General features: G+C 30.7%; 69 protein-coding genes (2 of these 69 only partly in view). 10 read left to right on the top strand and 59 right to left on the bottom strand.

Annotated features, from left to right (window positions below; genetic code table 11):
* The 7 genes from ACSVC9_RS05770 to ACSVC9_RS05740 all read right to left on the bottom strand — a co-directional run.
* Positions 1 to 33, bottom strand: partial view of a VanW family protein gene (locus tag ACSVC9_RS05770; protein WP_446899396.1) — the 5' portion only. The gene continues 1,350 nt to the left of window position 1, outside the view; only the first 33 of its 1,383 coding nucleotides appear in the window; it begins with the start codon at positions 31 to 33; its stop codon lies off the left edge, out of view.
* A gap of 27 nt (positions 34 to 60) precedes the next feature.
* On the bottom strand, positions 61 to 720 hold the full coding sequence (locus tag ACSVC9_RS05765) for a hypothetical protein (protein ID WP_446899395.1): 660 nt from the start codon (positions 718 to 720) through the stop codon (positions 61 to 63).
* A 74-nt stretch (positions 721 to 794) separates the two neighbouring features.
* The gene (locus ACSVC9_RS05760) at positions 795 to 998 is read right to left on the bottom strand and encodes a hypothetical protein (protein ID WP_446899394.1); all 204 of its coding nucleotides are present in this window, start codon (positions 996 to 998) and stop codon (positions 795 to 797) included.
* 186 nt (positions 999 to 1,184) lie between these two features.
* Entirely contained in the window at positions 1,185 to 2,351 is a 1,167-nt protein-coding gene (locus tag ACSVC9_RS05755) for an iron-containing alcohol dehydrogenase (RefSeq protein ID WP_446899393.1), read from the bottom strand.
* Positions 2,352 to 2,530: 179 nt separating this feature from the next.
* Positions 2,531 to 3,439 (bottom strand): DegV family protein, encoded by a 909-nt coding sequence (locus tag ACSVC9_RS05750; protein WP_446899392.1) that lies wholly within the window; start codon positions 3,437 to 3,439, stop codon positions 2,531 to 2,533.
* 67 nt (positions 3,440 to 3,506) lie between these two features.
* Complete coding sequence (locus ACSVC9_RS05745) at positions 3,507 to 7,274, bottom strand: phosphoribosylformylglycinamidine synthase (RefSeq protein ID WP_446899391.1); 3,768 nt, start codon at positions 7,272 to 7,274, stop codon at positions 3,507 to 3,509.
* A gap of 113 nt (positions 7,275 to 7,387) precedes the next feature.
* Positions 7,388 to 7,624: a hypothetical protein gene (locus tag ACSVC9_RS05740; protein ID WP_446899390.1), complete on the bottom strand. Its 237-nt coding sequence runs from the start codon at positions 7,622 to 7,624 to the stop codon at positions 7,388 to 7,390.
* Positions 7,625 to 7,800: 176 nt separating this feature from the next.
* Between ACSVC9_RS05740 and ACSVC9_RS05735 the strand changes: the two genes are divergently transcribed.
* Together ACSVC9_RS05735 and ACSVC9_RS05730 are read left to right on the top strand one after the other, a co-directional pair.
* Positions 7,801 to 8,274, top strand: a complete 474-nt coding sequence (locus ACSVC9_RS05735) for a DUF2975 domain-containing protein (protein WP_446899389.1) — start codon at positions 7,801 to 7,803, stop codon at positions 8,272 to 8,274.
* 12 nt (positions 8,275 to 8,286) lie between these two features.
* Positions 8,287 to 8,490: a helix-turn-helix domain-containing protein gene (locus ACSVC9_RS05730; RefSeq protein WP_446899388.1), complete on the top strand. Its 204-nt coding sequence runs from the start codon at positions 8,287 to 8,289 to the stop codon at positions 8,488 to 8,490.
* Between the two features lie 50 nt (positions 8,491 to 8,540).
* On the opposite strand, the gene glyA is transcribed toward ACSVC9_RS05730, so the two are convergent.
* Positions 8,541 to 9,776 carry a serine hydroxymethyltransferase gene (gene glyA / locus ACSVC9_RS05725; RefSeq protein ID WP_446899387.1) on the bottom strand — a complete coding sequence of 412 codons (1,236 nt, stop codon included), beginning with the start codon at positions 9,774 to 9,776 and terminating at the stop codon, positions 8,541 to 8,543.
* 170 nt (positions 9,777 to 9,946) lie between these two features.
* On the opposite strand from glyA, the gene ACSVC9_RS05720 reads away from it, so the two are divergent.
* Both ACSVC9_RS05720 and ACSVC9_RS05715 read left to right on the top strand, forming a co-directional pair.
* Positions 9,947 to 10,717: a threonine/serine exporter family protein gene (locus ACSVC9_RS05720; RefSeq protein WP_446899386.1), complete on the top strand. Its 771-nt coding sequence runs from the start codon at positions 9,947 to 9,949 to the stop codon at positions 10,715 to 10,717.
* Positions 10,714 to 11,202 carry a threonine/serine exporter family protein gene (locus ACSVC9_RS05715; protein ID WP_446899385.1) on the top strand — a complete coding sequence of 163 codons (489 nt, stop codon included), beginning with the start codon at positions 10,714 to 10,716 and terminating at the stop codon, positions 11,200 to 11,202. The genes ACSVC9_RS05720 and ACSVC9_RS05715 overlap by 4 nt, the downstream gene beginning before the upstream one ends.
* 57 nt (positions 11,203 to 11,259) lie before the next feature.
* Here the strand turns inward: ACSVC9_RS05715 and ACSVC9_RS05710 are convergent, their stop codons facing one another.
* Positions 11,260 to 11,532, bottom strand: coding sequence for a metal-sensitive transcriptional regulator (locus tag ACSVC9_RS05710; protein WP_446899384.1), 273 nt, complete (start codon positions 11,530 to 11,532; stop codon positions 11,260 to 11,262).
* A 21-nt stretch (positions 11,533 to 11,553) separates the two neighbouring features.
* Positions 11,554 to 12,381 carry a Cof-type HAD-IIB family hydrolase gene (locus ACSVC9_RS05705; RefSeq protein ID WP_446899383.1) on the bottom strand — a complete coding sequence of 276 codons (828 nt, stop codon included), beginning with the start codon at positions 12,379 to 12,381 and terminating at the stop codon, positions 11,554 to 11,556.
* A 101-nt stretch (positions 12,382 to 12,482) separates the two neighbouring features.
* Here ACSVC9_RS05705 and ACSVC9_RS05700 point away from each other — a divergent pair, with 101 nt between their 5' ends.
* Both ACSVC9_RS05700 and ACSVC9_RS05695 read left to right on the top strand, forming a co-directional pair.
* Complete coding sequence (locus tag ACSVC9_RS05700; RefSeq protein WP_446899382.1) at positions 12,483 to 12,953, top strand: DUF4883 family protein; 471 nt, start codon at positions 12,483 to 12,485, stop codon at positions 12,951 to 12,953.
* A 92-nt stretch (positions 12,954 to 13,045) separates the two neighbouring features.
* On the top strand, positions 13,046 to 13,699 hold the full coding sequence (locus ACSVC9_RS05695) for a DUF4397 domain-containing protein (protein ID WP_446899381.1): 654 nt from the start codon (positions 13,046 to 13,048) through the stop codon (positions 13,697 to 13,699).
* Between the two features lie 53 nt (positions 13,700 to 13,752).
* Here ACSVC9_RS05695 and ACSVC9_RS05690 read toward each other — a convergent pair whose 3' ends face one another.
* The 44 genes from ACSVC9_RS05690 to dapF all read right to left on the bottom strand — a co-directional run bounded on the left by ACSVC9_RS05690 (position 13,753) and on the right by dapF (position 49,194).
* Complete coding sequence (locus ACSVC9_RS05690; RefSeq protein WP_446899380.1) at positions 13,753 to 14,394, bottom strand: lactate utilization protein; 642 nt, start codon at positions 14,392 to 14,394, stop codon at positions 13,753 to 13,755.
* Between the two features lie 85 nt (positions 14,395 to 14,479).
* Positions 14,480 to 15,010, bottom strand: coding sequence for an SMC-Scp complex subunit ScpB (gene scpB, locus ACSVC9_RS05685; RefSeq protein ID WP_446899379.1), 531 nt, complete (start codon positions 15,008 to 15,010; stop codon positions 14,480 to 14,482).
* Positions 14,994 to 15,749, bottom strand: coding sequence for a segregation/condensation protein A (locus ACSVC9_RS05680; protein ID WP_446899378.1), 756 nt, complete (start codon positions 15,747 to 15,749; stop codon positions 14,994 to 14,996). Before ACSVC9_RS05680 ends, scpB begins: the two co-directional genes overlap by 17 nt.
* On the bottom strand, positions 15,718 to 16,905 hold the full coding sequence (locus tag ACSVC9_RS05675) for a CCA tRNA nucleotidyltransferase (RefSeq protein ID WP_446899377.1): 1,188 nt from the start codon (positions 16,903 to 16,905) through the stop codon (positions 15,718 to 15,720). Before ACSVC9_RS05675 ends, ACSVC9_RS05680 begins: the two co-directional genes overlap by 32 nt.
* 104 nt (positions 16,906 to 17,009) lie before the next feature.
* Positions 17,010 to 18,266: a D-alanyl-D-alanine carboxypeptidase family protein gene (locus tag ACSVC9_RS05670; RefSeq protein ID WP_446899376.1), complete on the bottom strand. Its 1,257-nt coding sequence runs from the start codon at positions 18,264 to 18,266 to the stop codon at positions 17,010 to 17,012.
* A gap of 146 nt (positions 18,267 to 18,412) precedes the next feature.
* A complete protein-coding gene (gene xerD, locus ACSVC9_RS05665) occupies positions 18,413 to 19,291 on the bottom strand; it encodes a site-specific tyrosine recombinase XerD (RefSeq protein ID WP_446899375.1) in 879 nt (292 codons plus the stop codon).
* A 253-nt stretch (positions 19,292 to 19,544) separates the two neighbouring features.
* On the bottom strand, positions 19,545 to 20,192 hold the full coding sequence (spoIIM, locus tag ACSVC9_RS05660) for a stage II sporulation protein M (protein WP_446899374.1): 648 nt from the start codon (positions 20,190 to 20,192) through the stop codon (positions 19,545 to 19,547).
* Positions 20,193 to 20,263: 71 nt separating this feature from the next.
* Positions 20,264 to 20,785: an NUDIX hydrolase gene (locus tag ACSVC9_RS05655; protein WP_446899373.1), complete on the bottom strand. Its 522-nt coding sequence runs from the start codon at positions 20,783 to 20,785 to the stop codon at positions 20,264 to 20,266.
* Between the two features lie 24 nt (positions 20,786 to 20,809).
* Positions 20,810 to 20,992 carry a hypothetical protein gene (locus ACSVC9_RS05650; protein WP_446899372.1) on the bottom strand — a complete coding sequence of 61 codons (183 nt, stop codon included), beginning with the start codon at positions 20,990 to 20,992 and terminating at the stop codon, positions 20,810 to 20,812.
* Between the two features lie 133 nt (positions 20,993 to 21,125).
* Positions 21,126 to 21,941: a sporulation transcription factor Spo0A gene (gene spo0A / locus ACSVC9_RS05645; RefSeq protein WP_446899371.1), complete on the bottom strand. Its 816-nt coding sequence runs from the start codon at positions 21,939 to 21,941 to the stop codon at positions 21,126 to 21,128.
* A 200-nt stretch (positions 21,942 to 22,141) separates the two neighbouring features.
* Positions 22,142 to 23,344 (bottom strand): SpoIVB peptidase, encoded by a 1,203-nt coding sequence (gene spoIVB, locus ACSVC9_RS05640; protein WP_446899370.1) that lies wholly within the window; start codon positions 23,342 to 23,344, stop codon positions 22,142 to 22,144.
* Positions 23,345 to 23,554: 210 nt separating this feature from the next.
* Positions 23,555 to 25,252, bottom strand: coding sequence for a DNA repair protein RecN (recN, locus tag ACSVC9_RS05635; protein WP_446899369.1), 1,698 nt, complete (start codon positions 25,250 to 25,252; stop codon positions 23,555 to 23,557).
* Positions 25,253 to 25,266: 14 nt separating this feature from the next.
* Positions 25,267 to 25,716 carry an arginine repressor gene (locus ACSVC9_RS05630; RefSeq protein WP_446899368.1) on the bottom strand — a complete coding sequence of 150 codons (450 nt, stop codon included), beginning with the start codon at positions 25,714 to 25,716 and terminating at the stop codon, positions 25,267 to 25,269.
* Positions 25,685 to 26,566, bottom strand: coding sequence for an NAD(+)/NADH kinase (locus tag ACSVC9_RS05625; RefSeq protein WP_446899367.1), 882 nt, complete (start codon positions 26,564 to 26,566; stop codon positions 25,685 to 25,687). Before ACSVC9_RS05625 ends, ACSVC9_RS05630 begins: the two co-directional genes overlap by 32 nt.
* Positions 26,563 to 27,387 carry a TlyA family RNA methyltransferase gene (locus tag ACSVC9_RS05620; protein ID WP_446899366.1) on the bottom strand — a complete coding sequence of 275 codons (825 nt, stop codon included), beginning with the start codon at positions 27,385 to 27,387 and terminating at the stop codon, positions 26,563 to 26,565. The genes ACSVC9_RS05625 and ACSVC9_RS05620 overlap by 4 nt, the downstream gene beginning before the upstream one ends.
* Positions 27,377 to 29,257 carry a 1-deoxy-D-xylulose-5-phosphate synthase gene (gene dxs / locus ACSVC9_RS05615; RefSeq protein ID WP_446899365.1) on the bottom strand — a complete coding sequence of 627 codons (1,881 nt, stop codon included), beginning with the start codon at positions 29,255 to 29,257 and terminating at the stop codon, positions 27,377 to 27,379. Before dxs ends, ACSVC9_RS05620 begins: the two co-directional genes overlap by 11 nt.
* 161 nt (positions 29,258 to 29,418) lie before the next feature.
* On the bottom strand, positions 29,419 to 30,309 hold the full coding sequence (locus ACSVC9_RS05610) for a polyprenyl synthetase family protein (RefSeq protein ID WP_446899364.1): 891 nt from the start codon (positions 30,307 to 30,309) through the stop codon (positions 29,419 to 29,421).
* Positions 30,310 to 30,334: 25 nt separating this feature from the next.
* A complete protein-coding gene (locus ACSVC9_RS05605; protein WP_446899363.1) occupies positions 30,335 to 30,559 on the bottom strand; it encodes an exodeoxyribonuclease VII small subunit in 225 nt (74 codons plus the stop codon).
* 17 nt (positions 30,560 to 30,576) lie between these two features.
* Positions 30,577 to 31,779 (bottom strand): exodeoxyribonuclease VII large subunit, encoded by a 1,203-nt coding sequence (gene xseA, locus ACSVC9_RS05600; RefSeq protein WP_446899362.1) that lies wholly within the window; start codon positions 31,777 to 31,779, stop codon positions 30,577 to 30,579.
* A 41-nt stretch (positions 31,780 to 31,820) separates the two neighbouring features.
* Entirely contained in the window at positions 31,821 to 32,234 is a 414-nt protein-coding gene (nusB, locus tag ACSVC9_RS05595) for a transcription antitermination factor NusB (protein ID WP_446899361.1), read from the bottom strand.
* Between the two features lie 91 nt (positions 32,235 to 32,325).
* Complete coding sequence (locus ACSVC9_RS05590) at positions 32,326 to 32,715, bottom strand: Asp23/Gls24 family envelope stress response protein (RefSeq protein ID WP_446899360.1); 390 nt, start codon at positions 32,713 to 32,715, stop codon at positions 32,326 to 32,328.
* 77 nt (positions 32,716 to 32,792) lie between these two features.
* Positions 32,793 to 33,305 carry a SpoIIIAH-like family protein gene (locus ACSVC9_RS05585; RefSeq protein ID WP_446899359.1) on the bottom strand — a complete coding sequence of 171 codons (513 nt, stop codon included), beginning with the start codon at positions 33,303 to 33,305 and terminating at the stop codon, positions 32,793 to 32,795.
* 58 nt (positions 33,306 to 33,363) lie between these two features.
* Entirely contained in the window at positions 33,364 to 34,005 is a 642-nt protein-coding gene (gene spoIIIAG, locus ACSVC9_RS05580) for a stage III sporulation protein AG (RefSeq protein WP_446899358.1), read from the bottom strand.
* A gap of 43 nt (positions 34,006 to 34,048) precedes the next feature.
* Positions 34,049 to 34,639 (bottom strand): stage III sporulation protein AF, encoded by a 591-nt coding sequence (gene spoIIIAF, locus ACSVC9_RS05575; RefSeq protein WP_446899357.1) that lies wholly within the window; start codon positions 34,637 to 34,639, stop codon positions 34,049 to 34,051.
* An 11-nt stretch (positions 34,640 to 34,650) separates the two neighbouring features.
* Positions 34,651 to 35,868, bottom strand: coding sequence for a stage III sporulation protein AE (gene spoIIIAE / locus ACSVC9_RS05570; protein ID WP_446899356.1), 1,218 nt, complete (start codon positions 35,866 to 35,868; stop codon positions 34,651 to 34,653).
* A gap of 8 nt (positions 35,869 to 35,876) precedes the next feature.
* Positions 35,877 to 36,263 (bottom strand): stage III sporulation protein AD, encoded by a 387-nt coding sequence (gene spoIIIAD, locus ACSVC9_RS05565; RefSeq protein WP_446899355.1) that lies wholly within the window; start codon positions 36,261 to 36,263, stop codon positions 35,877 to 35,879.
* Positions 36,264 to 36,272: 9 nt separating this feature from the next.
* Positions 36,273 to 36,470 carry a stage III sporulation protein AC gene (gene spoIIIAC, locus ACSVC9_RS05560; RefSeq protein ID WP_446899354.1) on the bottom strand — a complete coding sequence of 66 codons (198 nt, stop codon included), beginning with the start codon at positions 36,468 to 36,470 and terminating at the stop codon, positions 36,273 to 36,275.
* Positions 36,471 to 36,503: 33 nt separating this feature from the next.
* Positions 36,504 to 37,022, bottom strand: coding sequence for a stage III sporulation protein SpoIIIAB (gene spoIIIAB, locus ACSVC9_RS05555; protein ID WP_446899353.1), 519 nt, complete (start codon positions 37,020 to 37,022; stop codon positions 36,504 to 36,506).
* The gene (spoIIIAA, locus tag ACSVC9_RS05550) at positions 37,015 to 37,941 is read right to left on the bottom strand and encodes a stage III sporulation protein AA (protein ID WP_446899352.1); all 927 of its coding nucleotides are present in this window, start codon (positions 37,939 to 37,941) and stop codon (positions 37,015 to 37,017) included. The genes spoIIIAB and spoIIIAA overlap by 8 nt, the downstream gene beginning before the upstream one ends.
* A 164-nt stretch (positions 37,942 to 38,105) precedes the next feature.
* Positions 38,106 to 38,495 carry a CD1247 N-terminal domain-containing protein gene (locus tag ACSVC9_RS05545; protein ID WP_446899351.1) on the bottom strand — a complete coding sequence of 130 codons (390 nt, stop codon included), beginning with the start codon at positions 38,493 to 38,495 and terminating at the stop codon, positions 38,106 to 38,108.
* Between the two features lie 61 nt (positions 38,496 to 38,556).
* On the bottom strand, positions 38,557 to 39,117 hold the full coding sequence (gene efp, locus ACSVC9_RS05540; RefSeq protein WP_446899350.1) for an elongation factor P: 561 nt from the start codon (positions 39,115 to 39,117) through the stop codon (positions 38,557 to 38,559).
* A 266-nt stretch (positions 39,118 to 39,383) separates the two neighbouring features.
* Entirely contained in the window at positions 39,384 to 40,460 is a 1,077-nt protein-coding gene (locus tag ACSVC9_RS05535) for a M24 family metallopeptidase (protein WP_446899349.1), read from the bottom strand.
* Between the two features lie 189 nt (positions 40,461 to 40,649).
* Complete coding sequence (locus ACSVC9_RS05530; RefSeq protein WP_446899348.1) at positions 40,650 to 41,051, bottom strand: hypothetical protein; 402 nt, start codon at positions 41,049 to 41,051, stop codon at positions 40,650 to 40,652.
* A gap of 17 nt (positions 41,052 to 41,068) precedes the next feature.
* Positions 41,069 to 41,584, bottom strand: coding sequence for a hypothetical protein (locus tag ACSVC9_RS05525; RefSeq protein WP_446899347.1), 516 nt, complete (start codon positions 41,582 to 41,584; stop codon positions 41,069 to 41,071).
* Positions 41,581 to 42,279 carry a hypothetical protein gene (locus ACSVC9_RS05520; RefSeq protein ID WP_446899346.1) on the bottom strand — a complete coding sequence of 233 codons (699 nt, stop codon included), beginning with the start codon at positions 42,277 to 42,279 and terminating at the stop codon, positions 41,581 to 41,583. The genes ACSVC9_RS05525 and ACSVC9_RS05520 overlap by 4 nt, the downstream gene beginning before the upstream one ends.
* 32 nt (positions 42,280 to 42,311) lie before the next feature.
* Entirely contained in the window at positions 42,312 to 42,707 is a 396-nt protein-coding gene (locus ACSVC9_RS05515) for a hypothetical protein (RefSeq protein WP_446899345.1), read from the bottom strand.
* Positions 42,704 to 43,189, bottom strand: a complete 486-nt coding sequence (locus ACSVC9_RS05510) for a pilus assembly FimT family protein (protein WP_446899344.1) — start codon at positions 43,187 to 43,189, stop codon at positions 42,704 to 42,706. Before ACSVC9_RS05510 ends, ACSVC9_RS05515 begins: the two co-directional genes overlap by 4 nt.
* A complete protein-coding gene (locus ACSVC9_RS05505) occupies positions 43,158 to 43,613 on the bottom strand; it encodes a type II secretion system protein (RefSeq protein WP_446899343.1) in 456 nt (151 codons plus the stop codon). Before ACSVC9_RS05505 ends, ACSVC9_RS05510 begins: the two co-directional genes overlap by 32 nt.
* On the bottom strand, positions 43,600 to 44,052 hold the full coding sequence (locus tag ACSVC9_RS05500) for a pilus assembly FimT family protein (protein ID WP_446899342.1): 453 nt from the start codon (positions 44,050 to 44,052) through the stop codon (positions 43,600 to 43,602). Before ACSVC9_RS05500 ends, ACSVC9_RS05505 begins: the two co-directional genes overlap by 14 nt.
* 22 nt (positions 44,053 to 44,074) lie before the next feature.
* Complete coding sequence (locus ACSVC9_RS05495; RefSeq protein ID WP_446899341.1) at positions 44,075 to 44,491, bottom strand: type II secretion system protein; 417 nt, start codon at positions 44,489 to 44,491, stop codon at positions 44,075 to 44,077.
* 17 nt (positions 44,492 to 44,508) lie between these two features.
* Positions 44,509 to 45,708 (bottom strand): type II secretion system F family protein, encoded by a 1,200-nt coding sequence (locus ACSVC9_RS05490; protein WP_446899340.1) that lies wholly within the window; start codon positions 45,706 to 45,708, stop codon positions 44,509 to 44,511.
* Positions 45,709 to 45,719: 11 nt separating this feature from the next.
* On the bottom strand, positions 45,720 to 47,141 hold the full coding sequence (locus tag ACSVC9_RS05485) for a GspE/PulE family protein (RefSeq protein WP_446899339.1): 1,422 nt from the start codon (positions 47,139 to 47,141) through the stop codon (positions 45,720 to 45,722).
* A gap of 155 nt (positions 47,142 to 47,296) precedes the next feature.
* Positions 47,297 to 48,373, bottom strand: a complete 1,077-nt coding sequence (locus tag ACSVC9_RS05480) for a hypothetical protein (RefSeq protein ID WP_446899338.1) — start codon at positions 48,371 to 48,373, stop codon at positions 47,297 to 47,299.
* Positions 48,373 to 49,194 (bottom strand): diaminopimelate epimerase, encoded by an 822-nt coding sequence (gene dapF / locus ACSVC9_RS05475; protein ID WP_446899337.1) that lies wholly within the window; start codon positions 49,192 to 49,194, stop codon positions 48,373 to 48,375. The genes ACSVC9_RS05480 and dapF overlap by 1 nt, the downstream gene beginning before the upstream one ends.
* Positions 49,195 to 49,347: 153 nt before the next feature.
* Here dapF and ACSVC9_RS05470 point away from each other — a divergent pair, with 153 nt between their 5' ends.
* The 4 genes from ACSVC9_RS05470 to ACSVC9_RS05455 all read left to right on the top strand — a co-directional run bounded on the left by ACSVC9_RS05470 (position 49,348) and on the right by ACSVC9_RS05455 (position 53,924).
* Positions 49,348 to 51,084 carry an Rqc2 family fibronectin-binding protein gene (locus ACSVC9_RS05470; RefSeq protein WP_446899336.1) on the top strand — a complete coding sequence of 579 codons (1,737 nt, stop codon included), beginning with the start codon at positions 49,348 to 49,350 and terminating at the stop codon, positions 51,082 to 51,084.
* Between the two features lie 186 nt (positions 51,085 to 51,270).
* On the top strand, positions 51,271 to 51,804 hold the full coding sequence (gene pyrR / locus ACSVC9_RS05465; protein ID WP_446899335.1) for a bifunctional pyr operon transcriptional regulator/uracil phosphoribosyltransferase PyrR: 534 nt from the start codon (positions 51,271 to 51,273) through the stop codon (positions 51,802 to 51,804).
* A gap of 43 nt (positions 51,805 to 51,847) precedes the next feature.
* Positions 51,848 to 53,152 carry a uracil permease gene (gene uraA, locus ACSVC9_RS05460; RefSeq protein ID WP_446899334.1) on the top strand — a complete coding sequence of 435 codons (1,305 nt, stop codon included), beginning with the start codon at positions 51,848 to 51,850 and terminating at the stop codon, positions 53,150 to 53,152.
* Positions 53,153 to 53,156: 4 nt separating this feature from the next.
* Positions 53,157 to 53,924: an exodeoxyribonuclease III gene (locus ACSVC9_RS05455; RefSeq protein ID WP_446899333.1), complete on the top strand. Its 768-nt coding sequence runs from the start codon at positions 53,157 to 53,159 to the stop codon at positions 53,922 to 53,924.
* Between the two features lie 21 nt (positions 53,925 to 53,945).
* Here the strand turns inward: ACSVC9_RS05455 and ACSVC9_RS05450 are convergent, their stop codons facing one another.
* The 5 genes in view from ACSVC9_RS05450 to ACSVC9_RS05430 are tightly spaced (at most 59 nt apart) and all read right to left on the bottom strand, a layout consistent with a single transcriptional unit that may run on beyond the window.
* Positions 53,946 to 54,857: an RluA family pseudouridine synthase gene (locus tag ACSVC9_RS05450; protein WP_446899332.1), complete on the bottom strand. Its 912-nt coding sequence runs from the start codon at positions 54,855 to 54,857 to the stop codon at positions 53,946 to 53,948.
* Positions 54,847 to 55,302 carry a signal peptidase II gene (gene lspA / locus ACSVC9_RS05445; RefSeq protein WP_446899331.1) on the bottom strand — a complete coding sequence of 152 codons (456 nt, stop codon included), beginning with the start codon at positions 55,300 to 55,302 and terminating at the stop codon, positions 54,847 to 54,849. Before lspA ends, ACSVC9_RS05450 begins: the two co-directional genes overlap by 11 nt.
* 29 nt (positions 55,303 to 55,331) lie before the next feature.
* Positions 55,332 to 56,021 (bottom strand): 5'-methylthioadenosine/adenosylhomocysteine nucleosidase, encoded by a 690-nt coding sequence (locus ACSVC9_RS05440; protein WP_446899330.1) that lies wholly within the window; start codon positions 56,019 to 56,021, stop codon positions 55,332 to 55,334.
* Between the two features lie 24 nt (positions 56,022 to 56,045).
* Positions 56,046 to 57,116, bottom strand: coding sequence for a 3-dehydroquinate synthase (aroB, locus tag ACSVC9_RS05435; RefSeq protein WP_446899329.1), 1,071 nt, complete (start codon positions 57,114 to 57,116; stop codon positions 56,046 to 56,048).
* Positions 57,117 to 57,175: 59 nt separating this feature from the next.
* Positions 57,176 to 57,671, bottom strand: partial view of a DivIVA domain-containing protein gene (locus ACSVC9_RS05430; RefSeq protein ID WP_446899328.1) — the 3' portion only. Its footprint extends 155 nt past the window's final position; only the last 496 of its 651 coding nucleotides appear in the window; the start codon falls outside the window, past its right edge; the stop codon is at positions 57,176 to 57,178.

The following is a 57,671-nucleotide window of genomic DNA, read 5'->3' as shown; positions in this document are numbered from 1 at the left end:
AGTAAAAGTCATTCGATAATTTCTTTCAAACATAAATTTCCTCTTGTATTTACTCATCGTTTAATCATCATTGCCAAAAAAGCTAATAATATTGTTTATCCTCTTTGTTTCATAGTCTATCATATTATCTTGTTCATTCAACAAATTTTCATTTATTTGTATCTGTTCTCTATAATCATCCACCAATTTGGTTAGTTTCTCTATTTCATCCTTATAATTTTGTATTACGTCCTTAACTGAATCATAGTGTTCTTTTGAAAACTTCTTCAAAATATTTAATCTTTTCTTACCGTCAGAAATAAGCTTGTCCAAGTCTATTTCTGAAGAATCAATGATAGTAATTATAGATTCTCTTTTAACCTTATGCGGCAGACTTTCAGGGAGTGCATTTATAAAATTCCCAAGCATGAAAATTGTATCAATAGCACTGTTTTCAATTCCATATGACGAATATATCTCATCAATAGTTAAATTGTCTTTTCGTTTATGACCAATTTCATCTATAATTTTATTATCTGGAGCTTTATTGTATATATTATTACTTTCAGAATATTGAGACTCAACTTCTTTATTTCCAACATTATCAGGTTTACTTTCTATTTTATTACTATTACTATCATTCTTAATATCAATTTTCTCTATATTTGAATCATCAGTTGTCTCTTTAGCAGACTTTTCAACTAAGTTCAGCTTCTCAAACATCGACATAATCTTTGACATATTTATTTCTCCCTTACTCATTAATCTAACTTTCGTTTCGGTTTCAGCTTCAAAAACACTATAATTTTTATATATTATAAAAGAACATACAAAATTTCTCTTCCTGAAATTATTCCTGCTATAACTACAATAAGGCATATTATAGCATGAGAAAATCTTTTTGTTAATTTATAATTTTCCTCTAATAAATACCTTTGAATTAATTCTATAATCACCCTGCTTAACAACAAAGTTATAACAAAAATTATCATTTGAATTATAATTGGTTTCCACATCATAAACAATACCATCCAGTTAAATTTGAATTATTTATTAAATATTATATAATATTATATTAAATTAGGCAATATATCTGAAATCACAATTAATATAGAATAAATTGGCATATAAAAAACAGCATTTGATCCAGTAAAACAAGATTCATATGCTGTTCCTTATATTATACTTTAAAATATACTTTAAAATTAGAAATCAACTTTTTTTCCATTATAAATATATTGAAATAATTTTTTCATTTCAGCTTCTGTTATTTCCCTTGGATTGGACCCAGTACAAGCATCTTTAATGGCATTATGGGATATATAATCAAGATTTTCATTAAAATCATTTTCGCTTATTCCATAATCTTTGATAGTAGAAGGAATATCCATTTTTTTATTCATTTTTCTAATCAGTTCAGTTAAGGAATCTATCAGCTCATTATTGGTATTTCCCGAAAGTTTAAGTACCTTAGCTATACTTGCATATCTTTCTTCACATGCTTTTTTATTAAAATCTATAACATAAGGAAGGAATATAGCATTTGCACATCCATGAGGTATATGAAATACTGCTCCTGTCTTATGTGCCATACTGTGCGTTATTCCAAGAAGTGCATTTGAAAATGCCATTCCTGCCAGACATTGTGCTATATGCATATGGCCTCTGGCCTCTTTGTCTCCTTCATAGGACTTAAGTAAATATTTATTGATCATGACTATTGCATGAATGGCAAGTGGGTCTGAGAAATCAGAATGTAATCCTGCAACGTATGCTTCTATTGCATGTGTAAGTGCATCCATTCCGGTATGTGCTGTAAGCTTTTTAGGCATAGTTTGTGCAAGGGCAGGGTCTATTATTGCTACATCTGGAGTTAAATTAAAATCGGCAAGGGGATACTTGATCTTTGATTTATAATCTGTTATTACAGAAAAGGCAGTTACTTCACTGGCAGTTCCACTTGTAGAAGGTATGGCCAAAAATCTTGCTTTCTGTCTCAATTTTGGAATTCCAAATGGAATCACTGCCTTTTCAAAAGTAAAATCCGGGTATTCATAGAATATCCACATTGCCTTTGCCGCATCAATCGGCGACCCACCACCTATGGCAACTATCCAGTCAGGTTCAAACTCTCTCATAACTTTAGCGCCTTTCATAACGGTTTCAACAGATGGATCTGGTTCAATACCTTCTATTAACTTTATTTCGATACCTGCTTCTTTCAAATATTCTTCAACTCTATCCAAAAATCCGAATCTTTTCATAGAGCCTCCACCTATAACTATTACTGCTTTGTGACCTTCTAAATTTTTAAGTTCCTCTAAAGCATTTTTTCCAAAATAAATATCTCTTGGCAACGTAAATCTTGACATCTACAATCCTCCTTTATCATAACATATGATTAATCTACTTAATAGTGTATGAATTCATACACTAAATTCCATATATGCATTTAATAAACTAACTATATTATACAATAATCAATTCAAAATGCACACAACAATAGAATCAAAAAGAGTAAAGTCAAATTTAAAGCTCTACTCTTTTCATTCTACAACTCATAATCTCTAGTTTTCCCCAGGAAGCACAGTGACACCATACCATTTCCACAATGTGTACCCATTCCAAGCCCTAATGGATTTACAACAAATCTATTATTAGGAAATTCTTCTTTAACCATATTTTTTAAAATTTCGGCATCTTTAGGGCAGTATCCATGGGATATTCCTATAAGTTTATTTTCCTTAAAATCTGACATTTCTCTAAACCTATCTATAAGATATTTAAATGCCTTTTTCTTGCCCCTCACAGTAGCTACATTTTTAAGAGTACCATCCTTGTGTATTACTATTATAGGCTTCATATCCAGAAGTGTTCCAATTGCAGCTTTAGATGAAGATATTCTTCCTCCCTTTTTCAGATGCTTTAAATCTTCCACCACGAACCAATAATTCATCTTATTCTTGTTTTCTTCTATCCAGTTAACTATTCCTTTTTTATCGTGCCCTTCTTTTGCCATTTCAACTGCATGATGAACCAAAAGTCCAAGCCCTATAGAAGCTCCCTTACTGTCTATTACAGTTATATCTGCATTTTTATGCTCCCTAATGATCTCTTCCATCGCAAGCTTTGAACTGTTGAAAGTTCCACTTATACCTGATGACATACCTATGTATATTATAGGTCTGTGCTCTTTTAAAAGCTGCTTAAATTTTTCCAGAAATCTGTATTCATTTATTTGAGTTGTATATGGCATCTCTCCACCTTTAAGTCCGGTATAGAATTCTTCATAGCTTAAAGAATGTCCAAAATCATCTTCATATTCATTACCATTAAAATGGCATACAAGACCTAAAAAGGGAATATTATTGTTTAATATATAACTTTCTGGCATATCACAGCTAGCATCTGTCATAATTATAGGTTCTACCACAAGCAATCTCCCCTTATCAGCATTCATTTTATGAATTAGTATAATACTATAACATATATTTAGTATACCATCAATATAAGATTAATACTATAAATTAAAGTCTAAAATAACCTACACCAGCTTCGAATATCTTCTGATCTTTATCTCCAGGAATGTTTTTTATTACATTTTTACCTATTCTTTCCGAGTGTCCCATTTTTCCAAGTATTCTTCCATCCGGACTGGTTATTCCTTCAACAGCATAGAAAGACCCATTTGGATTAAATTCATCTCTATAACTAGGATTCCCTTGAAAATCAACATACTGCGTTGCTATCTGTCCATTATCTATAAGTATTCTGATCATATTTTCTGAAGCAATAAATCTTCCTTCCCCATGAGATATTGCAATCGAATGGATATCTCCTACATTTACATTTTTAAGCCATGGAGATAGATTTGATGCTATCCTTGTATTAACTATTCGTGAAATATGGCGCCCTATCTTATTATAGGTAAGAGTAGGATAATCACTTTTTATATCCCTTATATCTCCAAATGGTACCAAGCCAAGCTTTATAAGTGCCTGAAAGCCATTGCATATTCCGAGCATAAGTCCGTCTCTTCTATTCAAAAGATCATCAACAGCAAATTTTATTTTTGAATTTCTAAATACATCAGCTATAAATTTTCCCGAGCCATCCGGTTCATCACCTGCACTGAATCCCCCAGGAAACATAATTATCTGTGAATTTTTTATTCTGTCCACTATTTCATCTATGGACTCCTCTATCTGTCTTACATTCAAATTCCTAAGAACCAGGGTATCAACCTCAGCTCCTGCACTTATAAATGCTCTTTCAGAATCATATTCACAATTGGTCCCAGGAAATACAGGTATGAAAACTCTTGGCTTTACAATTTTGACAACTGGAGATATAGTAGTTTTCTTTTCAAAATTTACCACATCTATTTTGCCATTATCTTTCTCTGTTCTCATAGGAAATACTTTTTCTAGAGGTTCACTCCATACTTCTATCATGTCATCTATGGCAATGCTCTCATCTTTAAATTCTATAGCTTCATCAGCATGTGTAACTCCAATCAATTTATAATCAATATTCCTCAGCACATCTTCTATATCTGCATCTTTATCAATTTCTGCTATTATTGAACCATAGTAAGGGAAAAACAATTCTTCCATATCCAAATCATCCGAAAGTTTAATTCCTATCTTGTTTCCAAAGCTCATATTGCTGACAGTACGTGCTATTCCCATATCCTTAACTGTCTCTGCGGATATTATACTTCCCTGTTCAATAAGTGAATGTATAATTTCATAGTTCTTGTTCATCATCTCAAAATCCGGCATTCCATATTTATCTATAGCTGTCGGTACAATCACTATGCTGCTTCCTGTCTGTTTGAATTCAGGCGATATTATAACATCTGCGTTTTCAGTAGTTATGGCAAAAGATACTAGAGTTGGTGGAACATCCATATCCTTGAAAGTTCCCGACATACTGTCCTTTCCTCCTATTGCAGCTATATTGAATTTTTTCTGGGCATAAAGTGCACCAAGCAGTGCGGAAAATGGTTTTCCCCATCTCTCGGGCTCTTTTTGAGGACTTCCAAAATACTCCTGAAAAGTAAGTCTTATATCAGGAGCCTTTCCTCCTGCCGCTACAACTTTTGCCACTGATTCGCACACTGCATATACAGCACCATGAAAGGGACTCCACTTTGCTATATCCGGATTATATCCATAACTCATAATAGTAGCCGTATCTGTATTTCCAGAAAGAACAGGGAGCTTTGCAGCCATGGCGTCTATCCTTGTAAATTGATATTTACCACCAAAAGGCATAAGAACCGTGTTGGCCCCTATAGTACTGTCAAATCTCTCAACAAGCCCTTTCTGGCTGCATACATTCAATTGTCCAAGCATATCGAGCCACCTTTTCTTCAAAGGTTCATCTTTTCTACTGTACTTGCTTTTATCAAAATACGATGAAGATTCATCCGGCAATTTTACAAGTACGTCTGCTTCCGCCCTGACTCCGTTGGTATCTATAAATTTTCTGCTTAGATCCACAATAAGCTTTTCTCTCCAGTAAAGCCTCATTCTGCCGGTATCTGTAACTACTGCCACTGCAGTTGCCTCCAGATTCTCTTCCTCTGCATACTTTATAAACCTATCCTTGTCATCCTTTGAAACTACAACTGCCATACGCTCCTGTGATTCGGATATTGCAAGCTCGGTTCCATCCAATCCCTCATATTTCTTAGGTACGAGATCAAGATTTATATCAAGACCTTCTGCCAATTCCCCTATTGCAACAGATACACCTCCGGCTCCAAAATCATTGCATCTCTTTATAAGTCTGCTTACCTCATGTTTTCTAAACAGTCTCTGAAGCTTTCTTTCCGTAACTGGATTTCCTTTCTGTACTTCAGCTCCTGACGTCAATATTGACTTTTCAGTATGTTTTTTAGAAGATCCCGTAGCTCCACCACAGCCATCTCTTCCAGTTCTACCGCCAAGAAGTATGACAATATCTGATGCTTCCGGTCTCTTTCTAACTACATTTTCAGCTGGTGCAGCACCTACTACAGCACCTATTTCCATCCTCTTCGCAATATATCCTGGATCATATATCTCATTTACAAGTCCAGTTGCAAGACCTATCTGATTTCCATATGAACTGTAACCCTGAGCTGCACCTGTAGTTATCTTTTTTTGTGGAAGTTTTCCTTCAAGAGTCGACTTCAAATCCACTGTAGGATCTCCACTTCCTGTAACTCTCATGGCCTGGTACACATATGATCTTCCAGACAAAGGATCTCTTATTGCACCGCCGATACATGTTGCCGCACCTCCAAATGGTTCTATCTCCGTTGGATGGTTATGAGTTTCATTTTTAAACATAACAAGCCATTTTTCCATACTATCGTCTACATCAACATCCACTACTATACTGCAGGCATTTATTTCTTCAGACTCATCAAGATCCTCAAGTTTTCCTTCAGCTTTTAATTTTCTCATGGCAATAGTTGCAATATCCATGAGGCATACAGGCTTACCTTCCCTATTAAGTTCACTTCTAAATTTCAGATAATTATCATAGGAGTTTTTAATAGGAACGGAAAACTTTCCTTCCTCTATTTTTACATTTTTTAATTCAGTCATGAAAGTAGTATGCCTACAGTGATCCGACCAATATGTATCTATGACTTTTATTTCAGTTATAGTAGGATTTCTCTTTTCCTCACTTTTAAAGTAATCCCTGCAAAATTCAAGATCTTCAAGACTCATAGCAAGTCCTTTCTCCTCTAAAAATTTGCTGAGCTCTTTCTCTGTTTTTTCTATAAATCCATCTAAAATCTCCACATTCTGCGGTACATGCACTTTTTCATCCATTACAGTGAGCTTTTCAAGGGAGGCCTCTCTGGAATCCACTGGATTTATACAGTAATTTTTTATATTATTAAATTCTTCCTCTGTTATATTTCCCTCAATTACATATACTTTGGAAGATACTATATCAATTCTTTCTTTTTGAGTTAATATCTGAATACATTGTGAAGCTGAATCAGCTCTCTGATCATATTGGCCGGGAAGATACTGAACTGCAAAAATTCTGTTTTTACCTACATCTGGTATATCTTCGTCATAAACAAAATCTACCGTTTTTTCTGCGAATACGGTATATTTTAATTTTTCATATTCATCTTTTCCCATATCCTTAATATCGTATCTGTTTATTAACCTAATATTTTTCACGTCGTTAATGCCAAGGCTTTCTTTTATATCTTTCAAAAGTGCCCGTGCCTCTATGTTAAATTCCGTCTTTTTTTCTACAAACAATCTTCTAATATTCATACTGTTCTCTCCCCTAACTGTATTTTCGAACATTTTTCATTTTTTAATAGAAATAATTCGTGTATATTATATCATACATACTCCTTTAGGGGAATAACTACTGCAAAATAAGCTTAAAAACTTTTAATCATGATGATTTCCTTTGCTTTTCTATCCAAATGATGAACATTGCCACAAAAATACATATCCCTGTATACAACTCCCTTGACCATTTGACCTGATAAAGTTCTTATATCAACATGTTCTCCTATATTGCAATCCTCTATGCAAATTCCTCTGAACAATACCCTTATATCACTTCCTATATATTTGCAGTGCTCCACTTCAACCATGCTTCCCTTTTTTATCATAAAATCACCCCATCATATAAATTCATAGTTTATAAATCTATATGATATGTGCTATATATTTATTCAATTGAATTTTATCTTATTATTGAAAAGCAATAAATATATATTGAAATTCAATAATATCTTATTTATAATATATATAAATACATAATCTATATTGAAAGGAAGTTACTAATATGTCCAACAAGAACCATTATGGAATTGCAGAATTTCTATATGTAATACTCAATGTATTTTTTATAGCTGGAATATTGGGAATGATATTTATTCCAGATCTTTTTAAGGAATTCGTCTCTGATAAAAGTACGATCAAATGTATAATTTTTGCGGAGTCCGAATGCCTATTAAGTCTGCTCATTATATATGAACTCAAGAATATAATGGGAAAAATTACAGAAACTAAAATTTTTAACTCATGTAATGTAAAAAGTTTCTCAAGAATTGGAGTATATACCTTTATACTCGGCACTATATATATGGTAGGGGATATAGTCAATAAAAATTTCCATGTAATATATGCATTCAACAAGGACGGTTCACTTAAATTGGATATTTTCGTATTTATAATGGCAGGGTGTACTTTTCTCGTTATTTCCGAAGTGCTGAGAAAAGCAATAAATATAAAAGATGAAAATGATCTTACTATCTAGGTAATATATAAAATGTCTATTATAGTTAACTTAAATGTAATCATGGCAAAAAATAAAATATCCCTCTCAGAACTTTCAAAAAAAGTTGGTATTACAAATGCAAATCTATCCATATTGAAAAACAACAAGGCAAAGGCAATACGATTCTCAACTCTTGATGCAATTTGTCGTGAACTCAAATGTCAGCCGGCAGATATACTAGAATACAAAGAATAAATTAATCACCAATAATCTATTAGTAGACTATTGGTGATCCTTTATCCATACTATTTATAGATAGGGAATTTATCACAAAGTTTCTTTACTTCTGACTTCAAATTTGATAAATCTTTGTCTCTATTTTCAACTACATAGTTTATAAAATATGCAATTTTCTTCATCTCTTCCTCTTTAAATCCCCTTGTAGTTACAGCTGGTGTTCCTATTCTTATACCACTAGTAACATTTGGTCCAAGTTTATCAAAAGGTATAGCATTTTTATTTACTGTAATACCTGCATTTTCAAGAAGTTTTTCCGCTTCTTTCCCCGTGATATTTTTATTTGTTAAATCAATAAGTATCAAATGATTGTCTGTTCCACCACTTACAAGTCTAAACCCATAATTTTTAAGTTCTTCTGCCAGAACTTTTGCATTTTTTACTACCTGCTTTATGTACTTTTTATAATCATCAGTAAGAGCCTCTCCAAAGCATACTGCTTTTGCTGCAATTACATGCATTAGAGGTCCCCCTTGTACCCCGGGAAATATAGTTTTATCAAGAGCCTTAGCATATTGCTCCTTACAGATTATAGCTCCTCCCCTTGGTCCTCTAAGTGTCTTATGTGTGGTAGTAGTTACAAAATCTGCATATGGCACTGGTGACATATGTTCTCCTACTGCAACTAATCCTGCAATATGAGCCATATCCACCATCATATACGCTCCTACTTCATCACAAATTTCTCTTATCTTCTTAAAATCAATTTCTCTTGGATAAGCACTTGCTCCCGACACTATCATTTTGGGTCTATACTCAAGTGCAATCTTCCTCATTTCATTATAGTCAATTGTTTCAGTTGTCTCACTTACACCATATGATACAAAATTATACAGCTTTCCTGAAAAACTTACTTTACTTCCGTGTGTTAGATGTCCACCATGATTTAGATTCATTCCCATAACGGTATCGCCAAGTTTCAATACTGACATGTATACTGCCATATTAGCCTGTGATCCGGAGTGAGGTTGTACATTTACATGTTCTGCCCCAAACAATTTTTTCATTCTATCTCTTGCTAAATCCTCTACTTTATCTACAACATAACATCCACCATAATACCTCTTTCCAGGATATCCTTCTGCATATTTATTAGTAAGAAATGATCCCATAGCCTCCATCACTGATTGGCTTGTAAAATTTTCAGAAGCTATAAGCTCTATTCCATCTTCCTGTCTGAGTCTCTCCCTGTCTATCATGCTGTATATGTCTTTATCAGTTTTTTCAAGATTGCTAAAATCCATACATTATTCCTCCTTATCAATATCCATTATTGCTATTTATTATACAGCTTATAACTGCTATAAGCAATTCATATAGTGAATAAAAAATTTATATTTATTATAGCAAATATATTTAACATATATTATAATGATTGTGAATTTATAAACTCTAATTTAAGAGGGGATTTAGTATGGATATCAATCATACAATAAATGTGGCAGCTTTTGCTGGAAAAATACTTTTGGAAAGTGGTGCTGAAATATATAGAGTTGAGGAAACCATAACAAGGATATGCAATTCCTGTGGTGTTATGAAAGTAGATACTTTTGCAACTATAAGTGTATTAATAATATCTGCTGAGGATGATTACGGTCAAACTGTATCTCTCATAAAAAGGGTAAAAAGAGGAAATCAAAATCTAGAAAAAGTATGTCAGGTAAATGACATATCAAGACATATAAAAGATAAAGGATATACAATTAATGACATTGAAAATAAACTTAGAAAAATAGATAAATTAAGATCCCACAGTACCAGAGTTAATACTCTTTTTTCAGGAGGAGCTTCTGCCTTTTTTTGCTTGGTATTCGGTGGAAACATAAGAGACTTTATCATTTCTTTCATAATAGGTTGCTCAATAAAATTGATATCCACAGCATTAAATTATTTTCAGTCTAACGAATTCTTTATAAATGCACTATGCGGTGCTTCAGCGGCATTTATAGCACTTGCTGCTACTGGACTGCATTTATCAACACATACTGATACTATAATAATAGGTTCTATTATGGTACTTGTACCTGGAATTTCTATAACAAACGCAATAAGAGATACCATAGCAGGTGACCTATTATCAGGAATTCTTGGTGCAATAGAATCACTTTTGGTAGCTGTTGCTATTGCAGTTGGTACAGGAATTGTCATGAGGTTGTGGATTATTACCGGGGGGATTAATTTATGATAATCAATTCCATATATGCTTTAATCGCCACATTATGCTTTGCAGTATTATCAAATACCAGAGGTAAAAATTTAATCTTTTCTTCCATAGGGGGAGGAATAAGCTGGTTCATATATTTATTTATACATTTTCATCTCAACTTATCCAATATACTTGCATATTTTGTTGCTGCATTAATCGGAGCCATATATTCTGAAATAATGGCCCGCATACTCAAAACACCAGTTACTACTTTTGTAATAGGTGCCATAATACCTCTCGTTCCTGGAGGAGGAATGTACAATACAATGTTTGAAACGGTACAGGGAAACATAGACAAATCTCTTGAAACAGGAATACGAACTCTCACCATAGCAGGTACAATAGCCGTAGGTGTATTTTCTGTATCTTCCATATCTAAAGCTTACATACTATTTAGGAGGAAAGTACATCTTGAAAATTTTAAATTGTTAAAAAATAAATCCCATATGCATGACTCCAAATAGATAGGTGGACTTTAACTTAAATATTAAAGTCCACCCATACAAAATAACATATCTGATTTATTTTAGAAACATAGTTAGAGTTGAAACAAGCTCTTCTATTTTTTTCTCTTCAGATTTTTTATCGTATTCAGACAAAAGACAGGTCTTGGCATAATTTTGTATAATCAACCCGCCTACCTTATTTATAGCTGCCCTGACTGCAGCAACCTGTATAAGCACATCTTTGCAACAGCTGTCACATTCGATCATCTTTTCGATTCCTTTTATTTGCCCTTCTACTTTTCTGAGTCTCACTTGAATATCTTTTTTTGTAATTAATTTTTCTTCCAAAATATACACTTCCTAATTTTGTTAATTTAATATAAATTTATCTATAACTTCACCTATAGCTCCATGGTTATTATCATTCAGGGTTATATAATCAGCATAATCTTTTACAGTCTCCGAAGCATTAGCTACTGCAACACCAACTCCAGAAATTCTAATCATACTTATATCATTTTCATCATTGCCAATAGATATACACTCCTCCAATGGTATATTATAATATCCAGATAAAAGCGCTACTCCATACCCTTTTGATATCCCCTTATTAGTTATCTCAATATTGTTTACATTTGATCTAGTAATCTCTAAGCCTGGTATCATTTCCATCTTTTTTCGAAGTCTTGTCAAATAATTATTATCATTATCAACAACAACCAACTTATTAACTCGTTTATCCGATTCCTTTATAAATTTTTTTGCATCAGCTATAATCCTTATTTCTGATCTAAACTTTCTATCTAATTTTCTATTAAATTTATAAAACTGATTCATATAACTTCCGAATTGTTCAGTATAAATAGTATCTTCATCATAAAAATGATAATATGTATCCTTTTCTTCTCTAAGTACATCTATAATTTCAAGAATACTATTCTTACTTATAGGGCTTGAGTACATAATACTTCCACTGTCATCTAAAATTACAGCCCCATTGCAGCATATTATAGGTTCATGTTTTACTATAGCTTCAGCATAAATTTTAATGCCTCCTGGCATTCTACCGGAACACAATACAAATTTCACACCAACTTCTAATGCTTTCCTTATTCTAATGCCATTGTAATAAGATATAATTTTTTTATCATTCAAAAGTGTTCCATCCATATCCACAGCTATAAGTTTATATCCCACAAAAAAACCTCCTATGAAATTTTTAACATCTGAATTCAGTAATAAACCATATTATAAAAACATATGTTTAATCTATAGTAATTTATATATAAGGTGATAAAATGAAAAATTTATTATACTACTTTCTCATGATATTTTTAATAGTTATTTTATTCACTGGCTGTAATAATCTAGACATGTTAAATTTCAGATCAAAAAAGCCAAATAATTTTTACTATACTAATATGCTGTTAAAAAATTTATCCCAGGAAAAAAATCCAAAATGCATTATGATAGAAACTAACTTCCATAAAGAAAAGCAATTGGATACTAATGATATCAAGGATATAACAGAAATGTTTACATCCCTAGATGAAAAGAACTTTATAACAGTTCCCAAAAATTTACCTGGCAAACCAGCTTATAAAATAATTATAAGCTTCAAAAACGAAAAATTGCTTATTAATATATATAATGAAAAATATATATCCGTATATCCATGGGATGGAATATATTCTGAGGATTACATATCCACAAGCAAAATACCGATATCTTTAAATCTCTACAATCTTGGAAATTATATATTCAAATGAGTATCATATACTGATATTATATAATATTGTATCATAGTTAAAATAATAAACATATATTATACTGTAAATAAATGTAGTAAAGGCGGAATGTGATGTTTATTTATCCCTATCCATTTTACAGTAACTTTTATAGAGCAGTCAATCCAATATCCCATATGAGAATTCTAAATTCAAGTATAAATTCTCCTGCTGTAGACGTTTATTTAAACAATAGGCTATTTTTTAGAAATCTAAGCTTTAAGTCATTTTCGGATTATATGCCTTTTCCCGCAGGCAGCTATAATATTACAATATTTCCTGTGGGTACTACTATCAATCCTATTTTTAATAGGACATTATTCATACCTCCGGAGAAAATATTGACCACAGCAATTATAGGCAATTATCCAAACGTCAATATACTTCCTATAGAAGACGTTATAATACCTAAAATTCCGAACAAAGCATTAGTTAAATTTATAAATTTGTCCGAAGATTCACCAAATTTGAATGTATCACTTCAAAATGGAAGAACACTATTCAGAGATATACCTTTCAAGGGCATGTCAGTCTATGAACCATTGGACCCAGGTGTGTATAAAATTTATATAACTGATGCCGCCAGCAATAAAATGCTATTAAATGTGCCAAATATAAGATTGACTCCAAACAGATTTTACAGCATATATGCAGTAGGAAGTTCAACTCAATCACCAAGTATGCAGGTACTTATTCCTCTAGATGGAAACAGTTATCTAAGAATTTAATCGTAACATATAATTAAGGTTGGCATGATTATGTCAACCTTAATTATATCTATCTAATATCCAAAGTCTTTATTTAAGATAATAACCTTTATTCTTCCTTTTACATTTTGTCTTTTTATTAAAACATAATCATTGCAAATCCTACCCTCAGCCTTACAGTCTATGCAATATCCAACTTTAGTACAGGGCGTATCCAAATTTAGTCTCTTCGTGTTTGCAGGAGCTGCATTATATTTAACTCTTTCTATAGCTTCCTCTAAATTTTTTACAATTTTGTTTACTCCAATTATAACTATAACTTGCTCCGGTCCATATATCATAGCTGCTACCCTATTGCCATTCCCATCTACATTATATAATTCACCGTTTTCGGTTACAGCATTGCTGCTTGTTATATAATCATCACAAAAAAAACTTCTCCTGAATATATCCTTTATTTCTTCGGGCTTGAGTCCATTTTTATATCTATCAATAAAATTATACTTGCCATTCCGTAAAAAGCCTATAACACCAGTTTCAAAAAGTGTCATTGAGCCTCCTACAGATACAGTATTTCCTTCTTTTATCAATAATTTCAATTTTTCCAGCAAACCTTTTTCATTATCTACTAAATATGCATCCATGTTGTTTTTTTCAAGGTTTTCCATTGTCCTTCTAATCCTCTGCTCATTCACCCATGTTTTGTTCTTATCCATAAACCTTCCTCCTCTTTTCTTATAAATTACAAATTATCAGTTCACTATTTATAAATATAAATTCGCAAACTGCAATATTCACTTATTATTCTTTCACAAGTTCATCTAAATTCGGAAGAATTTCTATACTTTCAAGGCCAAAATATTTTAGGAAATCTTCAGTTGTACTATAAAGTATTGGTCTCCCCGGAACATTTAGACGTCCATTTTCTTTTATTAGCCCCTTTTCAAGCAACTTATAAATAGCCCTATCACTTTTTACACCTCTTATTTCATCTATATCTATTCTAGTTATAGGCTGCTTATAGGCAATTATAGATAATGTTTCAAGAGCTGCTTGTGATAATGATTGTCTGGAATTTATCCCAAGCAGTTTTTCAATATATTCGCTGTTTTCAGCTTTTGTAACTAGGCTATATTCATCTCCCGAATTTATGAGTTTTATTCCTCTGTCTGAATTATTGTATAATGAAGACATCTCTTTCATTATATCTTCTGTAAAATTTATACTGCACTCTATTATCTTTGCAATCTGACTTATTTTCAAAGATTCACCAGATACAAAAAGAAGTGCTTCTATTACAGAAAAATATTTTTCATTATCCTTCAATTTCAACTATCCTCTCTATGTATATTTCCTTAAAATTACCATTTTGTGCTGCAGATATTATCCCCAATTTCATAAGTTCCAAAAGGGCCATAAATGTAACTATTTTTTCAATTTTGAATTTACACTCATTGAGTATATTTGAAAATTCGAATACTTGTCCAATTTTCGTATTAACCTTAATGTAGTTTATTTTATCTTCCACCTTGAATTTATCAGCAGATATCTTTCTTTCAATCCTATTTTCCATATTAGATTTTTCCATATATATACTCATAAGTTTGTAATAAATATTATACAATTTAAGTATAGTCAAATCTTTCATAAAATTTTCAGGTTTAAGAATATCCTTCTTTTTAACTATTATTTCCGGTTTCTTGCTGAAATTTCTTCCAACCTTACATTTGCGATCTTCCAAAAACTTGGCTGCCTTTTTAAATTTACTATATTCTATAAGCTTTTTCATGAGTTCCTTTTCGGGATTTTCTTCTTCTTTATCATCTTCACCTATCAAAACATATTTTGGAAGCAGCATTCTGGATTTTATTTCTAAAAGTGTTGAAGCCATAACAACAAATTCAGAAGTAAGTTCAAGATCCATTTCTTCTATATTATGTATATATTCCACATACTGGTTTGTTATTTCATGAATTTTAACATCATATATATCCATTTTGTTTTTTTTAATAAGATGGAGAAGTAGATCAAAAGGTCCCTCAAAATTTTCTATCTTTATATTTAAAGACATCTTCAATCTCCTCTGTATCTAAAGCTTTCTCTATACCTGTATTAAGTTTTATCTTCAACATATATTTCAATACTTTTCCAATATACCTTCCATCATGTACACCTCTCAACTTTATATCCTCTCCATTTATATTTAAACTGCATTTCTTCAAATGTTCAATATAATTATATATTTTGTATACAATCTTATAATCCCAGGACAAATAAGCTAAACTATACAAATTCATATTCTTTAAAAGCAAAAATATATCAAAATTATTAAGTGTATATTTCAAATATTCTTGAATTTTGCCATTATTGTCTATAAAGCAACACATACATTTCTTTATATCAGGATCCAATATAGAGTTTTCTATAAAATACTTCTTATCCCTTTTATTTTTTAGTGAATAGAATAAATTTAAAATCCTCATATTTTTATTTTTATAACCAATTATAGGATTAATTTTTCCAATACAATCAGAATTCAATTGAAATATATTCAATTCTTTAAACATTTGAAGTGCCTCTTTCCACTTCTTCTCATTAATTATAGAATATATCTCTCTTATAATCCTATCATTACTTACAGTATTTAACACCTTATTATCTATACATTGATTAATCTCCAAACTGTCTTTAATTTCAAATCCATATCTTGAGGCATATTTCACAGCCCTAAATATTCTTGTAGGATCTTCTTCATAGCTATTACAATGTATCTTTCTAATTAATTTTTTCTGTATATCATAAATCCCGTCATATGTATCAATTAACTCATTCGAGCTCAAACTATATGCTAATGAGTTTATTGTAAAATCTCTCCTATAAAGATCATGCATTATATCAGAAGGTGTAATCTCTGGAAGTATTCCAGGTTTACGATATATCTCAGATCTGCATCTTATTAAATCTACTGCAACACCATTTTTGAATTTTACTGTCGCAGTCTTAAATTTTTTATGATATTCAAAACTTTCGATTTCACCTGCGCTTCTTATAAGTATCAATGGATCTTCATTCAAACATATATCTATATCATGCACTTTATAACCCATCAATATATCTCTAATTGCACCACCTACTATATATGCTTCTATATTTTTAACTTTACAGATTCTTCTTATTAAATTTATAGTATGCAATTCCTCTGTATTGAATCCATGCAATATATTCATATTTATCTCTCCATAAATAAAAGCAGAAAATTATAATTGATTTTCTGCCTTTATTATACCATTTCATTTTTATAAATAAGATCATTTATTGAAAATTTATATAATTATACTCCCTTATTTATAATATCTGAAAGACTATTTTTTAAATTTTCCATAATACCAGGTAATTTTACATCTCTATCACAACTCAATCCAACTTTTCCCATATTTTTTTCATTTATATATACATTACAATAACCTATACTTTCACCTTTTTTATATTTTCTCTTATTCTTATTCAGCACACAATTATAAGTTATTTTGTCATTACTATCTTTTTCCATTACAACATTTAAATTATTTTCTGCAACGGCATAAAAAAATCTCGTACCTTTTTTATTTAAATTTATTTTTTTGACGGGCTTCTCCTTAGTAATTAAATTTACCGATTTATATTTTGAAAATCCATAGTTCATAAGCATACTTGCATCTTTATTTCTAACCTTATAAGTAGGTGATCCCATTATTACCGCCAACATTCTCACATTATCTCTACTTGAAGTAGCTGATATACAGTACTTAGCTGCATCTGTAAATCCTGTTTTCAGTCCATCACATCCCTTGAAAAATCTTACAAGTTTATTATGGTTTACAAGTTCTATAGGACTCTTTCTTCCTTCAGATATCGTCTCCATATAAGTACCGGTATATTTCAATATCTTAGGATGTTTTAGCAATTCCCTTGACATTATAGATATATCATAGGCAGAAGTTAAATGCCCTGGTGCTGTAAGTCCTGTACAGTTTTTAAAACCGGTATCCTTCATTCCAAGTTCCTGAGCCCTTTTGTTCATCATATTTACAAAAGATTGCTCACTCCCTCCCAGATACTCAGCTATAGCTACTGCAGCATCATTTCCAGAGGCTATCCCTATTCCCTTTATGAGGTCTTCTACCGTTCTAACCTCTCCTGTGTCCAACAGCATCGAACTTCCTCCCATTTTTTTTGCATTTTCACCTACGGTAACCTTATCATTCAAACTTATCTTTCCTGAATCCACAGCTTCCATCGTCAAAAGCATGGTCATTATTTTAGTCACAGAAGCCGGCTCCAGTTTTTCATGGGAATTTTTCTCATATATTACTTTACCAGATATAGGTTCCATAAGCAGTGCAGATTTTGCATCTACAACTATATCTCCTTCTCCGGCATCTTCACTTTCAGAGTTCCCATTATCATGTGCCTTAACTTCATATGTACTCTCTACATTGTTTATAGGACTTCCATAGGCTCTCACATTATAACTATATGCAATAAACATCCCAAACACAAGAAAAGTAGCTAAGATTTTGCTTATAAAAGTCTTATATAAATTTTTCATTGAAGTATTCTCTCCTTCCAAATGCTTTTACTAAATTAAAATAATTAAGCTAATCTTATTATTCTCAATTTAAACTGTTAATTATTCATAATAACAAAAAAGACTTAATGGCTAACATGTAGTTAATCATTAAGTTCCTATTCAACCTATGCTCTAGGGTGGGCTTTTTTATAGACTTCCACAATCTTATTTTTCTTTATAATAGATTCATATATTTCCGTGGCAGATAGTTCTTTATGACCAAGAAGTTCCTGGACAGATCTTATGTCCGCACCGTTTTGAAGAAGATGTACTGCAAAGGAATGTCTAAGAGTAAAAGCATTTATATTTTTATTGATGCCTGCCTTATCTGCATAATATTTTACTATTTTCCAGAAACCCTGTCTGCTCATTTGAACTCCTCTCATATTCAAAAATATAAAATCAAGATTATATGTATTTAATTCAGGTCTTATATTTAAATATTTTTTTAAATACTCGACTGCTATAGAGCCTATAGGTATTATCCTCTCTTTACTCTTTGTATTTTTACATTTTATATATGAAAGTTTTAAATTGATATCATATATTGTTAAACTTAGTAATTCCATAACTTTCATACCTGATGCATACATGGTTTCAAGCATTGCCTTGTCTCTTATACCTTTATTTTTACTTATATCTGGAGCAGAAAGAAGTTCATCCACTTCTTCCACTGTAAGTATTTTAGGTATACTATGTTTAACCTTGGGAATATCATAGTATAGTACAGGATTCTCATTAACTACACCTTTAAATACAAGATACTTGTAAAAGTTTCTAAGTGATACTATATTCCTGACTATTGATGAAACTGCTTTTCCTTCTTTTTGGAGATATTGCACATATGCCATTATCGATACAACTTCTATAGTTTTTATATCTTCTTCCCTGTCTTTTATAAAATCATAGAATTTAGTTATATCCCTTACATAAGCATCTAATGTATTTTTAGATACTTGTTTCCTCTGAAGTTCATAAACATAATCAAGTAAAAACTTATTCAAAAAAGTCACCACTCTCTGAAAGACAACTAGAATTTTAGAAAATCATTAAACACAACAGTAAAATTATATAATATAGTGATATTTTTATTAAACACACTGTATACAAATATACTATTTTGATATACATCCGGTTTAATTATAAAATAGTATAACACATAATCCAAAAATTTCGGAAGGAATATCCCAAATAAAATGAGTATCGAAAAACACTTGAATATTGTAACTATAAATTTCATAAGCTATCCTTTCAATGTCATAATAATATCATATAATTTACTGCAATCAACTTCATTATATTAGGAGTAAGATATACTTCCATGAGAAGCCCAATACACATTACAGCCATAATAAACACAAAGGTTATCGAATAAGAAGTTAATTTTAGCAATACATGACTTTTCCATTGGTTTCCAGATCTATCTTTAAAAATATTAAGAGAAAATTCCATAGCTAATACAGAAGAAAATATTATGCAGGGTATATATATTATATTTTGAGGAAATATTCCGAGGAGTACAAACCATATACCTTTCATACCAAGTTCATTTATTATAAAGCTTGAAGCAAAACCAACTGTGAAACCTTTAATTACATCTATTACGAGTATAACCGGTATTCCTATCATAGTAAGTCCTAGAAACCATATTATTACAATCATTGGGATATTGAGTTTGATCGTTTCTATAAAGATAGCTTTATAATTTATTCCATCCGAACTCACAGCATTCTTAAAACTGTCTAAATAGCTCAAAAGATCATTTTTCTCAAAACCTCCCATATATCTTACACTATATATTCCAAGCACTATACCTGTAAAAAAACATAACAGTGTTATTACATATAGCCAAAAATTATCTTGGACATGTTTGTTTATCAAATTTGATATTTTGCCATCCAGCATAGTTCATCCCCCTTTTGTTAATCTCTCTCTATATTTATGACAAACAAAAGAGTTATATGACTACATTAAATTTAAATAAACATAAACGCACTTATCGTTTTTGCATCAACTATTTCTCCTGATTTTATCATTTCCTTTACTCTATCTACTTTTATTTCCTTTAAGTTTATAAATTCATCCTTATCACCAATATCATTTCTTCCTTTATATAGATTCCTAGCCTCATATATATATATTATTTCATCACAAAATCCAGGACTTGTAATTATTTTTCCCAGATACTTGAAAGACCTCGCTTTGTATCCTGTCTCTTCTTCAAGTTCTCTTTTACCACATATTTCTGGTTCTTCTCCACTTTCTATTTTTCCTGCAGGTATTTCTAAAATTGTCTTTTCAAAGGGTTTTCTGAACTGTTCCACAAAAATAAGTGTATTTTCATCTTTATATGTTAAAATTGCCACACCACCTGGATGATTTACTATTTCTCTACTCCCATATTTTCCATTTGGCAGCATGACATTGTACATATTAACTTCAATAATTTTGCCTTTGTATATCAATTTTTTGTCTATGGTCTTTTCCACAAAATTCATAAATAATGTCCTCCATTTATCAATTTATTTTATCTGAGTATCTATATTTTTTATAATCTGCTTATAATATCTTATTATAAGCTTTAGTTCTTCTTCCCTTTCTGGATCATTTGACATCTTGTCTCTGAGTTCATTTACTCTGCTTTTAATTAAATTTTCTATTGTCTCTACCTCTTTCAACTCCAATTCTATATTTATTTTATTCATTCTGTATTTCCTCCCCGTTAAATAATATGCTAATATATTTTAGTTTATTATTAAATATATTAGCATATTTAGCATATATATAAAATCCTTTTATCAGCAGCAGTTTTCATCTACCAATAAAAGGATTTTATAATTAACTCACTTTATTTTTCAATCTCAATTTATCAGCTACCATAGCAATAAATTCGGAATTGGTTGGCTTACCTTTATCATTGTGTACAGTGTAACCAAAGATTCTATTTATAGTATCCACCTGACCTCTTGACCATGCAACTTCTATAGCATGTCTAATTGCCCTTTCCACTCTGCTTGCAGTCGTATTATATTTTTTTGCTATAGAGGGATATAGTTCCTTTGTAACTGCAGATAAAAGCTCCATATTATTTACTACCATTGTTATAGCCTCTCTTAAATATATATATCCTTTGATGTGAGCAGGAACTCCTATCTCATGTATTATATCGGTTATCTCCTGTTCCAGGCTATTAGATCCATTACTTGAGTATCTTCTTTCCATACTGTCAAGCATTGAAACTGTTTTCTTATTTTCACTACTGTCAGTTATCACACTATTGAACATCTGCCTTATTCTCTTCGTGAAAACATCCATATCGAAAGGTTTTACTACGTAATAATCCGCACCTAACGTTATAGCCCTTTGCGTAATTTTATCCTGGCCTACCGCCGATAATACAATTACCCTAGGCATAGGATTAATTTTCATATTGTTCAATCTTTCCAATACTCCAAGTCCATCAAGATGAGGCATAATTATATCAAGTACTACCAAATCAGGCTTTTTTTCCTGTACTAATTTGAGAGCCTCCAACCCATCATTAGCAACGCCTGTAACTATAATATCCTTCTGATTTAGTAAATAATCATTTAGAATATTACAAAATTCCTTATTATCATCCGCAATAACTACATTTATTTTCGATTCCTCCATATATACTACTCCCCTTTTATTAATAAATTCCCATATGTTAACAATAAATTAATTCGACAAAAGAATTTTAATTCCTGCCTGCAAAAAAAGTTTTTAATTGTATTTATATTATAAGATACTACAGAATAACGCATATCATACTTCTGTAGTATCTTGTGCATATTTGTTAATTTTTTGTTAAAGCATGCTTAAAAATAATATTATTTTGTCTGATTATTAAGTAAATTTGCATCATTTAGCATCCATTCTATATATATTCCATAGCCTATATCAGGTTTGTTTACAAGTACATGCGTAACTGCTCCAACTATTTTCCCATTTTGAATTATAGGGCTTCCGCTCATTCCTTGAACTATTCCACCCGTCTTTTCAAGTAGTTTTTTGTCTACAACTTTTATAACCATACTTTTGGCTCCTGGAGAATCTTGAGCAAGTAATTTTTGAATTTCAATATTGTACTCTTTTACACCTTCTTTATCTGTGGTTGTAAGTATCTTTGCGGGTCCCTCTTTTATTTCATTTCTAAGCCCTATCTCCATTGGTCTTAAATTATTATCTGCAAATTTTCCCTCCGACTTACCAAATATCCCACATTCAGTGTTTTTATATATATATCCCAGTACAGAATCTTCATTTATAAATATTCCTTTCAATTCTCCGGGATTTCCTTTGGTACCTTTTTTTACAGATACAATAGAAGATGATACTATCTCTCCAGAGTTTACACTTAATATTGTCCCTGTATCAATATCCGTTATAGGATGACCTAACGCTGCAAACATTCCACTTTTCTTGTCGTAAAATGTTAAAGTACCTACTCCTGCGGTAGAATCTCTTATCCATAGTCCTATTTTATATTTGTTATCTTCAGAACTTTTTATCGGGCTTATAATCTTTTCTACATTTTTTCCTTTATGACATATTAATATTTTAATATTTTTTCCTTCACTTTTGTTTATCTCTTCCCTTGTCTGCTCAGAAGTTTCAATATCAGCTCCATTTATTTTTAATATATTGTCCCCTATTTCTATTCCAGATTTAGCTGCAGGACTTGTTATTTTACCATTACTTGTAGTAACATCAGACAGTGCTACAACTAATACTCCTTTTGTATTTAATTTGACGCCTATAGGCTGACCTCCAGGATAAATAAGCATATTGCTTTTAACTGGTTTCATAGTTACAGTGCCTACAGGTACAACTCCCAATAAATTTATACTTGCATTTTCAGTTCTTTTTTTACTGCTATTGTTTACCTTTAAAAAAATATTTTGCTTTATATTTTGATTTTCCCTAAAAAATATAGTAGTCGGTATATTTTTTAATTCATAACATGTAAATAGCATAATAAGCAAGATAGGAATAAAAATATAGTACAGCACTTTTTTCAAATTTTTCTCCATGCTCTATTGCCTCCTGTCTGTATTACTTTTTTCTACGTTTAAGTTGCCCTTTTAAATATTTTATTATGCTATTATAAACTTTCATTTTAAGTAAATGTATTGATTTTTAGTCTAAATTTTTTACAAAAAACAATAGGAATCGAAATAAAATATATACACTTATATATTTAGACAATTCCTTCATAGAATTCTATATTATTATATGATTTTTCATATAATTTTATTTTTCTTCGAGTCAGCAATTTTTATAAGTTCTTTAGCATGTGCTAGAGTAATTTTTGTAACTTTCGAACTTCCAACCATTTTTGCCAATTCATATTCTTTTTCTTCCAAATTTAATTTTTTTATTTTAGTATAGGTTTTATCATCATGAATCTCTTTTTCAACTAGATAATGAGTATCGGACATAGATGCTATTTGAGGTAGATGTGTAACACACAATACCTGACGTTTTTTGGATATTTCATACATTTTTTCTGCTACACACTGGGCTACTCTTCCGCTTATACCTGTATCTATCTCATCAAATATTACAGATGGTATACTATCCTTATCCACAAATTCTGCTTTTAACGCCAGCATTATCCTAGATAACTCTCCTCCAGATACAATCTTTTCAAGAGGTTTTAAAGGTTCTCCAGGATTTGTGGATATATAAAATTGGACTAAATCCATACCTTTATTTGTAAATTTATCTTGAAGCTCAACCTTTATTTTGAATACACTCTTTTCCATTCCTATGAAATTCAATTCTTCTTTTATATTTTTCTCCAATTTTTTTGCTATAATACATCTTATTTTATGTATCTCAGTTGATTTTACTTTTAAATTTTTTTCAATTTTCTGTTTATCTCTTTCAAGATTTTCTATTATATGTTTGCTGTTTACAATTTCATTATATTGTGTAAGAATTTTATCTCTGTATTCAAGTATATCTTTTATAGTATTACCATATTTTTTTTTATATCCACTGATTTCATATATTCTATTATTTATACGCTCCAATTCACCTTCATCATAAGTTACACTATCCATTAAACTTCTTATCTGATTTACTGATTCTTCAATATTGTAATAAGCATCTTCAAGCAATTTATGTACATTTTTTATATTTAAGGATATATCTTCTATAGAACTTATATCCTTTACTACACTTCCAAGTTCATCCTGTATAGATCTTCTATCATCAAAACCACCATACAGACTTGCATAGCATGCATTTAGAATATTACTTATTTTTTCCGAATGAGACAATACTTCAAATTTTTTGTTAAGTTCAGATTCTTCCTTTTCATTCAAATTTGATGAATTTATTTCATCTATCTGGTATTTCAAAAAATCCAACATTTTTTTTCTGTCTCCATTTTCACCAGAGAGTTCATTTATTTTGTTTTTAATTTTATTAAACTTTTTATAATCTACAACATAATCTTCAATTAATTTCCCTACTAAATCTTCACCATAATCATCTACATAATTTATATGGTTCTCAGGCAACAATAAATTTTGATTTTCGTGTTGCCCATGTATATCCAGCATAGTAGAGGTTATTTCCTTTAAATCTGCCAATAAAATAGATTTTCCATTTATTTTAGCAATACTTCTTCCAGATTGAAAAGTCTCTCTGCTGACTATCACCAAATCTTCATCAAAATCTATATCCTGTGACTTTAAAATTTGACCTGTTTTTGGATTTTCAATAGTAAACACAGCTTCGACAAAAGTCTTCTTTTCCCCTGTTCTTATAAGTTCTTTATTAAACTTATTCCCGATTATGTAGTTTATGGCATCAATAAGTATCGATTTACCTGCACCCGTTTCACCTGAAAGCACATTGAATCCAGAACTGAAAGAGAGTGTTAATTTTTCTATAAGTGCAAAATTTTTTATATTCAATTGAAGAAGCATATTAACGCCTCCTATTATGAAATCATTTTTTTCATTTTTTGGGTTATATCCCGTGCCCTTTCCCTATCCCTTGCCAATACGAATATTGTATTATCACCTGCTATAGTTCCCGCAACACCGGAAAATGTCAGCGAATCTATAGCTTCTGCAGCCGCAGGTGCAGACCCTGAAATAGTTTTTATTATTACGAAATTATCTATATTTTCAACTCCTATAACCGTCTGTGAAAAAATAGCTGCCAATTTATCCGGCAAAAATTTACCCGTGTGGTTTATAGTAGCATACTTATACTTCCCAGAATCAGACAATACTTTTATAAGTTTTAATTCTTTTATATCCCTTGATACAGTAGCTTGAGTTACATTCATACCACTTTTTTTAAGTTCTTCAGCCAATTCTTCCTGAGTTTCTATATCCCTTGAGTTGATAATTTCAAGAATTTTTGTGTGTCTTGTCACCTTCATATATATCACCTTCACATTCCTTTGCACCAAAAGTAATTTTGTCCCTCAGAGTTTTAAAAAAAGAACTATTACTGAATTTTATTAATTTTCTCTTATATATGGATTTACTTATATTTACAGTTATGGGACCACTTATCTCAATCCATTCCTGACCATCTACAGATAAAAATGCATTTTCATTATTTTTCATTATTTTTATTGCTATGAGGCTGTCACTATTAAGTACAATAGTTCTGTCCATCATAAATTGCGAATACATTGGAGTTATACAAAACGCATCCAGAGATGAATGTATTATAGGACCTCCTGCGGATAAATTATATGCAGTCGATCCTGTAGAAGTACATATGATAATTCCATCTCCACTAAATACATTATAAAATTCATTATCTATAAATATATCATATTTCTCAATTCTATTTCTAATTCCCTTGTAAAGTATTACATCATTTAATCCATGATAAGTCCTCATTTTATATCCATCATTGAAACTACATTGAATCATAGTTCTATCTTCAATAGTATAATCTCCTTTAAATAGCTTTACCAAAGCAGGTTTTATACTATTTATTTCCACCTGTGCCAAAAATCCAAGATGTCCTATATTTACCCCAAGTATAGGAGTTCTAGATTCCAACAAATTTCCTGAAGTATTAAGTATAGTGCCATCTCCTCCAAGAACTATTATAACATCTAATTTCTTACTTTCCGCAGTATTTAATCCTATACAGTCCTTATATACTTTTACATTTACACTTTTATCTATATTGTATATAGCCTTTATAATAAAATCCAACATTTTATTTTTTGGATCTTTAGTCGTATTTACATTTATCCCAATATTTTTCATAACTTTTCTCCATTTAGTTCATTGTGTGCTAGACTGACTTCCGTAGAAATATCTTCCTCTTTAAAAGATTCACCAAAATTCTTGTCTTTAGTAAAATAAACTAGATATTCTATATTTCCTTCTGGGCCTTTAATCGGAGAATAATCAAGTGCTATTATTTTAAGCCCAATTTCATGTATAAATTCTGCAACCTTTTTTATGACATCTATATGAGTTGACTTATCCTTAACTACACCTTTCTTACCAACCTTATCCCTTCCAGCTTCAAATTGTGGTTTTATAAGCGCTATTATACTGCCATCCTTTTTCAGTAAATTTAAGACAGGTGGGATAACTTTTTTTAAAGATATAAACGATACATCTATACTTGCAAAATCTATATATTCACCTATATCTTCAAATTTTACATATCTTATATTTGTCCTTTCCATGCAAATTACTCTTTTATCTATTCTGAGCTTCCATGCAAATTGTCCATAGCCAACATCTACAGAATAGACTTTGCTCGCTCCGTACTGAAGCATACAATCTGTAAATCCTCCAGTGGATGCTCCTACGTCCATACAAACTTTATCTTCTAAATCTATATTGAAATTATTAACAGCTTTCTGAAGTTTTAATCCTCCTCTACTCACAAAAGGAAGCCTGTTTCCCTTAAATTCAATTCTGGAATTAATTTTAATTTTTTGTCCGCATTTGTCTACTCTATTTCCATCTACAAATATTTCTCCTGCCATTATACTTGCCTGTGCTCTATGCCTTGATTCAAATATTCCACGATCTACCAAAAGAACATCAAGCCTTTCTTTGCTATCTGACATAATTAACTCCTTTATTCACAAATTCTAATATATTATTTTTTATCCCTTCGGTATCAAGTCCATAAAGCTTATAAAACAATTCTGGTTTACCGTGTGGAACAAACTCATCTTTGAGGCCTAAATTCAGTACCCTAACCTTATTATCCAAAGTATTTATATATTCTAGTATATAAGATCCCATCCCTCCTCTCAATATATTATCTTCTACAGTTACTATATCTATATTTTTATCTAAAAGTTCACAAATCATCGACCTATCTATAGGCTTTGCAAAACATGCATTTATTACAATTACATCTATTCCCTCTTTTAAAAGTTTCCTTCTCGCAAGAACAGCATATTGAAGCATTTTACCTTCTGCAATTACCGCAATATTTCCATTGCCTTCTATTTTTTCCCACTTTCCTATTTCAAACTTTTCAATAGGTTTCAATGCAACAATATCTCCACCTCTTGGATATCTTATTGCAACTGCACTATGCTGATTAAGTGCAAATTTAAGCATATTATTCATCTCATCAGTACACTTAGGACACATAACCGTCATATTTGGCATTTGTGTGAGATATGAGAGATCAAATATTCCCTGATGTGTTTCTCCATCTGCACCTACAATTCCAGCCCTATCAACTGCAAATACAACCGGCAATTTCTGTATACATACATCATGGATAACCTGGTCATATGCCCTTTGAAGAAATGTAGAATAGACCGCAAACACTGGCCTCATTCCAGCCTTTGCCATACCTGCAGCCAAAGTAACACCATGTTGTTCTGCTATTCCAACATCAAAAAATCTTTCTGGGAATTTTTCAGAGAATTTTTTCAATCCAGTACCATCTCTCATAGCTGCAGTTATAGCTACTATATCTTTGTTTTTTTCAGCCAGTTCAGCCAGCCTATTTCCAAAAGACTGGGAATAAGTCTCTATAGAAGACACCGCAATTTCACCATTTATACAATTAAATGGACCTATCCCATGAAATTTACCAGGATTATTTTCTGCAAATTTATATCCTTTTCCTTTCTTTGTAATCACATGTATCACTACAGGTCCATCTATTTTTTTTGCTAGGTCAAGCACTTTTGTAAGTTCTTCTATATCATACCCGTCTATAGGGCCTAAATACTTAAGTCCTATATCTTCAAAGAACATACCAGGTACTACCATCTGTTTTACTCCATTTTTCAATTTCTCCAGATATTTTGCCATTCCTTTTCCTATATTTGGAATTCTCATTAATAGATTTTCTACATCCTGTTTAAACTTATTGTATTTAGGATCAATCCTCAATTTATTTAAATATTTGGATACCCCTCCTACATTTTTAGCTATTGACATCTGATTGTCATTTAATACTATAATTAGCCTAGTCTTCCTGTAGCCTACATCATTTAACGCTTCCAGAGCCATTCCACCTGTAAGTGCACCATCTCCTATAACTGCTATTACATTGTACTTCTCGTTCTTAATATCACGCGCACGTGCCATTCCAAGTGCTGCAGATATGGATGTACTGCTGTGACCTGTTTGGAAAAAATCATATTTACTTTCACAGCATCTTGGAAAACCACTTATTCCTCCAAATTGCCTCAAACTATCAAACCCATTTTTCCTCCCTGTCAGAATCTTATAAACATAGGATTGATGGCCTACATCCCATATAATTTTATCTTTATTAAAATCAAATACGTCCAATATACACATGGTAAGTTCCACGATTCCTAAATTTGATGCCAAATGTCCTCCTGTTTTAGAAACCTTGTCTATTAAAAATTTTCTTATTTCTTTTGCCAATTTCGATTTTTGTTTGAATGTCATTTTCTTTATATCGTCTATATTTTTATAATTATCAAGTAGACTGTACATATTCTCTCTATCTCCATATAATTAATTTAGTGTAGTAAACTATAAATTATTCTTATAAAATAAAATCCTGAAGTTTTTTGCAAAATCTTCAGGGAAAAGTGTGCTACATTTAATTATTATATCACAGCTCTTTTCTATATTCAAAATAAACTGCAGCAATTCTACCTCTCTCTATTTAACAAAAGTAAAGTGACTCTTTCCAAATTCGCAGTATTCTTATTTATTTTATTGAGTACATCTATACATTCACTCGTGATTGAATTGCACATTTCAATGCATTTATTCAACCCATAGGTAGTTATAAAATTCGTCTTCTTATTGTCTACATCACTTTTTACCTTCTTGCCTAGTTTTTTTGTATCTCCAGTTACATCCAGTATATCATCTCTTATTTGAAATGCCAGTCCTAATTTTTTACCATAATAATCTAGTTTTTCTATTTCATCCCGGCTTGCTCCTGCATACACTGCCGCTGATATAATAGATGCTTTTATAAGTGCACCTGTTTTTTTACTGTGCATATAGTAAAGCTGATCTATTGGTATTTTAGTATTCTCACTCAATATATCTACAGTCTGACCACCAACCATACCTTCTGCACCTGCACTTTGTGCAATAATACTACATGCTTTTATCTTATTTTTGTCATTATTTTTCAGGCAATGATCAAACATAAGATTCATACCCTCGTTTAAAAGTCCATCACCTGCAAGAATTGCAATAGCCTCCCCAAATACTTTATGATTTGTAGGCTTGCCACGTCTTAAATCATCATTATCCATAGCTGGAAGATCATCATGAATCAATGAATAAGTATGAATCATCTCTATAGAAGCTGCAATCTCCATAACATCCCTGTAATTCTCCTTATAAAGTATATAGGTTAAAAAAAACAATATAGGTCTCACTCTTTTCCCACCGGCATCTAAACTATACTGCATTGCTTCATAAATTCTTTTATTGTGAGTTCCTTTTCCCTCCATGTACCTATGAAGATAATCATCTATTTCACTTTTTAATTCTGAAATTATATACTTGCTTTCTTTTTCCATAATATATTTCCCCATTTCCATATAGTTATTTTTGCTCTTTCATATCGAAATCCTTTTCCCCTTCTTCTGTTAAAATATTTATTTTCCCCTCAGCATCCTTCAATATTTTATACATTTTGCTGCAGAGCTTCATTCCCTCTTCATATTTTTTCATACTGTCATCTATGGATAAGCTATCCCCATCCATTTCGTTTACTATATTTTCTAATTTTATCATCATGTTTTCATAGCTTTCAATCTTTTTAGGCAATTATATAACCTCCTAAGTTAATCATTACTTTTTGAAAAATGGAATTCAGCACTTCCATCTTTCATTGTTACCTTTACTTTGTCTATCTTATCCAATCCATATATAGAGCTTATAACATCTCCATCTCCATTTTGTATTATTGAATAGCCTCTTTTCAATATATTAAGTGGATTTCTTGATTCCAATAATTCTTCTAATTTGTTTAATTTATCTCCGTTTGCAACAAGCTTTGAGTTAATCTTTATATTTAGCATATCTTTTAATCTGTCTATATTTACGTACTGATTAGCAACATGTACAAGAGGACTATTTGAATGCAACCTCTTTTTCATATATAAAAGCTTTTCCATTCTACTTTTCAATATAGAAACTATATTTCCATTCAATATAGTTCCATAATGTCCAATTTGTTGAACTGCAGAATTAAGATCAAATACTGCAATTTCAGCTGCAGCTGATGGGGTAGGTGCCCTCTTATCTGCCACAAAATCAGCTATAGTATAGTCTATTTCATGTCCAATTCCCGTTATTATAGGCTTGTCAGAATTATATACTGCTTCCGCAACTCTCTCATGATTAAAGCACCATAGATCTTCTATAGCTCCACCTCCACGTGCTAAAATTATAACATCAATGTCTTCTATACTATTTAATACATTTATTCCTTCTACTATATTCTCTGATGCATTTATTCCCTGAACCAGAGAAGGATAGATAATAAGTTCTACACACCTATTTCTTCTTTTTGTCACATTTATTATATCACGAAGTGCAGCTCCTGTAGGAGAAGTAACTACACCTATTTTAAAAGAATACTGGGGTATAGCTTTTTTATGTCTTTCATCAAATAATCCTTTTGCTTTAAGTTTATTTTTCAATTTTTCAAAAGCTATGTAAAGCTCCCCGACACCTTCAAGTTTCATTTCACTACAATAAAGCTGGTATTGACCCTCTTTTTCATAGACTGATATTCTTCCCTTTACTACTATTCTCATACCGTCTTCTGGAACAAACTTTAAATTTTTAGTTGAACTCCTAAACATTATACAATTTATCTTACTAAATTCATCCTTTAATGAAAAATATATATGTCCACTGCTGTGAAATTTTATATTTGAGATTTCGCCTTTTACAGAGGAATTCTGAAGTATGAAGTCATTATCAAAGCTTCTTTTTATGTAACCGTTAATATCCGATACTGTCAATACCTTTATATACATATATCCACATCATCCTTTATTCTCAAAACACTGTTAATAAATTATTCTTTACTTATATCTTTAATCATAGTACCAAGCACTCCATTTATAAAAACAGGTGATTTATCTTCACCATATACTTTAGCAAGTTCTACTGCTTCATTTATAGAAACATTCTTTGGTATATCCATTTCATAGAGAAATTCATAGGTACATATTCTTAAAATAGTAATGTCAATTTTAGAAAGTCTATTCAATTTCCATTTTTTTAAATACATCTGTATTTTCTGATCTAGCTCCTCCTTGCCATTTTGGACTCCCTTTATAACTCTCACTATGTATTCCATATCTGAATCTTTCAAATACATGCTTTCCTTATTTTTAAGTTCCTCTATAACTTCATTTAAATCTTCCTTATTTATAGTCATTTGAAACAGCAATTTCATCGCCATTTCTCTAGATTTTTTTCTGTTCATATTGACCTCCATTTTAGATATATTATACTTAAACTATTATACCAATTCAAGCATATAAAAAACACCCTCTTAACAAGGGTGCATATATTATTTATTCTTCTTCCTCTTCGTCTTCCTCAGACTTAGGAATTATAACATTTTGAACATGTATGTTTACTGCAGTAACCTCCAAACCTGTCATAGATTCAACTGCTTTTTTAACATTTTCTTGAACTTTAAGTGCAATATCAGGAATTCTAACTCCATACTCAACAACTACATATAAATCAATAGCTGTACTATTTTCACCCACATTCACTTTTACACCTTTTGACAGGTTCTTCTTTCCGCTTAATATCTGGGTAATTCCTCCTACAAGATTTGCACTCATCCCAACTATTCCACTTATTTCTGTAGTAGCAAGTCCTGCAATTACCCCTACCACTTCATCGGATATCTTTACAATGCCCATATCTACTTCCTTATTTGTATCCTCTTCCATCATGGCACCTCCTAGATTTTCACCCACTAAAGGATTTTATGTTTATATTATATCAAATCAAAAAATTATTTACAAATCTACTTTTTTGTTTCTATCTCTACATCTTCCAGCTTTGATATGCTCATGACTACATCTTTTATTTCCCTTGCATTTTTATCTGTTAGGTTCTCACTTGTCTTTACTATAACTCTTGCTTTGCTATCTTCTATTGAACATATGACATCCTCATACCCTTTACTTTTTAGTGTTGTTTCTATCTTGGATTCATAATCTGTGCTCATAGCCAATTCAGTGTACTTCTTTTCAGCTTCTACACGATTTTCCTGTGTTACATTTTTGTCATCAATCAAATTTTTTAGCTTCTGCAGAGTTTCTGCATCTTTTTGGTCTCTATTAAGTCTGGCTTCTTCAAAAAACTGTGACTTGGATTTTTGACTGTCATTACTGTTAAAAGACACTGCACTTTTACCACTGCTTCCATCTGAATTTTCAGCCACACTAAAAGGACTATTCACTTTTGTGGCAAGTACACCGACACAAACTATTAATGCTAAAAGAGTTACAATAATTATTGCCTGCTTTTTATTCATTTTAAATTCCCCCTCTATGTTCTCTTAAAAATTATATGATCATCATTTCCCATATATACTATTTTTTCATAGGATATACATTGACTTTGTCTTCTGTTATATTAAAAAGATCTATTACCGCCTTAGATATCCTAAGCTCAGTTATCTTATTTTCTGCTCCTTCTGCTACAATACATACTCCAGATACCTTTGGCTTATAGGTCTTCACAATCAATGGTTCGGATTTGTCTCCATTGTTAGTTATAACTACGGTACTTCCATTATTATTTTGGGTTGTAGTTCTTACACCTCCCGAATTATCCTTTTCATTTGTAGTATTTATAGAATCATTTACATTTACTGCAGGTACTTGTTCTTCCCCACTTTCAAAATTGATCATAACGTCTACCTTTCCTACTCCGTCTATGTTCTCCAAAGTACTTTTTAGCTTATTTTCTACAGATTTTTCATAATTACTTGAATCATATGAATTATCTTTTTCTGAAGTCTGTTCGGTTTTACTACTTCCATAGTTACTGCTGTTTATAGATCCAGATTTATCTGTATCTGAGGTTTTAAAGAAACTTACGGTTATAATCATCAATATTCCAAGCAGAAAAATTATTACAAGATTAACCGTTTTGTTTTTGTCCTTACTGCCATTAAAATCTTTATTGTATATTTCCTTTTTAATATAAGAAAACCACTTTTTAAAATTCATAGTTGTTCACCTATCCATTCTAATATTAACTTTCAATAAATCTTCAGCCCTTTTTAATATGGACTATATCTTCTGATATACCAAGTTGACTACTTAAATAAGATTTTATACTCTTTCCCATATTCCCATCCATATCTTCACCACTGTCACTATTATCTTCTTCACCATCTATCGTCACTTTCTTTACCCTATTGATACTTTTATCGCTTACCGTAACATATACGCTGTTTATATTTACATTATTATTTTTATCATCATATTCTACATTAGCTTGAACTTCATAACTTCCATTCGGATATTTTTCTTTCAACTTCTGCTGGCAGTTTTTCTCAAGGTTCAATTTAAAGGTATCTAGAGTTTGATTTAAATTCTTTTCTTTGTAACTTTCTATATCTTCAAGATTTTGCTTTTCATCAAAGCTGTCAAATACTTTTGTGCTATAAGAACTCATGCTAAAATCCTTATTAAATATATTGATTATAGGATTTATAAAAACAGTTATTAAAATCAGTCCCAGTACAAATTTAGAATACTTTTTCATACTGTTATCTGGTAATATCATTTCAACTGCCGTTATAAAAAATACTGCAGTGCATATGTTTATAAGCCAACTTCTAAGTGAATCCAAGACCAACAAATCACCTCCTACATAACAGCAGTACCTGAGGCAGCAATAATAGCTATCATTATAAAGAACATTACCGATACACATATAAGACATGACGTTATAAGCACAAGTGAATCTCCTGCTGAGTTTATACAGTTTACCATCCTACTATCACTTATAGGCTCTATAAATGCAGCCGTCAACTTATATAACACTATTAGAACTGCCAGCTTAATGACAGGGAACAACAATATTAAAATAAGAACTATCAATCCTACACTACTAATGGAGTTTTTTATTAATATGGAATATCCTGCTACAGTTGATACTGCATCTGAAAGACTTTTGCCAACTATAGGTACAAAATTATCTACTGCAAATTTTGCAGTTTTAGCAGTTACCTGATCTATAGTTTTAGAAGTCATTCCTCTCACAGTAATTATTCCTACAAATATAGTCATTATTATTCCCTGCATCCAAAGTACACACTGATTCAAAAGTTTAGTAAGTTTGTCTATTTTATACTCAGAGGATAAATTATTTACAAATTGCAACACAAATGACATACATACTATTGGAATTATAAAATTTATAAATATCTGTGTGCTTATATTAATAGCCCCGATTATAATAGGATCCATAATTGCTGCCTGTACAACACTGTGAGCAGAAGCAAGCAACATGATGAGAATCGGTATAAGTGCCAGCATAAAATCACTCATATCTTTAATAGTAGTTCTAGCTAGATCAACGCCTATATAAAAACTTTTCGCCATTACTATTATGAGCAATGAATAGCATGCATAATATGCTATGTTTGATAATCCCTCCGAACTAAAAGCCCTTTGAAGGTTGGTAATCAATGCACATATTATGCTTATAATCACCAAAATGGCTAAAAGCTTTATAGATGCAGTAAGTTCTCTTATTAAATACATTCCTGACGCATTTGCAATTTTCTTTACAGATACATTTCCATTTCCTGATTTCATAAAATCTTTTACATATTCCTTAAAATCTACATCTTTAAGTATTTCATTTTTTGTCTTCATGTTGGATATGTAATCATACAGCTTATTTATTTCAGACTTTTCCTCATTTATATTTTTATCTAAATCTTCATTTCCAGTTTCCTTTATCACTTCAGTATATTTCGTTTCATTTGATGTGCTTTCATTATTACCCGATGTATCAAATGCCTGTACATTAAAAGCAATTATCAGGGTAATAATCAGTCCCAATATAATATTTTTCATATGAACACCTACATAATCTTTAAAATTGACTGCAAAACAGCCATGAGTATAGGAATTGCGAGGCCCAAAATTAGAATTTTACCTGCAAATTCAACTTTTGCTCCCAAATTGCCTTCTCCTGCATCCCTGCATATTTCGCTGCAAAATGACGTGAGATAGGCAATAGCAAGTATCTTAAATACAGTGGTCAAGTATACGAAATCTATATTTGCTTTTAAAGCCAACTGCTGTATAAATTGGAGAACTGCTGTTATCTTCGTAAACATAAATATGAATATTAAAACTCCCGCTGCAATGCTTACATAAACTGCAAAGTCATCTCTTCCTTTTCCTTTGAACATAAGTACTATAAACAGGGCAATAAAAGCAAACATTACAATTTTTATTATATCCATAAGATTCCCCTAAAATTGAAACATAGTCCTAACTGTATTAAATAGTTTATTTACTACAGTTATTACCATCATAAGTACTATTACAATGCCTGCTAGGTTGGTTACTACTGCATATTCAGCTTTCCCGCTGGTTTCCAAAACTTTATTTATGACTATTACAACTATACCCACCGCCGCTATTTTAAATATCAAACTTACATCTAACATATTCGTATCTCCCCTTACAATCTTTTTAAGAGTTTAAATTAACAGTATAATTACCACTGCACCTGCAGAGAATCCAAGAAATCTGTACATTTTCATATTCTTTTTCAGGATGATCTCTGACCCGTCAATTTGTTTTTTTAGGCTTTCAATAACAAGATAAAATACGCCTTTTTGTCCGTCTATATCAGACTCACCAAGAGATTTTGAAAAATCCAGAATTATATCTATATCCTCATTTTTTAGGCTAAGAATATCTCTTCTATTAAAAAATACATATTTAAATGCTTCATATACATTGTCCACTCTATTTTCATTTAAAATTCGTGAAATTTCCATAAAGAGAGTAGAAATAGGTTCTTCAACCTTTAGTGATGAACTTGCTATAGCTTCTGGAAGCGTAGTATGAGTATATACTATTTGACTTTGTATTTCATATATACACCTTCTAATTTGTCTAAGCTGATTTGTTCTCTTTTTTAATTTTTCACCACAGTTAAAACCAAATGCCGTAGTAGAACATATTATCATGATACATCCTAACAATTTAATCACTTGACTCACCAAGAATTTTTTTCTTGCTTGAAAAATCGTATATATATTCTACTGTTCCAGCACCTTTTCTAGCACTTAAAACCACTGCTCTTTTAAATACCTTATTTTCAACTATATCCTTAAAAACTGGCCTGCTATATAAATCTTCTATCCCATACCCATGTATGGTTGTTATAAGACTTACACCTGAATTAAGGGCTGTAACTATACTTTCCATATCACTTTGGCTTCCAATCTCATCACATATAATAACATCCGGTGACATACTCCTTATCGCCATAATTATTCCTTCACTTTTTAAGCATCCATCCATCACATCGGTTCTTGTTCCTATATTAAGCTGTGGTACACCCATAAAACATGCTCCAATCTCACTTCTTTCATCTATTACGCATACTTTTTTCCCACGAAAATCCATTGAATTTATTCCATCTGATATATTTTTAGTTATGTCTCTTACAAGAGTAGTTTTACCACATTTAGGAGGAGAAATTATTATAGTATTTATTACATTGTCACCATCAAGTATAAATTTCATCAACTTATTTGAACATCCTGGAATCTCCCTACATATTCTAATATTAAGCGATGATATGTCCTTTATAGTTTTCACTTCATTTTTATCAATTACACACCTTCCACAAATACCTATTCTATGCCCACCATTTACTGTTATATATCCTCTCCGAATTTCTTCTTCAAATGCATAAATAGAGTAATTGCTCATCCTCTTAACTATAGTATTCAAATCTTCAGAAGTCGGATTATATTTACATAATATTTCCTTACTACCTAATTGAACAATCAGAGGCTTACCTATCTTGATTCTTATTTCCTGTAAATTATAAGAATCTGAAAATTCTCTAACCTCCCGCTTTAATTTTTCCGGTAATATATTCAGTATCTCTTTAGTATCCATATTTTTCATCTCCCTTCTTTATATTAATCTCTATTTTTATTTTTCTGAAATTATTCCATATAATAAAAAAAACTTCTATACACAAGTTTTCAAAAAATATAGAAGAACCGTTTAAATTCTACATTCAAACGGTTCTTCTATATTTCAATTTATTTTAATAATATCTAATTATTATTATTAAGAAGTAGTGATATCTTTTTGTGGCAATTAGGGCAGATTATGCTATCTCTTTGTGAAATTATATCCTTATCTACATAAACCATCTCATTACAATTAGGGCATTTAACTTCTTCAAAGTTATTGTAGGCATCTTCTAATGATTCATAATCATCATATCCTATACTGTCAAATAAATCATTTAATTCTTCATCTATCTCATCTATATATTCATGAATTGATTTGTGGGAACTTGATAAATCAGAAATCTCTTCAGATATATCATCGAGTACATTTATAATTTCAAATAGCAACTTACCCTCACTATTATTTTTATCTATGTCAAGTCCTTTAGCTAATCCTTTTAGATATGCCACTTTTGAATTTATAGAACTCATAATACCACACCCTTAAAATTATTTTTTCTATAGTATACCACAAATTTTAAAGACATATTCCTTATTGAATTCTTTCCATGTATTCACCTGTCCTTGTATCTACTCTTATGGTTTCACCTTCATTAACAAATATAGGTACAGATACAACAGCTCCTGTTTCAAGAGTAGCTGGCTTTAAAACATTTGTAGCTGTATTACCTTTTACTCCTGGTTCTGTGTGAGTTATTTGAAGTTCAACAAAATTAGGTGCCTCTACAGAGAATGCCTCTCCCTTATAAAACTTTATTGTCGCAAACATATTCTCTTTTAAAAACTTTATTGCATCCTCCACCTTTTCATATTCCAAAGGTATTTGTTCAAATGTCTCCTGATCCATAAAATAATATAACTGCCCATCAGAATATAAATACTGCATCTCTTTTCTCTCTATAACTGCTTCCTGAAGCTTTGCAGTTGGATTAAAAGTTGTTTCTGTAACCGCTCCTGTCAAGACATTTCTAAGTTTTGTCCTTACAAAAGCTGCTCCTTTACCTGGTTTTACATGAAGAAAATCAATAACAGTGTACACTTGTCCATCCTGATCAAAAGTTGTTCCTTTTCTTAAATCTCCTGCTGATATCATATAATATGCCGTTATGCAAACCTAAAACTGAATTTTGGATATTTAACCAGTCTGCTTCCCCATTCATAGTACTCAATTTCACATTTAATGCTACTTTTATTTTGGTCAAGCACTCCAGAGGCTTAAATTCGGATGATATACACCCTACATAGTCAGTTGAATCACATTATAACTGACCTTCAACGGCTTTTTACCCCTTTCTTTCTTATTATTTGACCTATTTAATATTTTTTAAATTTAAGTAATTATTATCAATTACAAATATTTTATTCTATACAAATCAATTCTTTTGGGGACTTAGACAAAGCCTCGCCACCATTTTTTGTAACCATGAGGAGATCCTCTATTCTAACACCTCCAAACCCCGGTATGTATATACCAGGTTCGTCCGTAACTACCATTTTTTCCTTTAGATTAATGTTGTCTCTATATCCAATAATCGGAGATTCATGAATTTCTCTACCAACTCCATGACCAAGGCTATGTCCGAAATTTTTTCCATAACCATTTTCAGTTATATAATTTCTGGCAATAGCATCCACAGATGCAGACGAAACTCCCGACTTATATTCTTTTAACGCTAATTCTTGTGCCTTTAGTACTATATTGTATATCTCAACCATTTTAGCAGATGGTTTTCCTATAACCAGAGTCCTTGTCATATCTGAACAATATTCTTTATATACACATCCAAAATCCAGTGTAAGAAATTCTCCTTTCTTTACCACCTTATCTGTAGCTTCTCCATGAGGAAGACTGGATCTCTGTCCTGACGCAATTATAGATGGAAATGACAGTGAAGATGCACCTGATTTTTTCATATAAAATTCCAATTCAAGTCCTATTTCCCTTTCAGTCATTCCTTCTTTTATATAATCTACGATATGTGAAAAAGCCTTATCTGCAATTTCTGCTGCACTTTTTATAAGATCTAATTCTTCATCATCTTTAATTATTCTAATATTTTCAACAATTCCTTCCATTGGAATAAATTCACAATTCAAGTTGCTATTATATAAATTATAATTATTATAAGTTACTATATTTTCTTCAAATCCAAGTCTTTTAACTCCATTTTTTTTAATTAGTTCTGACAAAAAATCAACAAAAGATCCACTCTTACTATATTCCAATATTTCATAGTCCTTAACCTGCTGCTGTGCTTGTTCTGTAAATCTAGAATCCGTTATAAAAAATGCTTTGCTTTGAGTTATCAGAGAATAACTTTCATTTCCTGTAAATCCACTCAAATAATTTCTGTTAGGATCTCCTATCAGCAAAACACCATCCAACTTCTTTTTTTCCATAGATTCTCTCAATTTTTGAATTCTATGTCCGAACACCTAAAAATCCCCCTAACAACTTTGGTAAGGTGATACATTACTATACTTGCCAAGTTTATATATTAATATTCACCATAAAAACATCTATATGCTAAACAATGTTATTTTATCAAAACTTATGGTTATTTGCAAATATTAATTACTAAATCATTTCAAAAAAATTACTTTTTATTTATAGAATATACTATTTTATATAAAACTTACATAAATCACTGCTATTGCTGACATCTTTTTATTTTCAAACTCACTAATTTCCATATTATCTATATTATAGAATCCATTTATATTCTCAATTCTTTTCAAAACATATTCAATTGTCTTTTTATTTCCTCTTACTTCAATTACAGCTGTTATTTTATCTTTTTCTTTATTGCTTTCAAAGTTTAAAATATTTATACCTTTTATCTGTTTCAAACTATCAATTATTTTACTGTAATCTATCTTTTTTATTGTTTTTAATGTATATATACTTTTATCCAGTTTGGAAAGTTCATATTTTTTTAAATTTATACTTTTAATAACAACTGAGTTTTCTATTATAAATGTAAAACATATTGCTAACAGAATAATTAACGCAAATTTATATTTCATACCTATTCTCCTAAATATTATATGTGTTTTAATTCAATTTTCCATACTTTTTCATTACTATTATCTTTAACATTATTTACAGAATTTTTATCAAGATTTACTTTATAATCATCTTTCAGATAGGATATGCCTACTATACTGAATTTACTTTCCTGCTCAATTGATTTAACAAAATTTAGGAATAAAGCATTTCCTCCTATAAATTCTAAAGTAATATTTCTACCATCTATATTTATATTTCTAAATTGACCATATCCAGTAAAATAGCTAAAAAAATCATAATAGGTTTCAACAGATTTAAATCCACCATCCCCATTGCTATAAAAATTATTATTTTTCTCATATAAATATTTTCTTTCATTTATGTTTTCATTTAATATATTTAACCTATTCTTGTTAAAATAAATCAAATACAATAAAGATAAATCTATAATTAAAAATATTACAATTACAATTTTTATTTTTTTTATGTTTCTTTTATTTACATTTTCTATATACCATTTAGGCAGAAAATTAAAATGCATATTATTCATATTGTCATTTCTCCTAGATCATTGCAACTATAATTACGTCTTAGATCCTCCAATATATCTTTACATGGTAAATTTACAAACTCTATGTCATAAAATTTTATATTTGGTACTAATACGTTTAATCTTAAATTAAATTCATCTATACATTCCATAAATTCCGACTTTGATTTAATTTTAAACAACTCATTAAATATTATCTTATTTTTATAACAAGCAATAAAATACGTCTTTACCTCAAAATAAACTACAAATATATATTTTTCTTTATTTATAATATCTTTATATTTATTAAGTGCATAAATTTGTACTGGAATCATGCCTTTAACATTAATCCTGTTTTCACTGAATTTTTTAATCAGATCCCTGTAATTTCGATTTATACAAAGCACAGTCATACTTAAACTAAATCTGCTTTTTTGCCATATTTTATAGGAAAACATCATATTGTCAATATCTTTAAATTTATTTTTTAATCTATCTTCGATTAAACCATATATGTACTTTTTTCTTATTTTTGGTATTGTAATATTTTCTACATATATTTTTTCCCCATGTATTAATATCAGGGCATTTCTATATTTTAAACCTACCTTCATACTATTGATCTCATTAATCTTAAAAGTATTTTTAACATTCATTTTATTCCTAACTTCTACATTTCCTTCAGTCAATTCAAAAAGTGATGTCTTCCACATTTTTATCATCTCCAATTAAAATACCTCAATTATTAAAAAGAATAATCTACACAGCCATATCTTATTTTTCCATCCTTTACTACATATTGATATGTTTCTTCCTTATATAATTTGTTATCTAAAATATATTCTAATTTAAAAAGGTCATTACTTTTATCGTAATATACATAACTGTTGCCATAATATATTCTAAAATTTTCTATATTTAGCATATGATTTCTTATATTCTTTTCTTCACCATAATCAACTTTTTCCATTATATATAAATTTAACTTTGTAATTAAAGTTTCTCGCTGTTTCTGAATGTCCTCAACTTTAAACACATCTTTATACTCATAAACTACATTAGATTTCACAAGGGTCTCCATATGATAGCATCCAATTGATATAAATATACATACAAGTCCTATGAATAATACATATATCAATACAAATCCCCTTTTACATTTCTTGCATCTATTCCAAAACATCTTCTATAAACGTTTCCTTTCTTGGTTTTTATATTTATATAACATAAATTTTTCTTTTCGATTACATTAAATTCTTGTACGTCTTTTAATATATTATTGCTCGTCTGATTGCTAGTATATCCATAAACTAAAACCAAATTTGAACTTTTATTCTTTTTTATATAGTCCCAACCTTTATTATCATATCTTTTTAAAGCGATTGTATTATATTCAATTTTTATATATTTGGCATTGTCAATTTGAGACTTTATTATTGTAAATGCTTCATTTATATAAAAACTTTCTCTGCTTAAATCAATTTCAACCCTGTTTAACTTCATATACTTCAATATTGCTGTAGTTTGAACCATAGTAAATATAGATAATATAGATATCGCCATAAGAATTTCAATAATCATAAATCCTTTATTATCTTTTAAAATTCCCTTTATAAAATTCACACTCCTCTAAACTTTGAGTTCCATATATATCTGCATTTAATTTCAAATGAATTTTCAATACCTCCCCACACTCAATTTCCATTTGTATATACTCACTTCCAAAATTTTTATCTGAAAATAAGTTCATAACATCAGTTCCCTCATAATCATAATCTGAAATATTCTTTAACCCTATGTATTTCTTGCCACTATTCCAGAGTTTAAGTATATCTTCATAACCCATACTATAAATCATGCTATCCTTTATATACTTCATTTCATAGGTATAATTTATTACCTTCTCATTATGTTTCTTTATATTATAGGTATTCAATTGTATATGCAAAGCTGTATTAAATAATATTGCAAATACAGATATACTACAAAGTATTTCAATAAGTACAAATCCCTTCTTAGCTCTAAAATTTCTTCTAATATTTAACATATCCACAAAAAGTTCCTACACATACTGTTATACAGTGCATGTTTTCCTTTCTATCCTTGAACTCTATACTACAAGCATTTTCTACCATTCCTCTACTGCTGATATTAATCTTTTTGTCGTCTATATTTACTCGTAAGATAAAATCCTTTGGGAAATTAATTCTGAATACTCTTTTAGTGCCGCTATTAAACGTCATATTTTTATTATTCAAATCAAAATGTATATAACCTCTAATATTATTATCCCGACAATAGATTCTTGATCTATTTATAAAATGGAGTATTTCATTATCAAAGGTGTTTACTTCTATATCATTTTTAAGACTGCCGAATGCACCTAAATTTATCAAACTATAACTAAATATAATTGACATCATTCCTAACGCTATCAACAATTCAATAAGTGTAAAGCCTCTTTCTTTTAAAAATCCAATTTGCATAAAAACAACTCCAAATCAATATCTATTTTGGAAATATCTTTTTAACTGAATTCCCTTCATTAATTTCATTCACTGTATATTCATTTTCTTCTGCGTCTATATCTACCCTATAGCTTTTATCATCGCTTTTATAACTAATACTTATTCTCTTTCCATTACTTACTACATCTGATACATCAGGCTCCTGTACTGAGGTAAGCTGAACTACACAATTTTTTACATCTTCATCTATAAACGTACCATCATTTTCGCCATAACTAGCCATAGCAGCTGTTTGAAGTTGTTTTGCAGTATTAATTGCCTTGGCCGTTTTCGCCTTACTTTCATAACCTGAAAACTTAGGGACTAAAAAACCCATTAGAATTAAAATTATAGAAACAACAAGTAGAAGTTCTATTAATGTAAAACCGCCAAAAACTGAATTTCTTTTTTCTTTCATAAATATTCCCCTTTCTTTTAAGAAAATGAATCCATTATATTAAATATAGGCATTATAGCTGCCATTATAAAAATACCAATAAAAAATGATAAAAATATTATAATTATAGGCTCGGTTATCTTTACCATACTCTTCAAGCTTCTATAAACATCATCATAAAATATAAATTCCAATTTATTAAATATGTACTCTAGCCTTCCCGACTCCTCACCAGTTTTTATCATATATATAAACATCTCATTTCCTATTTTACATTTTTTAAAAGTAGAACTGATACTTTCCCCTGACCTTATAATATCGATTGAATTAATTATTCTTTTACTCATAACACTTCTTCTACCCAATGTTTTTGAAGTTATATAAAGTGCCTTTAAAACATTTACACCTGAAATACTAAGCATTTTCATAGAAGATGATATCTTAAACATTAAGATTTTGTTGTACAGTTCTCCAAAATAAGGTATATTAATTTTTATTATATCGAGAGTATATCTACCTCTATGGCTTATAGACCACTTATATATGATAAATACTAAAACAATACACATTAAAATTATTTGCATGAAGTATGATTTTAAAAAATCAAATATATCTATAATCAATTTAGTTGCAGCAGGAATCCTGGCACTATTTGCTTGAAGTATGTTTATAAATTCTGGAATGGTATTATTCATGAGAAATACTATAATACAAACTGACATTATAAAGGTTATTGCAGGATAGATTAAAGCAGATTTTAAATCTGCATATATCTTATACTGACGTTCATAATATTTAGATAATTCTTTTAATACTTTTTCAAGATTCCCCGTTTCCTCACCAACACCAATCATTTCTATCATATAGTATGGAAATATATTACTGAAATTTTTCATACTTGAATATAAACTTTTTCCTTGCATTAACTGTCTTTTCATATTGGACAAAACATTTTTTAAAGTACTATTATGACTTTGTTTTTCCAGTATCATAAACATTTTTGATATTCCTATTCCAGATTCCATCATCATATTTAATTTATTACACAAAATAGATATATCCATTAAGCTTGGTTTTACACATAATATTTTATTCCATTGTATCCTATTAGATATTTTGTATATATAGAAACCCTTTTTCCTGAATTCTCTTTTTACTTCATCAAGTTTATCATATTCACAGCTTCCTTTAATATTTTTTCCATATAAATTTAATGCGGAATATTTTATCACCCTCATATTTACCTCTCTTAAATACCCAATTTAATTATTTCATCTATAGTTGTAATCCCTGTTTTTATAAGATTTATAAAATTATCTTTTATTGAATTACTATTAAGACTGTCATACCTCATGGAATTTATTTCATACAATACAGTCCTTCCAAGATATCCTGTATAGTTGCATTTAAAACATCCTTTGCTTTTATATAATATTTGATTTTTATCAATATTTAGAAAATTTTCACGATAATTTTCATCTTGTTTTTTGTAGGTTTCCCTACAGTGAGGACATAATTTTCTTACCAGCCGCTGAGATATAACTCCTACTAAAGCATCTTTTATAAAATATGATGGTACTCCCATATTTTCAAGTCTAAATACAGCTTCTTCTGCACTATTTGTATGGAGTGTACTCAATACAAGGTGCCCTGTTATAGAAGCCCTAACTGCTATTTTCGCAGTTTCCTCATCACGTATTTCACCAATCATAATAACATCTGGATCCTGCCTTAGAATAGTTCTGAGTCCTGTAGCAAAATCCATTCCAATCTTGCTGTTTACATTGACTTGATTTATTCCTTCCATGGCATATTCTACAGGATCTTCAATCGTAACTATATTTTTTTGTTTGCTATCTATATTATGGATAAGCGAATACATCGTAGTAGATTTACCTGCTCCAGTCGGTCCTATAATTAGGATGAGACCATTTGCATAGTGGATCATTTTTTTTATCCTGTCTGTATCGTCTTGAGAAAATCCCAGGCCTCCAAGATTTAATATATTTTTGTCCTTATAAAGTATTCTGAGTACAATTTTCTCACCATAAATGGTAGGAAGTGTGGATACTCTTATGTCATAATTTTTCTCGCCTTTTGAAAATATCATTTTTCCATCCTGTGGTATTCTCTTTTCTGATATATTCAAATTTGCCATTATTTTAATTCGTATACATATAAAAGAGTATATATTTTGTGGTATTCTCACATATTGATCTATAACACCATCTATTCTAAATCGTATATTTATATAAGTTTCAAATGGTTCCATATGTATATCACTTGCTCTTTCATCTATGGCTTTTTGAATTATATAATTTGCTATCTTTACTACCGGAGAGTTCATAAACTCTGGAGTCTCTTGTCCAGACAATCTCACGTTGCTACCTTCAATATTATTTATTGCACAATTCAGTTTTTCACGACAATATAAATTGTCTATAGACTTCAAAATATATTTCCTTTCAGATTTAAAAAACAATATATCTTTTTTGAGTATAAATTTTAATTTTTCTCTAAGGTGAAAATTTGGAGGTTTATCTATAGCTACATAAATTTTATCATCCAGATTCTTAAAAGCCATCACGCAATTTTCCCTAGCTATTTCTTCTGGCAATATTTTAGATAGATTTGCATCTACTCTAATATTTCTAAGATCCATCTCTTTCATTGTATTAGCCTCCCCTTCTAATAATATTTGTATTTGATATTATTGCCAGGAATATTCTTTTTAAACTTATATATCAATTTAAATCCATATTTTAAAAATAAAAAATCCAATGTCAAAATATTTTTTTATTTCGGCACTGGATTTTCTTTTAACTCTTATTGTTGATTCCCATAAATTTTATATGTATCTTCATAATTTGACAATAGACTTATAGATCCATCTTTTTTACTATATACAAATATATCCATTTTATCTTCTGAATTTCCACCATAACTACCCACAAAATATATATTTCCTGCTTCATCCTCTGCAATTCCAGAAGATATTCCTATAGACTTTGGGAAATCATAGGTAATTCTATTAAGCTTGCCACTTTTATAAGAAAACTCATAGATAGCTGAAACACCATTTTTCTGCTCCGCTATAAAAAATATGCTGCCATTTTTATAATCTTTCACACTTCCATATATTTTAGCTATATCATCATCTACCGTTATAACTTTTTTATTTTCTTTGCTATAATAATACAAATACAGGTCATCACCTATACCCGATATATATAAAATGTTACCATCTATATTTGTAAAATACATACAATATCCATTAGTATCTTCAAGATAAATTTTTTCACTATCTGTTTTTAAATCATATATATATATATTACTAGAATTTTGTCTTCCAGGAATATTTCCGTAATAGATCAGTCTATTTTCATCCAGCCAATTGTATAGATTCCCTGAAATCAAAACCTCTGATTTCAGTTTCACATATTTATTGTTTTCTATATCGTATACTCTCATGCCTTGTGCACTGCTTATTGAATCATCTGTATAGCTTCTAAAAGCTATTTTACTCCCAAATGGACTTAATTTAATATCTCCGGCAGAAAAAAAGTCATTCAACTCCACCTTAAATTTACCATTAATAACTTCAATTTTATTTCCGCTAACCATTCCATTTTTTACTTTTCCAATTATATACGCATATATCGACTTTTCGGAATTATAAGCCATATCCAAAATATTGTTAATTTTGCCAGTTTCACTTAAAGTCTTTTCTTTTAAATTAAAAATTACATTTTGCCCATTATTACTTTTAACAACAACTACATCAGAATATTTAGGCATCAATGGAGTTTTTATTTTATCTCCTTTTTCATCACATCCAGTAAAAACACTAGCTATTGTAAAAAATATTATTATTAAAAAAATATTTCTGGTAAAATGTTTCATTAAATTCTGTATTCTCCTTTAAACGAAACCTCTGCAGGACCCGTCATAAAAACGCCATCCTCTTTTATTTCTACTAAAAGATGTCCACCTGGAACTATAACTTCAACTTTTTTACCCGTAAATCCCAACTTATTAGCTGCAACAGCAGATGCACAGCATCCGGTACCACAAGCAAGAGTGGCCCCTGCTCCTCTCTCCCAGGTTTTAATTTTAATCTTGCTGTTATTTATTACTTCACAAAAATTTACATTAGTACCTTCTTTAAAAATCTTATATTTTTCAATATATTTTCCCTCACTTACATTATAATCTTTCAATTTCCCGAATATAACAGTATGGGGAACACCCATGAGCATTGAAGTAATCCTATATTCTCTACTACTGATGTTAATTTTTTTATCTATTATTTCGCCTTCATGATCTATAGATATTTTATCTGGTTCAAAAAAAGCCTTTCCCATATTTATTGTAACTTTATCCACAATTCCATCCTTCAGTTTCAAAAATGCTTTTTTTATACCATCACCCGTCTCTATACTCATTGGATTTTCCTCAATCAGTCCAGCGTCAAACACATATTTTGCAAAACATCTTATACCATTCCCACACATTGCGGCATAAGAACCATCTGAATTGATTATAACCATTTTTATTGCAGCAACTTCACTTTTTCGTATCAATAATATGCCATCCCCACCTATTCCGAAATGTCTATCACAAAGTTTTCTAGCAAGGTTGTTTTCCTTACCAATATAACTATTTTTTCTATCATCAATTAAAATAAAATCATTTCCACTTCCCTGAATTTTAGTAAATTCCATATTTTAATTATTCACCATCCCACTCTCACAAAATAGTACTTGGTTTAAGTTTACTACTGGATTAATGTTTAATCAATAAATATCCATTAACTTTATTTTAAAAATCTAAAATGATATAATTTATAAATACATGAATATGAAAGGATGAAATATATGGCTTTAGATGGCATTTTTATTTATAGCGTATTAAAGGAATTAACTGACAATTTACTTGGTGGAAGAGTTGAAAAAATAAATCAGCCGGAAAAGGATGAAATAATATTAACAATAAAAAACAGAAGAAAAAATTATAAACTTTTAATAAGCGCAAGTCCTGTTTATCCTAAAATACATCTTACTGAAATAAATAAAACGAACCCTAAAAAAGCACCAATGTTCTGTATGGTTTTAAGGAAACATATAAATTCAGGAAAATTAATAGACATACATCAGCTAGATATGGACAGAATAATATTCTTAGATTTTGAAAGTTCGGACGAAATGGGATTCAACAGCATATATACTTTAATTATAGAAATAATGGGAAGGCACAGTAATATAACTTTAATTCGCAAAAGGGATAATATGATAATGGATAGTATAAAACACATAACCTCTGAAGTAAATTCGGTGAGATCCATATATCCAGGAATAAATTACAAATTTCCTCCATCTTCTTCTAAATTAAATCCATTGAACTTCAATTTAGAAGAACTCAAAAAATTTATCTCGGTCAATATCATAAAATGCGATGGAAAAGTTTTTTCAACCGTTTTTACTGGAATAAGCACTACATTTTCAAAAGAATTATATGAACTATTCTTAAAAAGATACAATATAACTGCTTCTACTTGGGTTAATAACCTATTTCACTTTTCTGTTGATATATTCAGTAGTGTAAGGAGCAACAGCTTCCACTTTAGTTCCTATCTTCAAAATGGAAAAATAAAAGACTTTTATTGCCTAAAATTACAATATATTTATAATAAAGAATATAAAGTATATAATTCACCGTCAAGACTTCTCGAAGAATTTTATTTTCAAAAAGATAAATCTGATAGATTAAACAACAAAAGTTCAGATCTTCAGAAATTAATAAATATAAATTTAGAACGCTGCTTGAAAAAAGAAAAAATATTGACTCAAAATATTGAAGAAGCCCGAACAAAAAACAAATATAGAATATTAGGAGAACTTCTAACATCAAATATCTATGCAATAAAAAAAGGGGATTCGTCTATCCATGTTCAAAATTTCTACAGCAATGAATTAGAATATGTAGATATAAAACTAGATGAGAACAAAACCCCTTCAGAAAATATTCAGAAGTACTTTAAAAGATATAATAAGCTTAAAAAAACAGAAAAAGCTTCATTAAATCAGTTAAAATTAGCACATGATGAAATTGAATATTTGAATTCCGTACTCGCAAATATAAAGAATGCAGATAACTACGAAGATATTGAAGAAATAAAAGGGGAACTTATAGAAAGTGGCTATATACGATATAAACGTTCAAGTAAAATTAAAAATCCCGTGCATTCAAAGCCTATGAAATTTATTTCCAGTGACGGAATAGAAATATATGTAGGTAAGAATAACCTTCAAAATGATAATTTGACCCTAAAATTTGCAGATAGAAAGGATATATGGCTTCATGCCAAAAACATTCCTGGTTCTCATGTAATAATCAAAAATTTTGGAAATATACCTGACAAAACTCTTGAAGAAGCTGCCGCGCTCTCAGCATATTACAGCAAATCAAAAAATTCTTCCAAAGTTGCTGTTGACTACACCGAAGTAAAAAATGTACATAAACCAAATGGAGCAAGACCTGGAATGGTAATTTATTATACAAATAAAACTATATACGTATCACCTGAAAAACCTGCCATAAATCAAATTCAATAAAACTTTATTGAATAACTTGAATTTGAATATTATATATTTTATAATGTACTAGGATTATTCTCCTTTAAGTGATCCAGTGAGATCAGCAAGGTAATTATATATTTTTAACAAGATTACTATGCCCTTCACTGAGAAGGGCTTTTTATTTACGGTAGTCTCATTATAGAATAAGGAGGTGATAACAATTTGAAATTAAAGGCACTTATATTGGATGAAAAAGCAATGAAAAGAACTCTTACAAGAATATCTCATGAAATAATTGAAAAAAACAAAGGTATAGAAGATGTACTGCTTATAGGAATCAAAAGAAGAGGATATCCTCTTGCCAAACGGATATCCCAAAATATAGAAAATATAGAAGGCATACGTCTTAAAGTTGAAAGTGTGGATATAAGTTTATACAGAGATGATTTAACTAATATTTCCGATAATCCTTTAATAAAAGAAGCAAATTTGATAGACGTAGAAGATAAAAAAATCATATTGGTGGATGATGTAATCTACACCGGCAGAACTGCAAGGGCGGCAATAGATGCCATAATTCATTCCGGGAGACCAAAATTGATACAATTGGCTGTATTAATAGACAGAGGCCATAGAGAACTCCCAATACGAGCTGACTATGTAGGTAAAAATATTCCTACCTCAAGAAGCGAAATAATATCTGTAGAAATTTCAGAAATAGATAATAATGATTCAGTTAAAATTTACGAAATATAAAACTTTTAAAATAGTCCTGAGAGACTAAAAGGAGTGTATATAAATGAAAAATTTTGTAGATGTAGAAGAAAAGTTACCTATACCAATTACTATACCACTTAGCTTTCAGCACCTGTTTGCCATGGTTGGAGCTACTATACTTGTACCAATACTTACTGGCATGAGTCCATCCATAGCTTTATTTTGTGGTGGAATCGGCACACTTTTATACATACTCTGTACAAAAGCCAAGCTTCCTGCTTATCTGGGTTCTTCTTTCGCTTTTATAAGTCCAATACTTATAGCTTCTAAAAATTATGGAACTGGAGCCATGCTTTCTGGTGTAATATCCGCCGGACTCGTATATATAGTTGTTGCAATCATAATAAAATTTTGCGGTGTCAATTGGCTTAACAGAGCACTTCCACCTGTAGTAGTCGGATCCATAGTAATAGTAATAGGCCTTGGGCTTGCAGGTACTGCCATAAATTGGGCAGGTCTAAATCCAACCTATACAACAGATCAAATGCAAAATATTCCAAGATGGGCATGGATGACAGTATCCATAATCACTTTGGTCGTGGGTATAATTGGAAGTATGTACTTTAAAGGGTTTTTAGGAGTAATACCTATATTAATAGCTATAATTGTTGGGTACGTATCAGCCCTGACTCTTGGTGTAGTTTCAAAGCAGACAATAGACAGCATACTTAGTACCAGTATTTTCAAGCTTCCACCTTTTATATTCCCAAGATTCAGCACAAGTGCAATGATACTTATGGCTCCAGTTTCATTTGTAACTCTTGCAGAGCATATAGGCCATATCTATGTAACGAACAATGTAGTTGGAAGAGATTTTACAAAAAATCCAGGTTTACACAGATCCATACTTGGTGATGGTGTTGCCACGATATTTGCAGGTTTTGCCGGTGGTCCTCCGACTACAACCTATGGAGAAAACATAGGAGTCATGGCAATAACCAAAGTTTACAGTGTATGGGTTATAGGTGGTGCAGCAATAATAGCTATAATTTTATCCTTCATAGGACCTGTAGCCACACTGATTGAAAACATGCCAATACCTGTAATAGGAGGTGTAAGCATACTGTTATTTGGAATAATAGCTTCTTCAGGTTTCAGGATATTTGTAGAAGATAAAATAGATTTCAGTAAAAACAGAAATCTGATACTAGCTTCTGTAATAATAGTTGTTGGAATTGGTGGTGCATCTTTAAAATTTATTGTAGGAGGATCTCAAGTTGAAGTGTCAGGTGTTGCTCTTGCAACTCTCATAGGAATAATTTTAAATCTAATACTTCCAGAAAACAGTGCTGCCGAATTAAATAATTCCATAAAAAAAGGAGCTTAGAACTATGAACATATATTCTTGGAATGTAAATGGCCTGAGGGCAATCTGCAGAAAGAATTTCTTTCAATGGATACATGAAGAAAATCCAGATATACTGTGTGTCCAGGAAACCAAGCTTCAGGAAAATACACTGGAGGACAAACTAAGAAACATAACAGGTTATTATTCTTACTTCAGTTTTGCAGAAAAAAAGGGTTACAGCGGCGTAGCAGTATATACAAAGTTCAAGCCACTGTCTGTTGGACACGGTATCGGCATAGAAAGCTTTGACAGTGAAGGCAGAATACTGATACTTGAATTTACTGATTTCACATTACTGAATATATATTTTCCAAACGGCCAGATGAGTGATGAAAGATTAGAATACAAGATGAAATTTTATGATGCAATACTGGATTACTGTAACAAACTTGTAGCTGAGGGTAAAAAACTTGTAATATGCGGTGATTATAATACTGCACACACTGAAATGGATATAAAAAATGCAAAGGCAAATTCAAATCGTTCTGGCTTTCTCCCAATTGAACGACAGTGGATTGATAAATTCATACAAAATGGATATATAGATACATATAGATATATAAATCCACATAAAATAGAATATTCCTGGTGGAGTTACAGATTCAAGGCCAGGGAAAGAAATGCAGGATGGAGAATAGACTACCATTTTGTATCCAGTAACCTTTTTTCAAAAATAAAAGATGCAAGAATACTTACGGATGTACCTGGATCGGATCACTGTCCAATTATGATAAATGTAAAATCACGATAAATATCAATGGAGAACATGCTTTTATGTACTGTTCTCCATAATATTTATTATCCTTTTGAAATAATCCGGAAGTTCAGACCTGAATTCAATATATTTTCCCGATGTCGGATGAATAAATCCAAGTTTCTGAGCATGAAGAAGCTGGCCATTTAAATTGAATCTCTGCTTTTTATACCCATATACGGGATCACCTACTATCGGATGTCCGATATATGCCATATGGACCCTTATCTGATGTGTCCTTCCAGTTTCAAGTATGCACCTAATTAAAGTATTGTTCTTGAATCTCTTAATTACATTATAGTGTGTAACTGCTCTTTTGCCGTTTCTGACAACTGCCATCTTTATCTTGTCTCGAGGATGTCTTGCAAGTGGCTCATCTACAGTCCCTTCATCAACTTTTATAATTCCTTCAACCATGGCTATATATTCTCTTGTCATGGAATGATTTTTAAGCTGTTCTGCAAGTATATTATGTGCGGCATCATTTTTAGCCACTACAAGTATGCCAGATGTATCTTTATCTATCCTGTGGACTATCCCAGGACGTGTAACTCCATTTATACCGGACAGATCACTGCAGTGATTCAAAAGGGCATTTACAAGCGTACCTGTTCTTACACCTGCTGCCGGATGCACCACCATTCCCTGAGGCTTATTTACCACAATAACATCACTGTCCTCATACAATATATCAAGGCTTATATCTTCAGGCTCCACATCCAATTTTACAGGATCATTCAAAATTACAGCTATCTCATCTCCAAATTTAAGCTTGTAATTGCTCTTTCTTATCTTTCCATTTACGGCTACAAGCTGTTTTTCTACGAGTTTCTGTATATATGACCTGGACTTGTCTTGAAACTGTTTGTTCAAAAAAACATCAAGCCTTGGATTTGAATTCTCTTTAAATAAAAAATTTCTAGTTTCCATGTCTTTCATCCCTCAACAAACAGACTGCAAGAATCAGTGTTCCTATTACCACCAGGATATCAGCCACATTGAATATCGGGAAATAATAAATATCCTTGTAGTGAACAGATATAAAATCAACTACATATTTATACTTTATCCTGTCTATCAAATTTCCAATGGCACCACTTATTATAAGAGCCAAACTTATCTTCACAAATTTATCCTTGGGTCTGTACTTCACAATATAAAATATAATAAAGCACATTACAATCATAGACATTATAGTTAAAAATGTAGTTCTGCCCTGGAAAATACTAAAGGCAGCTCCTTTATTTTCAGTATAGAAGAATGAAAAAAAATTCTCTATTATAGTAACTTCAGATATAGTGGATAAGCTATTTATAGCCCACAATTTGGTGATCCTGTCTAGTATCAATCCTACTGCTATTATAAATATAGTCATGAAACTCCTCCCGGTATATAGAAAGTACTTTAATCTTCAAGCATTCGCCTCAATATTTCAGTAGAATTTTTTATAGCGATAGGAGCAAACTTTTCATATTCCATATGTGCACCATTATTTGCATTATCGGATATGGAACGTATAATTACAAAAGGTATATTATTCAAGTAGCATACTTGAGCAATACTTCCACCTTCCATTTCACAGGCAAGTGCGCCAAACTCAGTCTGGAGCCATTTGGTCTTCTCTCCACTGGATATGAATTGATCTCCTGTTACTATTCTACCTGTAAAACTATTTTTACCCTCAAGAAAGTCACAGGCCTTTTTTGCTTCTTGAATCAATGAACTATCACATTTAAATTCATAAGTATCAAGCCTTGGAATCTGTCCAAGTTTATCTCCAAAGGCAGTAGCATCCATATCATGCTGTACAAGATTATCTGCAATCACAACATCTCCAGGATATACCTCATCTCCAAGCCCTCCAGCTATACCTACATTTATTATTCTATCCACTTTGAATTCATCTATAAGTATTTGCGCACATACAGCCGCATTTACTTTTCCTATTCCGCATACTACTGCTGCTGCATCTTTGCCATATGCCTTTCCAAAATTGAATTTCATATTTGCCTTTTCATAAACTTTTTTAACATCCATATCAGATAATAAAATTTCCAGTTCTTCATTCATTGCTCCTATAATTCCAATCGTCATAAAATCATCCTCTCCAATTCACTTTTAATTATCTATTGATTCTCTAAGTGCTCTATTTATTTCTCCCTCTTCTACTTCCACCTTTATCCTGTATTTTCCTATTCCCTCAACTAGTACAAATCTTATACTGTCGTTATTCTTTTTATCATGCCTTATTGCATACAAAAATGACGTATAGTCCTTTATTTTATACGTTGTAGGCAGACCCAATTTTTTTATAAGAGTCAGTGTGGAAATATATATATCCGGAGATATATTGAATTTATATTCAGACAGCTTCAATGCAGTCAGAATTCCAAGTGCGACTGCTTCACCGTGGGATATTCTAAAATCAGATGATATTTCAACTGCATGACCTATAGTATGTCCAAAATTAAGTATATTTCTGAGTCCAGTATCTCTAAAATCCTTTGCCACAACATCTTTCTTTATAGTGAGACACCTTTCTATTATATACAAAAGCACATTCTTGTCCCTGTTAAGTATATTGTCAGAATTAACATCTATGTAATTAAAAAATTCTTCAGAATCTATAATTCCATATTTAACAAGCTCACCTAATCCATCTCTAAACTGTACACCATCAAGTGTATTTAAGAAATAAGGACATACGTATACGAGTTCAGGATTGAAGAAATTTCCAACCAGGTTCTTTACTCCTCCAAAATTATATCCTACCTTTCCCCCAATACAGCTATCAATCTGAGATAGCATGGTAGTAGGAATATTTATAAATTTAATTCCCCTCATATATGTTGAGGCTGTAAAACCTGCTATGTCTCCCACAAGTCCTCCGCCAATTCCTATCAAAATGCTTCCTCTGTTTGCTTCATTTTTAAGCAAAAAATCATATATACTGCTTACAGTGTGAATACTCTTGTTTTCCTCACCATGTTGAAAATGAAATGCCCTACAGTTTAGCTTTTTCTTAAAATCCTGTATTACATTTTTATGTAATTTATATACTATGTCATCCGTAATAAGAAATATTTTTCTGCCGCTGTATTTTTCAATTAAATTATAAAATCCATCAATATTTCTGTCTATACAAATTTTATAATCATTATTTTGCGAATTTACCTGTATTTCTTTCACAACTACACCACCCTACAGTAATATCAACAAAAAATCCACTCCTAAGAGTGGCCTTTTCATCATTTTACAAAGAAATTTTTAATCTCTTCAAGCTCATCATCATCAGATGGAACTTCTTCTTCAATACTTTGATCAGTCTGGCTGTCATTACTACTTTCCACATCATTTTGTGAAATGACTTCTATTTCTTTCTCCTTTATAGGCACTTCCTGTGTAATTTTACTTTCATTTTGCTCATAACCTATATTATATTCCTTTACAAAGTTTTTTTCCATGTCATCAAACATTTCTAGCTGTGATTCCATAAAATTCCTATACCTAGTTCTAAATTTAGTAAACTCCTGCTTTACTCTTTCAAATTCATCATTTATCTCAATGACATCCCCATGTGCCTTATCTATTATTTTTTTTGAAGTTTCATTTGCATTTTTTATTATGAGTTCACTTTCTTTTTTTGCATTTTCTTTAGCCTGTTCAGATGCATTTTGAGCTAGAAGAAGAGTACTTTGTATGGTATTCTCCATTTTACTGTAATGATCTACCCTTTCTTCGATT

The sequence above is a fragment of the Clostridium sp. LBM24168 genome (assembly GCF_052953915.1).
The sequence above is the reverse complement of the archived record's forward strand: the minus strand, read 5'-3'. Positions and strand labels throughout refer to the sequence as shown.

What these genes read in the sequence shown, in the direction of transcription:
- spoIVB (WP_446899370.1), bottom strand. Translation starts at nt 23,344, where the DNA reads ATGGAGAAAAATTTGAAAAAAGTGCTGTACTATATTTTTATTCCTATC.
- ACSVC9_RS05765 (WP_446899395.1), bottom strand. Translation starts at nt 720, where the DNA reads ATGTCAAAGATTATGTCGATGTTTGAGAAGCTGAACTTAGTTGAAAAG.
- recN (WP_446899369.1), bottom strand. Translation starts at nt 25,252, where the DNA reads ATGCTTCTTCAATTGAATATAAAAAATTTTGCACTTATAGAAAAATTA.
- ACSVC9_RS05490 (WP_446899340.1), bottom strand. Translation starts at nt 45,708, where the DNA reads ATGAGGGTGATAAAATATTCCGCATTAAATTTATATGGAAAAAATATT.
- xseA (WP_446899362.1), bottom strand. Translation starts at nt 31,779, where the DNA reads ATGTATATAAAGGTATTGACAGTATCGGATATTAACGGTTACATAAAA.
- lspA (WP_446899331.1), bottom strand. Translation starts at nt 55,302, where the DNA reads ATGACTATATTTATAATAGCAGTAGGATTGATACTAGACAGGATCACC.
- spoIIIAG (WP_446899358.1), bottom strand. Translation starts at nt 34,005, where the DNA reads ATGAATTTTAAAAAGTGGTTTTCTTATATTAAAAAGGAAATATACAAT.
- ACSVC9_RS05500 (WP_446899342.1), bottom strand. Translation starts at nt 44,052, where the DNA reads ATGCAAATTGGATTTTTAAAAGAAAGAGGCTTTACACTTATTGAATTG.
- ACSVC9_RS05530 (WP_446899348.1), bottom strand. Translation starts at nt 41,051, where the DNA reads ATGAAATATAAATTTGCGTTAATTATTCTGTTAGCAATATGTTTTACA.
- spoIIIAD (WP_446899355.1), bottom strand. Translation starts at nt 36,263, where the DNA reads ATGGATATAATAAAAATTGTAATGTTTGCTTTTATTGCCCTGTTTATA.
- ACSVC9_RS05590 (WP_446899360.1), bottom strand. Translation starts at nt 32,715, where the DNA reads ATGGAAGAGGATACAAATAAGGAAGTAGATATGGGCATTGTAAAGATA.
- ACSVC9_RS05755 (WP_446899393.1), bottom strand. Translation starts at nt 2,351, where the DNA reads ATGTCAAGATTTACGTTGCCAAGAGATATTTATTTTGGAAAAAATGCT.
- ACSVC9_RS05455 (WP_446899333.1), top strand. Translation starts at nt 53,157, where the DNA reads ATGAACATATATTCTTGGAATGTAAATGGCCTGAGGGCAATCTGCAGA.
- ACSVC9_RS05760 (WP_446899394.1), bottom strand. Translation starts at nt 998, where the DNA reads ATGATGTGGAAACCAATTATAATTCAAATGATAATTTTTGTTATAACT.
- glyA (WP_446899387.1), bottom strand. Translation starts at nt 9,776, where the DNA reads ATGGATTTTAGCAATCTTGAAAAAACTGATAAAGACATATACAGCATG.
- spoIIIAA (WP_446899352.1), bottom strand. Translation starts at nt 37,941, where the DNA reads ATGGATACTAAAGAGATACTGAATATATTACCGGAAAAATTAAAGCGG.
- ACSVC9_RS05715 (WP_446899385.1), top strand. Translation starts at nt 10,714, where the DNA reads ATGATAATCAATTCCATATATGCTTTAATCGCCACATTATGCTTTGCA.
- ACSVC9_RS05730 (WP_446899388.1), top strand. Translation starts at nt 8,287, where the DNA reads ATGTCTATTATAGTTAACTTAAATGTAATCATGGCAAAAAATAAAATA.
- ACSVC9_RS05480 (WP_446899338.1), bottom strand. Translation starts at nt 48,373, where the DNA reads ATGAAACATTTTACCAGAAATATTTTTTTAATAATAATATTTTTTACA.
- ACSVC9_RS05670 (WP_446899376.1), bottom strand. Translation starts at nt 18,266, where the DNA reads ATGAAAAATTTATATAAGACTTTTATAAGCAAAATCTTAGCTACTTTT.
- ACSVC9_RS05720 (WP_446899386.1), top strand. Translation starts at nt 9,947, where the DNA reads ATGGATATCAATCATACAATAAATGTGGCAGCTTTTGCTGGAAAAATA.
- ACSVC9_RS05695 (WP_446899381.1), top strand. Translation starts at nt 13,046, where the DNA reads ATGTTTATTTATCCCTATCCATTTTACAGTAACTTTTATAGAGCAGTC.
- ACSVC9_RS05750 (WP_446899392.1), bottom strand. Translation starts at nt 3,439, where the DNA reads ATGAATGCTGATAAGGGGAGATTGCTTGTGGTAGAACCTATAATTATG.
- nusB (WP_446899361.1), bottom strand. Translation starts at nt 32,234, where the DNA reads ATGAACAGAAAAAAATCTAGAGAAATGGCGATGAAATTGCTGTTTCAA.
- spo0A (WP_446899371.1), bottom strand. Translation starts at nt 21,941, where the DNA reads ATGGAGGAATCGAAAATAAATGTAGTTATTGCGGATGATAATAAGGAA.
- spoIIIAE (WP_446899356.1), bottom strand. Translation starts at nt 35,868, where the DNA reads ATGAAAAATATTATATTGGGACTGATTATTACCCTGATAATTGCTTTT.
- ACSVC9_RS05735 (WP_446899389.1), top strand. Translation starts at nt 7,801, where the DNA reads ATGTCCAACAAGAACCATTATGGAATTGCAGAATTTCTATATGTAATA.
- ACSVC9_RS05545 (WP_446899351.1), bottom strand. Translation starts at nt 38,495, where the DNA reads ATGAGTTCTATAAATTCAAAAGTGGCATATCTAAAAGGATTAGCTAAA.
- ACSVC9_RS05745 (WP_446899391.1), bottom strand. Translation starts at nt 7,274, where the DNA reads ATGAATATTAGAAGATTGTTTGTAGAAAAAAAGACGGAATTTAACATA.
- ACSVC9_RS05680 (WP_446899378.1), bottom strand. Translation starts at nt 15,749, where the DNA reads ATGTCTTTAAATATAAAGATAGAAAATTTTGAGGGACCTTTTGATCTA.
- ACSVC9_RS05450 (WP_446899332.1), bottom strand. Translation starts at nt 54,857, where the DNA reads ATGGAAACTAGAAATTTTTTATTTAAAGAGAATTCAAATCCAAGGCTT.
- ACSVC9_RS05485 (WP_446899339.1), bottom strand. Translation starts at nt 47,141, where the DNA reads ATGAAAGAGATGGATCTTAGAAATATTAGAGTAGATGCAAATCTATCT.
- ACSVC9_RS05650 (WP_446899372.1), bottom strand. Translation starts at nt 20,992, where the DNA reads ATGAATAAAATAAATATAGAATTGGAGTTGAAAGAGGTAGAGACAATA.
- ACSVC9_RS05495 (WP_446899341.1), bottom strand. Translation starts at nt 44,491, where the DNA reads ATGAAAGAAAAAAGAAATTCAGTTTTTGGCGGTTTTACATTAATAGAA.
- ACSVC9_RS05585 (WP_446899359.1), bottom strand. Translation starts at nt 33,305, where the DNA reads ATGAATAAAAAGCAGGCAATAATTATTGTAACTCTTTTAGCATTAATA.
- ACSVC9_RS05625 (WP_446899367.1), bottom strand. Translation starts at nt 26,566, where the DNA reads ATGAAAAATATTGGGATAAATGTAAATACGACTAAAGATCCAAAAAAT.
- ACSVC9_RS05505 (WP_446899343.1), bottom strand. Translation starts at nt 43,613, where the DNA reads ATGTTAAATATTAGAAGAAATTTTAGAGCTAAGAAGGGATTTGTACTT.
- ACSVC9_RS05520 (WP_446899346.1), bottom strand. Translation starts at nt 42,279, where the DNA reads ATGTGGAAGACATCACTTTTTGAATTGACTGAAGGAAATGTAGAAGTT.
- ACSVC9_RS05470 (WP_446899336.1), top strand. Translation starts at nt 49,348, where the DNA reads ATGGCTTTAGATGGCATTTTTATTTATAGCGTATTAAAGGAATTAACT.
- ACSVC9_RS05700 (WP_446899382.1), top strand. Translation starts at nt 12,483, where the DNA reads ATGAAAAATTTATTATACTACTTTCTCATGATATTTTTAATAGTTATT.
- ACSVC9_RS05690 (WP_446899380.1), bottom strand. Translation starts at nt 14,394, where the DNA reads ATGGATAAGAACAAAACATGGGTGAATGAGCAGAGGATTAGAAGGACA.
- dxs (WP_446899365.1), bottom strand. Translation starts at nt 29,257, where the DNA reads ATGTACAGTCTACTTGATAATTATAAAAATATAGACGATATAAAGAAA.
- ACSVC9_RS05610 (WP_446899364.1), bottom strand. Translation starts at nt 30,309, where the DNA reads ATGGAAAAAGAAAGCAAGTATATAATTTCAGAATTAAAAAGTGAAATA.
- ACSVC9_RS05740 (WP_446899390.1), bottom strand. Translation starts at nt 7,624, where the DNA reads ATGATAAAAAAGGGAAGCATGGTTGAAGTGGAGCACTGCAAATATATA.
- ACSVC9_RS05655 (WP_446899373.1), bottom strand. Translation starts at nt 20,785, where the DNA reads ATGAATTTTGTGGAAAAGACCATAGACAAAAAATTGATATACAAAGGC.
- uraA (WP_446899334.1), top strand. Translation starts at nt 51,848, where the DNA reads ATGAAAAATTTTGTAGATGTAGAAGAAAAGTTACCTATACCAATTACT.
- ACSVC9_RS05440 (WP_446899330.1), bottom strand. Translation starts at nt 56,021, where the DNA reads ATGACGATTGGAATTATAGGAGCAATGAATGAAGAACTGGAAATTTTA.
- spoIIM (WP_446899374.1), bottom strand. Translation starts at nt 20,192, where the DNA reads ATGCTGGATGGCAAAATATCAAATTTGATAAACAAACATGTCCAAGAT.
- ACSVC9_RS05620 (WP_446899366.1), bottom strand. Translation starts at nt 27,387, where the DNA reads ATGTCAGATAGCAAAGAAAGGCTTGATGTTCTTTTGGTAGATCGTGGA.
- dapF (WP_446899337.1), bottom strand. Translation starts at nt 49,194, where the DNA reads ATGGAATTTACTAAAATTCAGGGAAGTGGAAATGATTTTATTTTAATT.
- ACSVC9_RS05675 (WP_446899377.1), bottom strand. Translation starts at nt 16,905, where the DNA reads ATGAATATATTGCATGGATTCAATACAGAGGAATTGCATACTATAAAT.
- ACSVC9_RS05525 (WP_446899347.1), bottom strand. Translation starts at nt 41,584, where the DNA reads ATGAATAATATGCATTTTAATTTTCTGCCTAAATGGTATATAGAAAAT.
- ACSVC9_RS05630 (WP_446899368.1), bottom strand. Translation starts at nt 25,716, where the DNA reads ATGAAGGTGACAAGACACACAAAAATTCTTGAAATTATCAACTCAAGG.
- efp (WP_446899350.1), bottom strand. Translation starts at nt 39,117, where the DNA reads ATGATATCAGCAGGAGATTTAAGAAAAGGAACAACTTTTGATCAGGAT.
- spoIIIAC (WP_446899354.1), bottom strand. Translation starts at nt 36,470, where the DNA reads ATGTTAGATGTAAGTTTGATATTTAAAATAGCGGCGGTGGGTATAGTT.